51 protein-coding genes and 2 tRNA genes (1 of these 53 cut by a window edge) are annotated in these 56503 nt (G+C 69.5%); 30 read left to right on the forward strand and 23 right to left on the reverse strand.

Annotated elements, in window-relative coordinates; translation table 11 throughout:
• Positions 1–37: 37 nt before the first annotated feature.
• On the reverse strand, positions 38–322 hold the full coding sequence (locus AC3ERS_RS33865) for a GNAT family N-acetyltransferase (RefSeq protein WP_431972236.1): 285 nt from the start codon (positions 320–322) through the stop codon (positions 38–40).
• An 88-nt stretch (positions 323–410) separates the two neighbouring features.
• Positions 411–1769, reverse strand: coding sequence for an FAD-binding oxidoreductase (locus AC3ERS_RS33870; RefSeq protein ID WP_431972237.1), 1359 nt, complete (start codon positions 1767–1769; stop codon positions 411–413).
• A gap of 190 nt (positions 1770–1959) precedes the next feature.
• On the opposite strand from AC3ERS_RS33870, the gene AC3ERS_RS33875 reads away from it, so the two are divergent.
• A complete protein-coding gene (locus tag AC3ERS_RS33875; RefSeq protein ID WP_431972238.1) occupies positions 1960–2271 on the forward strand; it encodes a hypothetical protein in 312 nt (103 codons plus the stop codon).
• Between the two features lie 98 nt (positions 2272–2369).
• Positions 2370–2855: a GtrA family protein gene (locus tag AC3ERS_RS33880; protein ID WP_431972239.1), complete on the forward strand. Its 486-nt coding sequence runs from the start codon at positions 2370–2372 to the stop codon at positions 2853–2855.
• Positions 2856–2924: 69 nt separating this feature from the next.
• On the opposite strand, the gene AC3ERS_RS33885 is transcribed toward AC3ERS_RS33880, so the two are convergent.
• The 3 genes from AC3ERS_RS33885 to AC3ERS_RS33895 are packed head-to-tail and all read right to left on the reverse strand — an operon-like array spanning position 2925 to position 4873.
• On the reverse strand, positions 2925–3563 hold the full coding sequence (locus AC3ERS_RS33885) for a Type 1 glutamine amidotransferase-like domain-containing protein (RefSeq protein WP_431972240.1): 639 nt from the start codon (positions 3561–3563) through the stop codon (positions 2925–2927).
• A gap of 3 nt (positions 3564–3566) precedes the next feature.
• The gene (locus tag AC3ERS_RS33890) at positions 3567–4406 is read right to left on the reverse strand and encodes a maleylpyruvate isomerase family mycothiol-dependent enzyme (protein ID WP_431972241.1); all 840 of its coding nucleotides are present in this window, start codon (positions 4404–4406) and stop codon (positions 3567–3569) included.
• Positions 4403–4873, reverse strand: a complete 471-nt coding sequence (locus tag AC3ERS_RS33895) for an HIT family protein (RefSeq protein ID WP_431972242.1) — start codon at positions 4871–4873, stop codon at positions 4403–4405. The genes AC3ERS_RS33890 and AC3ERS_RS33895 overlap by 4 nt, the downstream gene beginning before the upstream one ends.
• 405 nt (positions 4874–5278) lie before the next feature.
• On the opposite strand from AC3ERS_RS33895, the gene AC3ERS_RS33900 reads away from it, so the two are divergent.
• The 5 genes from AC3ERS_RS33900 (at position 5279) to AC3ERS_RS33920 (ending at position 10865) form a co-directional block, all read left to right on the forward strand.
• On the forward strand, positions 5279–6394 hold the full coding sequence (locus tag AC3ERS_RS33900) for a Re/Si-specific NAD(P)(+) transhydrogenase subunit alpha (protein WP_431972243.1): 1116 nt from the start codon (positions 5279–5281) through the stop codon (positions 6392–6394).
• A complete protein-coding gene (locus AC3ERS_RS33905) occupies positions 6394–6714 on the forward strand; it encodes an NAD(P) transhydrogenase subunit alpha part 2 (RefSeq protein WP_431971818.1) in 321 nt (106 codons plus the stop codon). The genes AC3ERS_RS33900 and AC3ERS_RS33905 overlap by 1 nt, the downstream gene beginning before the upstream one ends.
• Positions 6715–6719: 5 nt before the next feature.
• A complete protein-coding gene (locus AC3ERS_RS33910) occupies positions 6720–8138 on the forward strand; it encodes an NAD(P)(+) transhydrogenase (Re/Si-specific) subunit beta (protein WP_431972244.1) in 1419 nt (472 codons plus the stop codon).
• 124 nt (positions 8139–8262) lie between these two features.
• Positions 8263–9393 carry a DUF5925 domain-containing protein gene (locus AC3ERS_RS33915; protein ID WP_431972245.1) on the forward strand — a complete coding sequence of 377 codons (1131 nt, stop codon included), beginning with the start codon at positions 8263–8265 and terminating at the stop codon, positions 9391–9393.
• Positions 9394–9614: 221 nt separating this feature from the next.
• Positions 9615–10865 carry an MFS transporter gene (locus AC3ERS_RS33920; protein WP_431972297.1) on the forward strand — a complete coding sequence of 417 codons (1251 nt, stop codon included), beginning with the start codon at positions 9615–9617 and terminating at the stop codon, positions 10863–10865.
• A gap of 678 nt (positions 10866–11543) precedes the next feature.
• Here AC3ERS_RS33920 and AC3ERS_RS33925 read toward each other — a convergent pair.
• The gene (locus AC3ERS_RS33925; RefSeq protein WP_431972246.1) at positions 11544–12401 is read right to left on the reverse strand and encodes an NAD(P)H-binding protein; all 858 of its coding nucleotides are present in this window, start codon (positions 12399–12401) and stop codon (positions 11544–11546) included.
• An 80-nt stretch (positions 12402–12481) separates the two neighbouring features.
• Here AC3ERS_RS33925 and AC3ERS_RS33930 point away from each other — a divergent pair, with 80 nt between their 5' ends.
• On the forward strand, positions 12482–13489 hold the full coding sequence (locus AC3ERS_RS33930) for an AraC family transcriptional regulator (protein ID WP_431972247.1): 1008 nt from the start codon (positions 12482–12484) through the stop codon (positions 13487–13489).
• Positions 13486–13908 carry an acyl-CoA thioesterase gene (locus tag AC3ERS_RS33935; protein WP_245673654.1) on the forward strand — a complete coding sequence of 141 codons (423 nt, stop codon included), beginning with the start codon at positions 13486–13488 and terminating at the stop codon, positions 13906–13908. The genes AC3ERS_RS33930 and AC3ERS_RS33935 overlap by 4 nt, the downstream gene beginning before the upstream one ends.
• On the opposite strand, the gene AC3ERS_RS33940 is transcribed toward AC3ERS_RS33935, so the two are convergent.
• Complete coding sequence (locus tag AC3ERS_RS33940) at positions 13827–14675, reverse strand: SDR family oxidoreductase (protein WP_431972248.1); 849 nt, start codon at positions 14673–14675, stop codon at positions 13827–13829. The two genes, AC3ERS_RS33935 and AC3ERS_RS33940, sit on opposite strands and share 82 nt — an antisense overlap.
• 52 nt (positions 14676–14727) lie before the next feature.
• Positions 14728–15222: an Lrp/AsnC family transcriptional regulator gene (locus AC3ERS_RS33945; RefSeq protein ID WP_431972249.1), complete on the reverse strand. Its 495-nt coding sequence runs from the start codon at positions 15220–15222 to the stop codon at positions 14728–14730.
• Positions 15223–15365: 143 nt separating this feature from the next.
• On the opposite strand from AC3ERS_RS33945, the gene pdhA reads away from it, so the two are divergent.
• Genes pdhA through AC3ERS_RS33960 form a run of 3 tightly spaced genes read left to right on the forward strand, consistent with a single transcriptional unit; the run spans position 15366 to position 18817 of the window.
• The gene (pdhA, locus tag AC3ERS_RS33950) at positions 15366–16478 is read left to right on the forward strand and encodes a pyruvate dehydrogenase (acetyl-transferring) E1 component subunit alpha (protein WP_431972250.1); all 1113 of its coding nucleotides are present in this window, start codon (positions 15366–15368) and stop codon (positions 16476–16478) included.
• Positions 16475–17449 (forward strand): alpha-ketoacid dehydrogenase subunit beta, encoded by a 975-nt coding sequence (locus tag AC3ERS_RS33955; RefSeq protein ID WP_431972251.1) that lies wholly within the window; start codon positions 16475–16477, stop codon positions 17447–17449. Before pdhA ends, AC3ERS_RS33955 begins: the two co-directional genes overlap by 4 nt.
• 27 nt (positions 17450–17476) lie before the next feature.
• Positions 17477–18817, forward strand: coding sequence for a dihydrolipoamide acetyltransferase family protein (locus AC3ERS_RS33960; RefSeq protein ID WP_431972252.1), 1341 nt, complete (start codon positions 17477–17479; stop codon positions 18815–18817).
• Here AC3ERS_RS33960 and AC3ERS_RS33965 read toward each other — a convergent pair.
• Positions 18807–20033, reverse strand: a complete 1227-nt coding sequence (locus tag AC3ERS_RS33965) for a benzoate/H(+) symporter BenE family transporter (protein ID WP_431972253.1) — start codon at positions 20031–20033, stop codon at positions 18807–18809. The genes AC3ERS_RS33960 and AC3ERS_RS33965 overlap by 11 nt on opposite strands.
• Before the next feature lie 252 nt (positions 20034–20285).
• Here AC3ERS_RS33965 and AC3ERS_RS33970 point away from each other — a divergent pair, with 252 nt between their 5' ends.
• A complete protein-coding gene (locus AC3ERS_RS33970; protein WP_431972298.1) occupies positions 20286–21095 on the forward strand; it encodes a sulfurtransferase in 810 nt (269 codons plus the stop codon).
• Between the two features lie 41 nt (positions 21096–21136).
• On the opposite strand, the gene AC3ERS_RS33975 is transcribed toward AC3ERS_RS33970, so the two are convergent.
• The gene (locus tag AC3ERS_RS33975) at positions 21137–21874 is read right to left on the reverse strand and encodes an HNH endonuclease family protein (RefSeq protein ID WP_431972254.1); all 738 of its coding nucleotides are present in this window, start codon (positions 21872–21874) and stop codon (positions 21137–21139) included.
• Positions 21875–21924: 50 nt separating this feature from the next.
• Positions 21925–22287: a hypothetical protein gene (locus AC3ERS_RS33980; protein ID WP_431972255.1), complete on the reverse strand. Its 363-nt coding sequence runs from the start codon at positions 22285–22287 to the stop codon at positions 21925–21927.
• A gap of 139 nt (positions 22288–22426) precedes the next feature.
• Here AC3ERS_RS33980 and AC3ERS_RS33985 point away from each other — a divergent pair, with 139 nt between their 5' ends.
• Positions 22427–25225, forward strand: a complete 2799-nt coding sequence (locus AC3ERS_RS33985; RefSeq protein ID WP_431972256.1) for a DEAD/DEAH box helicase — start codon at positions 22427–22429, stop codon at positions 25223–25225.
• Positions 25222–25989, forward strand: coding sequence for an SWIM zinc finger family protein (locus tag AC3ERS_RS33990; RefSeq protein WP_431972257.1), 768 nt, complete (start codon positions 25222–25224; stop codon positions 25987–25989). The genes AC3ERS_RS33985 and AC3ERS_RS33990 overlap by 4 nt, the downstream gene beginning before the upstream one ends.
• A 490-nt stretch (positions 25990–26479) precedes the next feature.
• Here the strand turns inward: AC3ERS_RS33990 and AC3ERS_RS33995 are convergent, their stop codons facing one another.
• Positions 26480–26962, reverse strand: a complete 483-nt coding sequence (locus AC3ERS_RS33995; protein ID WP_431972258.1) for an LIC_13387 family protein — start codon at positions 26960–26962, stop codon at positions 26480–26482.
• A 62-nt stretch (positions 26963–27024) separates the two neighbouring features.
• Between AC3ERS_RS33995 and AC3ERS_RS34000 the strand changes: the two genes are divergently transcribed.
• The gene (locus AC3ERS_RS34000) at positions 27025–27552 is read left to right on the forward strand and encodes a TetR/AcrR family transcriptional regulator (protein ID WP_431972259.1); all 528 of its coding nucleotides are present in this window, start codon (positions 27025–27027) and stop codon (positions 27550–27552) included.
• Complete coding sequence (locus AC3ERS_RS34005; protein WP_431972260.1) at positions 27549–28340, forward strand: helical backbone metal receptor; 792 nt, start codon at positions 27549–27551, stop codon at positions 28338–28340. Before AC3ERS_RS34000 ends, AC3ERS_RS34005 begins: the two co-directional genes overlap by 4 nt.
• 16 nt (positions 28341–28356) lie before the next feature.
• Here the strand turns inward: AC3ERS_RS34005 and AC3ERS_RS34010 are convergent, their stop codons facing one another.
• The 3 genes from AC3ERS_RS34010 to icmF all read right to left on the reverse strand — a co-directional run bounded on the left by AC3ERS_RS34010 (position 28357) and on the right by icmF (position 34364).
• Positions 28357–29847, reverse strand: a complete 1491-nt coding sequence (locus AC3ERS_RS34010; RefSeq protein ID WP_431972261.1) for a flavin-containing monooxygenase — start codon at positions 29845–29847, stop codon at positions 28357–28359.
• A 127-nt stretch (positions 29848–29974) separates the two neighbouring features.
• A complete protein-coding gene (locus tag AC3ERS_RS34015) occupies positions 29975–31054 on the reverse strand; it encodes an amidohydrolase family protein (RefSeq protein ID WP_431972262.1) in 1080 nt (359 codons plus the stop codon).
• Positions 31055–31145: 91 nt separating this feature from the next.
• Entirely contained in the window at positions 31146–34364 is a 3219-nt protein-coding gene (gene icmF, locus AC3ERS_RS34020) for a fused isobutyryl-CoA mutase/GTPase IcmF (RefSeq protein WP_431972263.1), read from the reverse strand.
• 138 nt (positions 34365–34502) lie between these two features.
• On the opposite strand from icmF, the gene AC3ERS_RS34025 reads away from it, so the two are divergent.
• The 6 genes from AC3ERS_RS34025 (at position 34503) to AC3ERS_RS34050 (ending at position 41182) form a co-directional block, all read left to right on the forward strand.
• A complete protein-coding gene (locus AC3ERS_RS34025) occupies positions 34503–35459 on the forward strand; it encodes a DUF2157 domain-containing protein (RefSeq protein ID WP_431972264.1) in 957 nt (318 codons plus the stop codon).
• Between the two features lie 119 nt (positions 35460–35578).
• Positions 35579–37078, forward strand: coding sequence for a CoA-acylating methylmalonate-semialdehyde dehydrogenase (locus AC3ERS_RS34030; RefSeq protein WP_431972265.1), 1500 nt, complete (start codon positions 35579–35581; stop codon positions 37076–37078).
• 5 nt (positions 37079–37083) lie between these two features.
• Positions 37084–38223, forward strand: a complete 1140-nt coding sequence (locus AC3ERS_RS34035; RefSeq protein WP_431972266.1) for an acyl-CoA dehydrogenase family protein — start codon at positions 37084–37086, stop codon at positions 38221–38223.
• Between the two features lie 144 nt (positions 38224–38367).
• A complete protein-coding gene (locus AC3ERS_RS34040) occupies positions 38368–39459 on the forward strand; it encodes an enoyl-CoA hydratase/isomerase family protein (protein ID WP_431972267.1) in 1092 nt (363 codons plus the stop codon).
• Positions 39456–40352, forward strand: coding sequence for a 3-hydroxyisobutyrate dehydrogenase (gene mmsB / locus AC3ERS_RS34045; protein ID WP_431972268.1), 897 nt, complete (start codon positions 39456–39458; stop codon positions 40350–40352). The genes AC3ERS_RS34040 and mmsB overlap by 4 nt, the downstream gene beginning before the upstream one ends.
• Before the next feature lie 44 nt (positions 40353–40396).
• Positions 40397–41182 carry an enoyl-CoA hydratase gene (locus AC3ERS_RS34050; RefSeq protein WP_431972269.1) on the forward strand — a complete coding sequence of 262 codons (786 nt, stop codon included), beginning with the start codon at positions 40397–40399 and terminating at the stop codon, positions 41180–41182.
• 58 nt (positions 41183–41240) lie between these two features.
• Here the strand turns inward: AC3ERS_RS34050 and AC3ERS_RS34055 are convergent, their stop codons facing one another.
• The 3 genes from AC3ERS_RS34055 to AC3ERS_RS34065 all read right to left on the reverse strand — a co-directional run bounded on the left by AC3ERS_RS34055 (position 41241) and on the right by AC3ERS_RS34065 (position 43871).
• Complete coding sequence (locus tag AC3ERS_RS34055; RefSeq protein WP_431972270.1) at positions 41241–42062, reverse strand: DUF6159 family protein; 822 nt, start codon at positions 42060–42062, stop codon at positions 41241–41243.
• 73 nt (positions 42063–42135) lie between these two features.
• Positions 42136–43194, reverse strand: a complete 1059-nt coding sequence (locus AC3ERS_RS34060; RefSeq protein WP_431972271.1) for an Hsp70 family protein — start codon at positions 43192–43194, stop codon at positions 42136–42138.
• Between the two features lie 128 nt (positions 43195–43322).
• A complete protein-coding gene (locus tag AC3ERS_RS34065; protein ID WP_431972272.1) occupies positions 43323–43871 on the reverse strand; it encodes a MarR family winged helix-turn-helix transcriptional regulator in 549 nt (182 codons plus the stop codon).
• A 197-nt stretch (positions 43872–44068) separates the two neighbouring features.
• Between AC3ERS_RS34065 and AC3ERS_RS34070 the strand changes: the two genes are divergently transcribed.
• Positions 44069–44143, forward strand: a tRNA-Cys gene (locus AC3ERS_RS34070).
• 99 nt (positions 44144–44242) lie between these two features.
• Here AC3ERS_RS34070 and AC3ERS_RS34075 read toward each other — a convergent pair.
• From AC3ERS_RS34075 to AC3ERS_RS34095, 5 genes are all read right to left on the reverse strand, one after another.
• Positions 44243–45634, reverse strand: coding sequence for a metallophosphoesterase family protein (locus tag AC3ERS_RS34075; RefSeq protein WP_431972273.1), 1392 nt, complete (start codon positions 45632–45634; stop codon positions 44243–44245).
• A gap of 39 nt (positions 45635–45673) precedes the next feature.
• A complete protein-coding gene (locus tag AC3ERS_RS34080) occupies positions 45674–46840 on the reverse strand; it encodes a DUF7373 family lipoprotein (RefSeq protein WP_431972274.1) in 1167 nt (388 codons plus the stop codon).
• Between the two features lie 802 nt (positions 46841–47642).
• Positions 47643–47715: transfer RNA gene (locus AC3ERS_RS34085), tRNA-Arg, on the reverse strand.
• A 121-nt stretch (positions 47716–47836) separates the two neighbouring features.
• The gene (locus tag AC3ERS_RS34090; protein WP_431972275.1) at positions 47837–48556 is read right to left on the reverse strand and encodes a DUF305 domain-containing protein; all 720 of its coding nucleotides are present in this window, start codon (positions 48554–48556) and stop codon (positions 47837–47839) included.
• Positions 48557–49480 (reverse strand): thioredoxin-like domain-containing protein, encoded by a 924-nt coding sequence (locus tag AC3ERS_RS34095; protein WP_431972276.1) that lies wholly within the window; start codon positions 49478–49480, stop codon positions 48557–48559.
• A gap of 110 nt (positions 49481–49590) precedes the next feature.
• Here AC3ERS_RS34095 and argS point away from each other — a divergent pair, with 110 nt between their 5' ends.
• The 6 genes from argS to rho all read left to right on the forward strand — a co-directional run.
• Positions 49591–51249 (forward strand): arginine--tRNA ligase, encoded by a 1659-nt coding sequence (gene argS / locus AC3ERS_RS34100; RefSeq protein ID WP_431972277.1) that lies wholly within the window; start codon positions 49591–49593, stop codon positions 51247–51249.
• 73 nt (positions 51250–51322) lie between these two features.
• Positions 51323–52744 (forward strand): diaminopimelate decarboxylase, encoded by a 1422-nt coding sequence (lysA, locus tag AC3ERS_RS34105; protein WP_431972278.1) that lies wholly within the window; start codon positions 51323–51325, stop codon positions 52742–52744.
• Positions 52741–54096 carry a homoserine dehydrogenase gene (locus AC3ERS_RS34110; protein WP_431972279.1) on the forward strand — a complete coding sequence of 452 codons (1356 nt, stop codon included), beginning with the start codon at positions 52741–52743 and terminating at the stop codon, positions 54094–54096. Before lysA ends, AC3ERS_RS34110 begins: the two co-directional genes overlap by 4 nt.
• A complete protein-coding gene (thrC, locus tag AC3ERS_RS34115) occupies positions 54093–55187 on the forward strand; it encodes a threonine synthase (protein ID WP_431972280.1) in 1095 nt (364 codons plus the stop codon). Before AC3ERS_RS34110 ends, thrC begins: the two co-directional genes overlap by 4 nt.
• A gap of 25 nt (positions 55188–55212) precedes the next feature.
• Entirely contained in the window at positions 55213–56169 is a 957-nt protein-coding gene (thrB, locus tag AC3ERS_RS34120) for a homoserine kinase (RefSeq protein WP_431972281.1), read from the forward strand.
• Between the two features lie 308 nt (positions 56170–56477).
• Positions 56478–56503, forward strand: the 5' portion of a protein-coding gene (gene rho, locus AC3ERS_RS34125; protein WP_431972282.1) for a transcription termination factor Rho. 2011 nt of this gene lie beyond the right edge of the window; 26 of the gene's 2037 nt are visible here — the first part of the coding sequence; the start codon lies at positions 56478–56480; its stop codon lies beyond the right edge, outside the window.

Genomic DNA, 56503 nt, shown 5'->3' on the forward strand with positions numbered 1-56503 from the left:
TCCCCCCCCCCCCCCCCCCCACAACCGGGGTCACACCTCAGGCGACCAGGTTCGCGTACTCGCCGTGGTCGGCGATGTACTTCTCGACGTACCAGCACGTCGGCACCACCGTGAAGCCGGCTTCCCTGGAGTCCTGGAGCGCGTACTCGACCACCTTGGCCGCGATGCCCTGCCCGCGGAACTCGGGGAAGGTCATGGTGTGGTGGAAGTCGCGGACCTTGGCGTCCTCGCGCTCGGCGTAGTCGGCGTACCCGGCCAGGGTGTCGTCGACGTAGATCTCGAATCGGGTGTCGGCGGCGTTGTGCTCGAGCCTGGTGGTCATGGTGATGCCAACTCCTTCATGCGCGGGAATGTTCCGGCCTGGTCGGGGGTGTGCCGAGTGTATAAGCCGCCCGCGGCGGTACCGGCCCTCAGAGGATCGCGCCCGGGTTAAGGATGCCGTGCGGGTCGAGCGCGTCCTTGATCCGCCGGGTCAACGCCATCACGTCCGGGCCGACCTGATCGGGCAGCCAGGCCTTCTTGAGCCTGCCGACGCCGTGTTCGCCGGTGATGGTGCCGCCGAGGGCGATGGCCAGGTCCATGATCTCGCCGAAGGCGTGGTGGGCGCGGGCCGTGTTGTCGGCGTCGGCGGGGTCGTGCACGATCAGCGGGTGGGTGTTGCCGTCGCCCGCGTGCGCGATCACCGAGACGGTCACGTCGTTGCGCTCGGCGATGGCGGCGATGCCGGTGACCAGATCGCCCAGGCGCGGCAGCGGCACCCCGACGTCCTCGAGCAACAGCGAGCCGAGCCGTTCGACCGCAGGAATCGCGAAGCGCCGCGCCGCGGTGAACGCCTCGCCCTCCTCGGCGTCCTCGGTGTGGAAAACCTCGGTGGCTCCGGCCTTTTCGCAGGCCGCGACGATGATCTCGGCCTCGCGCGCGGCGAATTCTCCCGGCGCGTCGGACCGGGCGACCAGCAACGCGGCGGCCTCTCGATCGAGCCCCATCCGCATCTCGTCCTCGACGGCGTTGATGGCGATGGCGTCCATGAACTCGAGCATGGACGGCCGCAGCGTGCCGGTGATGCCGAGGATGGCTTCGGTGGCGGCGGTGAGCGAGGCGAAACTCGCGACCACGGTGCTCTGCATCGGCTGCGCGGGCAGCAGGCGCAGGGTGAGTTCGGTGATCACGCCGAGCGTGCCCTCGCTGCCGACGAACAGCTTGGTGAGCGAGAGGCCCGCGGAATCCTTCAGCCGAGGACCGCCAAGCCGCACCGGAGTCCCGTCGGCGAGCACCACTTCCATGCCGAGCACGTAGTCGGTGGTGACGCCGTACTTCACGCAGCACAGCCCGCCCGCGTTGGTGGCCGCGTTGCCGCCGATCGAGCACATCTCGAACGACGAGGGATCCGGCGGGTACCAGAGCCCGTGCTCGGCGGCCGCCCGCTTGACCTCCGCGTTCAGCAGACCCGGCTGCACGACTGCGGTCCGCGTGACCGGGTCGACGGTGATCGCGCGCATCCGCTCGGTGCTCAGCACGATGCCGCCGTCCACCGCGGTGGCGCCGCCCGACAGTCCGGACCCGGCGCCGCGCGGGACCACCGGCACCCGGTGCTCGTGCGCCCAGCGCAGGGTTGCCGCGACGTCCTCGGTCGTGGTGGCGCGGACGACCGCCGCGGGCGTGCCCGCGTCCGGATCGCGGGCCCAATCCTGCTTGTAGCCGGTCAGCAGATCGGGGTCGGTGAGCACCGCGTGCTCGGGTAGCGCGGCGACGAGTTCATGCAGGTCCACGCCTGTCCACACTATGCCGTTCCGGGCGACTGGTACGGCCGGACTGGTAATTCGCGGCGCGTCGGGCAAGAATCGCGGGTGCAGGGGCTCGCCGTGCGCGGACCGGCCGTCGTCGTGACGGTGGACGCCCGCGGCCGACGGATCGTTCGACCATTCCGGAGACCTGCCACACATTCGGAGGGTTGACGGCATGCGGGTCGAATCACCGGACTACCGAGAGCTCGTCGGCGCGCTGTTCGCCGACGAGTTCGCCGACGGCGCCGTCGATCTGGAGGCGTTGCGCAGCATCCACGCGGGCGAGTTCGGTACCTGGCTCACCGCGCTGGACCGGTCCGGGTTGTTCGGCAAGGAGGCGCTGGCGACGGTTGCCGAGCAATGGCGCCGCGATCCAAGGATCCTGCTGGACGCGCTGCTCGCCGACGCCGACGACGTCACCCGCCGCCGCTGGCTGATGGCGTGGTCGAGCCTGGACCGCCCGGAACCGCTGGGCCAGATCGGCTGATCTACGACGCCGGATCGGCAGTACTCGAGATCCGCCGAGTCCCCGCCGGTTTGCCGGCAGCTCACCTGACGGTCACCTGCCGCTGCCATGCTGGCCGCGTGCCCGATCTGGCCGTCGCCACCGACTCCCTTGCCGACCGGTTCACCCGCTGGTGCGAGATCGTCGTCGCGCGGCTGCCGTTGGGGCTGGACCGGGTCGTCCCGCCGACGTTCCTCGGTTTCGCGCTGATCAACAGCTTCACCTTCGGGGTCGACCTGGTGCTGCTGACGTTGTTCCACGGCTGGTGGAACTGGCCGGTGCCGGTCTCGATCACGCTCGCCTACGTCTGCGCGTTCGGACTGGCCTTCGTGCTCAACCGCACCTTCAACTTCCACTCGCACGCCCCCGTCGGCAGGCAAGCCGCGGTGTACATCGTGGTCGTCGTGATCAACTACGTGGCCTTCATCCTCGGCGTCGGCAGCGGACTGACCGCCCTCGGCCTCGAATACCACCTCGCGCGCCTGCTCGCGGGAGCCTGCGAGGCCCTCTATATGTACAGCGCTATGCGCTGGATCGTCTTCCGCAACACCACCACCGCAGCCTGACCGCTCCTTTTCGCACTCCTCACACAGTCGGTGCCTATGCGAGGAATACATATGGAGGGAGCGCGGAGGTCAGCGAAGGATCTCCGCGCGGTCGCCGTCGACGAGGACCACCTCGTCGTCGGTGAGGGCCCAGTGCGGAATGCCCTCGGCGCGGTAGTCCGCCGCGAGCCGGTTGCCGAGGCCGTCCGGGTCGGTGGGGGAGTCGATGTGCGGGACGATCCGGCGCTCCACCAAATTCAGTCCGTCCCAGCGTGGTTCGACGCCGCAGGTCGGCGGTACCTCGCGGGGATCGTCCATCGTCTCCAGGCCGTGCAGGTCCGGGGCGAGCAGGCAGGCGCCCGCGCTGTACCCGGCGTAGACGAGCGCGTCGGCGGCGAGCAGCCGGGTGAGCGCGAGATCGGCTCCGCTGCGGGCGAATTGGGCGCGCAGCACGAAGGTGTTGCCGCCGCGTACCCAGATCAGCGGGAATTCGGCCAGCCGCCGCTCCAGATCCGCCGCGCGCCCGACGTAGTCGCGCAGATCGAGCACCTCGGGGGCGTATCCGAGCTTGCGCAGCGGCACCAGGTCGCTGGTCACCGCCGACGACCACGCGGCGGGCCAGGCGTCACAGGCGTTGGGGATCACGGCGACTCGGCCCGGCGCGCCGACGAGCGCGGCGAGCCGATCCGGATGTTTGCCGAACCGATAGGCGGCCAGGAACAGTCGCACGGCTCAGAGGGTGAAGGCCAGATGCCTGACCAGGCGGCCGCCGAGTTCCTCGTCGCCCGTGACCGCGATGTCGCCGAGGTGGTCGGCCGCCTGACGGCGGCCGCCGCCCAGCCGCACGAAAAGCCCGGAGTCCATGGTGATCTCGACATCGGCGGAGCCGTCGAAGGCGTCCACGAAGGAGGCGCGCTCGTCGACCGCGATGCGCAGGGTCTGCTCGAGCGCACCGGTCAGCACGAAGGCGATGCGAGACCCGGTGGGCGCCTTGCCGAGCTTGACGACCACCCGGGGCAGCGACCCGGAGAACTCGGCGAACGCCAGCTCCGCGCGCCTGCCGCCCTCGTCCACCCGGACGCCGAGCGCGTCGGCGATGTCGAGTTCGTGCATCCAGCAGTCGAACAGCCGCACCCGCATGAACCGGCCGTAGGGGACCTGCCCGATCGGCGAGACGGTCGGCGTCGTCCATGCGGCGTCGTCCGTCTCGCGCAGCGCCGCCAGCCGCCGGTCCGTGACGTCGCGGAACAGCTCCAGCAGGCGCGCACCGGGCAGCGGGCGCAGCCGGTCGACCCAGATCTCGTTGAGCACCGCGAGCTCGTTGCGGACGTGCGGCAGCGACCGGACGTCGGTCTTCTCGCGCATCGGATCGTGCGGCGGCGGCTTCTCCCCGAGCAGCCAGGATTCGGTGCCCACCACGTGCGCGACCACGTCGAACACGGTCCAGCCGGGCAGCCGCGACGGTGTGCGCCACCGGTTCTCATCCAGATCGGCGACCAAGGCCGCGATGGCGTCCCACTGTTCGGCCAGCAGCGCGGTCAGTTCGGCGCGGTCTGTCGTCTGGTCGGTCATGCCGTTCCTTCCTCGGTGCCCACATCCTGGGTGTCGTCCTGACGCGCGAGCGTCGCCAGGCCCATCTGGATGGCGGCGGCGGTGCTCTGCGGGTCGTGCGGCCTGCGCAGCAGGAAGCCCTTGGCGAAGCTGAGCTTGTCGCCGTGCCTGCGCGGGATGACGTGCAAGTGGATGTGCGGAACGGTTTGGAACGCGGCTCTGCCGTCGTTGAGCACAAGGTTCGCGCCGTCGGCAGCCAGACTGCTGCGTCGCATCGCCAGCGCGATCCGGTGTCCGGCCCGGAAGATCAGTGCGCCGACATCGGCGTCGAGATCCTCCAGTTCGGTCGCGTGCCGTTTCGGCACGATGAGCGTGTGTCCACGCGCGACGGGACGGATATCGAGGAACGCGCACAGCAGTGCGTCCTCGTAGACCTTGGTTGCCGGAGCTTCACCCGCCACGATGCGGCAGAAGACGCAGTCGTTCACACCCGCGACCATACGGCGTACGAGTGGCGCGGAACACCCCGAACCCTCCTTCGAACATGACGCCCATCACTCCGCGGCTCGGTCTCGAGCGCCTGACCAGTTCGCTGACGTACGGGTAAGTAAGAGACCTGGAGGTTCGATCTTGTGGCGCTCACCTGCGCGGACGACCATCACAACAGAGGCGATCGCCGCGGCGTGATGGGAACGGAGGTGTCGACGGGCCGCGTCGACGCGGTGCAAATCCGACATTTGGGCGGAAACCGACCCCGCCCTGTGATGGGCATCTCAGCTACGCTCACGGCGAGCCGGGTACAGTTGCGAGGATTTTTGGCGAACTTACTCGTAAGTAACTTCGTCCGGACATCGGTCGGTGGCCAACAGCCAGCACGAGAGGGAAGTCTGACAGTGGAGACAACGCAAAACGTTGGCGACTCGTCGCCGCGCGGAGCGCGTGTCGGAGTCGTTCGCGAGTCCAACGCGGGCGAGCGGCGTGTCGCTCTGGTGCCCAAGATCATTCCGGCGCTGCTGAAGCAGGGCGTCGATGTGGTCGTGGAAGCCGGCGCCGGACTGGGTGCGCTCATTCCCGACGAGGCCTACGAGGCCGCCGGTGCGACCATCGGCGATCCCTGGTCGGCCGAGGTGGTCGTGAAGGTGGCCCCACCGAGCGATGCCGAGGTGGCCAAGCTGTCGGACGGACAGACGCTGATCGGATTCCTGGCTCCGCGCAATGCCGACAACCAGATCGCCGCGCTGAAAACGGCCGGTGTGCAGGCTTTCGCGGTGGAGGCGATTCCGCGGATCTCGCGTGCGCAGGTGATGGACGCGTTGTCCTCCCAGGCGAATGTCTCCGGATACAAGGCCGTCCTCTTGGCGGCGTCGGAGTCCACGCGGTTCTTCCCGATGCTGACCACCGCGGCGGGCACCGTGAAGCCCGCGACCGTGCTGGTGCTCGGTGTCGGTGTCGCCGGATTGCAGGCTCTCGCGACGGCCAAGCGGCTCGGTGGCCGCACCACCGGCTACGACGTGCGCCCCGAGGTCGCCGATCAGGTGCGGTCGGTGGGTGCGCAGTGGCTGGACCTGGGCATCGACGCCGCCGGTGAGGGCGGGTACGCGCGTGAGCTGACCGACGAGGAGAAGGCCCGCCAGCAGCAGGCTTTGGAGGATGCGATCAAGGGCTTCGACGTGGTGATCACCACCGCGCTCGTGCCGGGTCGCCCCGCGCCGCGGCTGGTGACCGCCGCCGCGGTGGAGGGCATGAAGCCGGGCAGCGTCATCGTGGACCTGGCCGGTGAGACCGGCGGTAACTGCGAGCTGACCGAACCCGGTGAGACCGTGGTCAAGCACGGTGTCACCATCGCCTCGCCGCTGAACTTGCCCGCGACCATGCCCGAGCACGCCTCGGAGTTGTACTCCAAGAACATCGCGGCCCTGCTGGAGCTGATGCTGGTCGACGGCAAGGTGGCCCCCGACTTCGACGATCAGGTGCTGGCCGATTCCTGCGTCACTCGTGAGGTGAACTGATGTATACCGAATTGTTGGCGAACATCGCGATCCTGGTGCTGTCCGGGTTCGTCGGTTTCGCTGTCATTTCCAAGGTCCCCAACACTCTGCACACGCCATTGATGTCGGGTACCAACGCGATTCACGGCATCGTGGTGTTGGGTGCGTTGGTGACGTTGGGCCGGGTGGAGGATCCCTCGATCGGCATCCAGCTCATTCTGTTCGTCGCCGTGGTCTTCGGAACCCTGAACGTCATCGGTGGTTTCGTGGTGACCGACCGGATGTTGGGCATGTTCAAGGGCAAGAAGCCGGTCGCCGCGGTCGAGAAGGCGGGCGAGTAAACGTCATGGACAACTTGGTCAACATCCTCTACATCGTCGCGTTCTCGCTGTTCATCTACGGTCTGATGGGCCTGACCGGCCCGAAGACCGCGGTGCGCGGCAACTGGATCGCCGCGGTCGGTATGGGCATCGCGGTCATCGCGACCCTGATCGCGGTGCGCGACACCAGCAACTGGATCATCATCGTCGCGGGCCTGGTCGTCGGTGTCGGGCTCGGTGTGCCACCGGCCCGGTTCACCAAGATGACCGCGATGCCGCAGCTGGTGGCCGCGTTCAACGGCGTCGGCGGTGGCACGGTCGCGCTGATCGCGTGGGCGGAGTTCCTCGACACCACCGGGTTCTCGGACTTCCAGCACGGGGAAGAACCGACCGTGCACATCATCGTCGGCTCGCTGTTCGCCGCGATCATCGGTTCGGTCTCGTTCTGGGGCTCGCTGATCGCCTTCGGCAAGCTGCAGGAGATCCTGCCCGGCAAGCCGATCGGCATCGGCCGCTTGCAGCAGCCGCTGAACCTGCTGCTGCTGGTGGTCGCGATCGCCGCGGCCGTGGTCATCGGCCTGGGCGCCGCCGACGGTGGCGCACCGTGGTGGTGGATGGTGCTGCTGCTCCTGGCCGCCGGTGTGCTCGGCCTGATGGTGGTGCTGCCCATCGGTGGCGCGGACATGCCCGTGGTCATCTCGCTGTTGAACGCGCTCACCGGTCTGTCCGCCGCGGCGGCGGGTCTGGCGTTGAACAACACCGCGATGATCGTGGCGGGCATGATCGTCGGCGCGTCCGGCACCATCCTGACCAACCTGATGGCCAAGGCCATGAACCGCTCCATCCCGGCCATCGTCGCCGGTGGGTTCGGTGGCGGCGGCACCGCGCCGGGCGCCGGTGGTGGCGAGCAGAAGCAGGCCAAGGCCACCTCCGCCGCGGATGCCGCGATCCAGATGGCCTACGCCAACCAGGTGATCGTGGTCCCCGGCTACGGCATGGCCGTGGCCCAAGCTCAGCACGCGGTCAAGGAGATGGCCGAACTGCTCGAGAAGAAGGGTGTGGAGGTCAAATACGCCATCCACCCGGTCGCCGGTCGCATGCCCGGGCACATGAACGTCCTCCTCGCCGAGGCCGAGGTGTCCTACGACGCGATGAAGGAAATGGACGACATCAACGGCGAGTTCGGCCGCACCGATGTCGCCCTGGTCATCGGCGCCAACGACGTCACCAACCCCGCCGCCCGCGAGGACGCCTCCAGCCCGATCTACGGCATGCCGGTCCTCAACGTCGACCAGGCCAAGTCCGTGATCGTGCTCAAGCGGTCGATGAACTCCGGCTTCGCCGGCATCGACAACCCGCTGTTCTACGCCGACACCACCTCCATGCTCTTCGGCGACGCCAAGAAATCCGTTGGCGCCGTCACCGAAGAACTCAAGGCGCTGTAGAGCTCGAGGCACTGTAAACGCGCAGTACGGCGGCCCCCTGTTCCACTGGAGCGGGGGGCCGCTTCGTGTCGTCATGGGTTAATTCGGTGGACGCCGCCGGTCCGACACGCCGATCATGGTCGGAATGTTGGAACGCAAGGAACCACTTCGATTGATCGGGCCCGAGACGGGTCCGGCCGATCCGGCCGAGAGCCTGCGGTGGTCCGTCGCACTGGATTCGTACTACTCACCGCGCGATGTGCTCGATGTGCTCGCGCTGACGCCGTTCGCTCGAGGAGATCAGGCCCGCTACCGCAAGAAGCAGCTGGAACGGGTGCGGGCCGACGCGCCGCTGCGCCCGGCGGGTTCGCGGGTCGCCCGCGCCATCGAGGAGGACAACAGCCGGTCGATCCTCGTGGTCGGCGAGGGCTGGACGCTGCGCGCCGACCGGTGGGCCGACCGGTCCGCGGTGGTCGAGGTGACGGCCGTCACCGACGAATTGGCGAACGACATTCTGGCCGAATCGATCCGAGACGCCGAGGAACCGTCCGAGGTGGACGACGGCATCCAGATGGGGTTCTGGTACCTGCACGGGCAGCACGGTCCCCGGCGGCGTCAACACGACATCGAGACACCGGTCTGGTCGGATATCCGCCGCAATTACCCGGATCTTGCCGCGAGCGCGCTGGACCGGTTGATGGCATTGACGCCGAACGACATTCGCGGGCGGCTGCTGTTGCTGCACGGCCCGCCCGGCACCGGGAAGACCACGGCGTTGCGCGCTCTGGCGAGGGCGTGGGAGCCGTGGTGCCAGGTCGACTGTGTGCTGGATCCGGAGATGCTGTTCAGTCAGCCCGGCTACCTCATGTCGGCCGCGACCGAGGTCGACGACGAACGCCGCCGCTGGCGGCTGCTGGTGCTGGAGGACTGCGACGAGCTCATCAGGGCCGAAGCGAAAGCCTCGGCGGGCCAGGGGCTTTCGCGACTGCTGAACCTCACCGACGGCATGCTCGGCCAAGGCCGCGACGTGCTCGTCGCCATCACCACCAACGAGGACCTGTCCCGCCTGCACCCCGCCGTCACCCGCCCCGGCCGCTGCCTGGCGCAACTCGAGATCGGCCGCCTCTCGGCCGCCGAAGCGCGCCGCAGGCTCGGCCCTTCCGCCGCCACCATCCCCGACGAGGGCCTCTCCCTCGCCGAACTCCTCGCCCTGCAACACGGCGCGGGCCGCATCGACACCACCGCGGCCCGCCCGGAATCGGGGATGTACCTGTAGGCGCGCCAGGGTTGGGGCGGATTGGGGAAGCTCACCTGCGGGGACGGGACGCTCGTCGAGGCGTTCGCCGACCGCGTTGTCGGTCGGATCGTCGAGGGTCGACCACGGCATCCGGCTGACGGTCAACCACGAAAGCCGATCCGATCCGTGCCGCTGCCTCCGAGCTCAGGAACGCAGCATCGGTCGCGTCACTGCCGGGTACCGTCGAAGTGGTGCCAGCCATGACGGTCGACGGGCGGACTCGCCTCGCGCGGGGAGCGGTCTTCACGGTGTTCGGTCTGAACGGGTTCCTGCTGGCGATGTGGGTCGTGCACATCCCGGTGATCACCGATCGGACGGGTGTTTCCCATTCGACGTTGGGCATGTTCATTCTGCTGATGGCGGGTGCCGGCATCGTCGGCATGCGGATCGCGGGGCCGCTCGCCGACCGGTTCGGCAGCAGCAGGCTGGTGGGTGCGGCGGCGTTCATAGCGTCGGTGGCCGTGCTCGGTCCGGGGTTCGCGACGGGCCCGGTGTCGTTGGGTGCGGCGCTGGCTTGCTTCGGCTTCGGCAACGGCGCGCTGGACGTCTCGATGAACGCCCAAGCGGTGCAGGTCGAGCGGGCCTATCGACGCCCGATCATGTCGGCGTTCCACGCCCTGTTCTCCGGCGGCGGGCTGCTGGGTTCGCTGCTCGGCGCCGCCGCTCTGCGCGCGGGCTGGGACGTGCGCGTCACGCTGGTTCTGGCCTCGGTGGCTTGCCTGGCGCTGCTGGCAGGAAGCGTTCCGCGCCTGTTGCCCGGCGCCGCCACGCCACACCGGCCGGAGCCGCCCGGTTCGGAAGTGATCGGCCCGGCGCACACCGAGGACGCCGCCGCCGTCCCGGAACCCGGGCACGGGCGCAAGGTGCTGGCGTTGGCCGCGCTCGCCTTCGCGGTGTTGCTCGCGGAAGGCGTCGCCGCCGACTGGAGCACCCTGCACATGCGCGAACACCTCGGCGTCGACCAAGCCACCGCCGCGCTGGCGTTCGGCGCGTTCTCGGTGACCATGACCGCGGGCCGCTTCGCCGCCGACCGCGTCAGCGGCGCATTCGGCCGGGTCGCCGTGGTTCGCTACGGAACCCTCCTCGCCGCCCTCGGCCTCGGCCTCATCATGCTGTCGCCCTGGACGCCGCTGACGCTGATCGGCTGGGCGCTCTGCGGCCTCGGCCTCGCCGGCGGCGTCCCACAGATCTTCACGGCCGCAGGCAATCTCGGTACCCGCACCGCCGCCACCGACATGTCCCGCGTCTTCGGCCTCGGCTATCTCGGCCTGCTCGCGGGCCCCGCCATCATCGGCTGGCTCACCGAGCTGATCCCCCTCAGCACCGCCATGGTGGTCCCGCTCCTCGCCGTCCTCCTCTGCGCCTGGCAGGCGGGTGTCGTCGCCCCGGCCGAGTCGAAGCCCGCCGTCGAATCCCCCAGCGACACAAGGACCTCGGACGACGCCCACTGATCGCCACCATAGAGCCCGCTGCGTTGGCACCCACGGGATGGGCGTGCCGACGACTGAATCCGGGAGGCGCACCGACGAATCAGCCATGCGATCCCGTCCTGGCGCATGGGCGAGGATTCGGGTGCGAACTCCCGCCTTCGGCGGCGCTACCTTGCCTACGGTCGCTGATCTGCCCGTCGACGAGCCATCGAAGTCGAGGCTGCGGGCGATGTGTCCCATCGTCTACGCCGAGACCACCGTCGCGGCCCCGATCCGCCCGGCATCCATCGGGCTTCGGCCCCTGCGCCTCCGACCGGCAGTACTCGCAGGTGGCGGCACCGCCAGCATGCGCGGTGGAGCGGCGACCGCGCTAACCGGCCGACATGCCCGGACAAACCCCTCACGACCCCTCAGCACCCACCCACGGGGCCGGTTCGGGACATCGTCGGCCCGAGGTGGTCCGGTTGCGTGGCGCTCGCCGTTGAACTCCACGTCCGCGGGTGGGTACATTTCACTTCTGACAATTTCAACCGGTCTGCGGCGTCCGGTATTCCGGAGAATCGCGTTGTCCGGCGTGGTCGATTCGTCGATCTGTGCGCCACGCCTCCGCGCGAATTCCATGACAAATGCTAAGTATTCGGCGGGAACCGCGGCGCGGTCGTCGTCGGCTCGCACCTCCTTCCGGCACGGCTGGCACTCTCAGTGCACGGGCACCTCCGTTACCGCCCACACCCCGGCCGCCGCGGTCTCGGCGACGTACTCGCTGAAGTCCCTGGCCTCGCGCCCGAGCGCGCGCCGCACACCATCCGTGGTGGCGGAGTTCCGGCCGTCGAGCAGGGTGCCGAAGAGGTAGTCCAGCAGGCTGATCTCGTCCGCCGGAACCTGGTATTCGGTCAGGCCCGCAACGAAGTCGGTGCGGGTGATCGGGACGAATTGGATGTCGCGGCCGGTGGCCTTCGCGATCTCGGCGGTCGCCTCGGCGAAGGACAGCGCACGCGGTCCCGTGAGCTCGTAGACCGCGCCGTCGTGCCCGGATTCCGTCAGCGCGGCGACCACCACGTCGGCGATGTCGTCGGCGTGCACGAACGGTTCCGGCACGTCGCCGTTGGGCAGCGCCACCGCGCCGGACAGGATGTAGTCCGCGAACGCGCCCTCGCTGAAGTTCTGGGCGAAGAAGGCGCAGCGCACCACGGTCCACGCCAGGCCGGATTCCCGCACGATCCACTCGCACTCCAGCGCTTCGGGTTCGCCGCGTCCGGACAACAGCACCAGCTTGCGCACGCCTGCGGCCTTGGCCGCGGCGCCGAACGCCCGGATGACGTCCGGAGCGCCCGGAGCGGCGAGATCGGGCTGGTAGGCGAGGTAGACGGCGTCCATATCGGTCAGTGCGGGCCCCCAGGTGCTGCGGTCTGTCCAGTCGAACGGAATCTCCGCGGAACGAGACCCGATGCGGACCTCGTGGCCGCTCGCCGCGAGCCGGTCCGCCACCCGGGAACCGGTCTTACCGGTGCCTCCGGTGACGAGGATGCGGGGCTGGGCGCTGTCGTTGCTGTTCATGTATTGAGTACATCGCCCGGAGCCGAGACGGAACATGGTTCAGCCGCTCGCAACCATGCGTGTGCGTCTACTGTGGACCTGTGGATGCGCTCGCCAGTCTGCTCGAAGGTCCACGTGCCAGAGGCGCGTTCCTGATGTGTTCGCTGCTCGATCCGCCGTGGTCGTTGCGCATCCAGGACGAAGCGCCGCTCACCGTGCTGTCGATGATCCGCGGCACCGCCTGGATCGTCCCGGACCGCCCAGCGCCCGGCGCGAAGCCGAAATCGCAAGAGGCAAACAGGGTTTCGGGGACCAGCGAACCGCGCCAATTGCACGCGGGCGACGTCGCGATCTTCCGCGGCCCGCATCCCTACACCGTCGCCGACGATCCGGCGACGCCGCCGCAGATCATCATCCACCCCGGCCAGGTCACCAAGACCCCCGGAGGTGAAATCCTCTGCGAGACCTTGAGTCTCGGCGTCCGGCAATGGGGAACCGACCCGGAAGGCGCCACCATGATGGTGACCGGGACCTACGAGTCCGCGGGTGCGGCGAGCCAACGCCTGCTGCGCGCCCTGCCGCCCATCGCGGTGCTCCCGCACGGCGATTTCGACAGCCGCCTGCTCGACATCCTCGCCGACGAGGCCACCAAGGATCAGCCCGCCCAGGGCGCGGTGCTGGACCGCCTCCTCGACCTGGTGCTGATCGCCGCGCTGCGCGCCTGGTTCGCCCGCAACGACGCACCCGCCTGGTACCACGCCTACAGCGATCCGCTCGTCGGCAAGGCGCTGCGCCTGCTCCAGCACAACCCGGCGCACGGCTGGACCGTCGCGAGCCTCGCCGAGGCGGTCGGCGTGTCCCGCGCCGCGCTGGCCCGGCGGTTCACCGATCTGGTCGGCGAACCGCCGATGGCCTTCCTCACCGAATGGCGCCTCGCGCTCGCGGCCGACCTGCTCCAGGAATCGGACGCCACCATCGAGGCCATCGCGCGCCAGGTCGGCTACGGCTCGGCGTTCGCGCTCAGCGCCGCCTTCAAACGCCACTTCGGGGTCAGTCCCCGCGACCACCGGCAGGGCGCGGCCCCCGCTGAGCTATCGTCGGCCGGGTGACACAGCAGTATCCCGTGCTCTGGCCGGTACCGACTCGGTGGGCGGACAACGACCACTACGGCCACGTGAACAACGTGACGTACTACTCGTACTTCGACACCGCGGTGAACGCCTGGTTGATGCACGCGACCGGCACCGACATCAGGGATCTGCCCGCCCTCGGCGTGGTCGCCCAGACCTCGTGCCAGTACCTCGGTTCGATCAGCTTCCCGGACCAGCTCCAGGTCGGCCTGCGCATCTCCCGGCTCGGCCGCTCCAGCATCACCTACGACCTGGCGATCTTCCGTGACGCCGACGGCTCGCTCGAGCTCGCGGCCACGGGCGTCTTCGTGCACGTCTACGTGGACTCCGAGACGCGCAAGCCGGTCGAGATCCCCGAGGTGATCCGCACCGCGGCCGCCGAGCTCGTCACCGACTGACGGCGCCCCCGGCGATCCCGAGCTCGAGCTGTTCGGTCAGCCAGGCGCGGAACCGCGGGTAATCGGCGTGGTCGGCCAGGTCGACCTGGCACTCGCCCGGCACCATCCGCCCGATGTCGTGGCGAGAGTACCGCGCCCGCCGAGGTGACCGCCTTGATCGCCAGCGCGGCGGCCGCCTCGTCGCCGGGGATCGGATCGCCGTGCAGCAACTCGGTGTCGACGCCCATCGGGCAGACGCAGCTGACCCGAATCCCGCTGTCCCCGTAAGTGACCGAGAGCCATTCGGCGAAGCCGACGGCGGCGTGTTTGGTGACCGAGTACGGTGCGGAGCCGATCTGGGTGAGCAACCCCGCGGCCGAGGCGGTCACGACGAAGTACCCCTCGCCGCGCGCCGACCAGCCGGGGACGAGCAGGCGAGCGGCGCGAACGTGGGCGAGCACGTTCACCTCCAGCGCGGCCGACCACTGCGCGTCGGTGCTGTCCAGGCCGGGGCCGCCGCCGATGCCCGCATTGGCGAAATACAGGTCCACCGGGCCGAATTCGGCTTCGGCGCGGTCGATCAGCGCCTGTATCACGCGCTCGTCGGAGACGTCTCCGCCGACTGACACAGCCTGTGCGCCAAGTGATTCCGCTACCGTGGCAGCCGAATCCGCGTCCAGGTCGGCGACCACGACTCGCGCCCCGCGCTCGGCGAGCCGCCGCGCCAGCGCCGCCCCGATTCCCGCGCCCGCCCCCGTGACGATCGCGACCTTGCCCGAAATCTCCATGCCCGCACCATATGCACGGCCGGAGATGGGCGGGAGGAGCGCGGGCGGGAACTCAGCTGGTTCCGGCCAGCCTGTCCAGCAGCGGAGCGGTACGCGGACCCACGAGTTCCCGCATCACCAGCGCCATATTGGTGCGCTCCACGCCCGGAATCTTGAGGATCTGCCCGGCAATTCGATAGAGGTCGTCGGCATCCTGGGCGACGATCCGGACGGTGAGGTCGGTGAGCCCGGTCATGCCGCACACCTCGGTGACCTCGGGGACCTCGGCGAGTTCGTCCACCACCGAATCCAATTGGTGCTGATCGACGACCACCGCGACGAACGCGGCGAGCGGATACCCCAGCGCCCTTGGCTGCACCCGTCGTTCGAAGCTCCCGAGTACACCGCTCGCCTCCCACCGCGACAGCCGCGCCTGCACGGTGTTGCGGGACAGGCCGAGGCGGTTGGCCAGTTCCACGCCGGTCGCCCTCGGGTTGGCCACCAGCTCCAGCAGCAGGCGCGCGTCGGTGGCGTCCAACGTGGCGTCGACGGGTTCCTTACTGGACATACAACGCAGTATGACACCAATTGGACCGACCGATTTGAGCATTCTGCTCATTCGTATGTCGGCCACTTGCGCAGACCGCCTTCTCGTGGATGCTGTGAAGTAGGACACATTCGTGCTCGGCGCAGATGAGGAGGCGAGCGGTCATGGCGGAGAAGCCCACATACCCGGTGCAGTTGATCCAGCCCGACGGCCGCCGCGTTCTCGATCGCAAGCACGCCGCCCTCGTCGCCGACGTCGGGCCGGACCAGCTGCGCGCGCTCTACGAGGACATGGTGGTCACCCGCCGCATCGACGTCGAGGCGACCGCGTTGCAGCGCCAAGGCCAGCTCGGACTGTGGCCGCCGCTGCTCGGGCAGGAGGCCGCCCAGGTCGGCTCGGCGCGCGCCCTGCACGCCGACGACTACGTGTTCTGCAGCTACCGCGAAGCCGCCGTCGCCTACTGCCGCGGCGTCCCGCCCGCCGACCTCACCCGCCTGTGGCGCGGTGCGGCGCACTACTGCTGGGATCCGGGCGCGGTGAACATGACCAACCCGAACATCGTGGTCGGATCGCAGGGCCTGCACGCCACTGGATACGCCTACGCCGCGCACCTGGACGGCGCCGAGATCGCCACCATCGCCTACTTCGGCGACGGCGCGACCAGCCAGGGCGACATCGCCGAGGCGCTCGGCTTCGCCGCGAGCTGGAGCGCGCCGGTGGTCTTCTTCTGCCAGAACAACCAGTGGGCGATCAGCGCGCCGGTGCGGGTGCAGAGCGCGACGCCGATCGCGCGTCGGGCGTACGGGTACGGCATGCCCGGCGTGCAGGTCGACGGCAACGACGTGCTGGCGGTGCTCGCGGTGACCAGGCAGGCCGTTGCGCGGGCGCGCTCGGGCGGCGGGCCGTCCTTCATCGAGGCGCTCACCTATCGGATGGGCCCGCACACCACCGCCGACGACCCGACCAGGTACCGCTCCGCGGCCGAGACCGAGGAGTGGAAGCGTCGCGATCCGATCGACCGGGTGCGCAGACTGCTGGCGCGGGAGGGTCTGCTCGACGAGGACTGGGAACGGCGGGTCGCCGCCCATGCCGACGACGTCGCGCGGCAGGTGCGCACCGCGACCATCGAGATGCCCGACCCGGCGCCGATGGAGCTGTTCGACCACGTCTACGCGACAGCGCATTCGCTGCTCGACCAAGAGCGGCGGGAATACGCGGAGTACTTGACCGGCGACCCCGGTCCGTCCTCCGCGGGACAGGAAGGAGCACGCCCATGATCACCACCTTCGCCAACGCGCTGAACACCGGGCTGCGCCGGGCGCTGGAGGACGATCCGAAGGTCGTGCTCATGGGCGAGGACATCGGCAAGCTCGGCGGCGTCTTCCGGGTGACCGACACGCTGCAGAAGGACTTCGGCGACAACCGCGTCGTGGACACCCCGCTGGCCGAATCCGGCATCGTCGGAACGGCTTTCGGCATGGCGCTGCGCGGGTATCGCCCGGTCTGCGAGATCCAGTTCGACGGGTTCGTCTATCCGGCGTTCGACCAGATCGTCTCCCAGGTCGCCAAGATCCACTACCGCACCAAGGGAAAGGTGATCGCGCCCATCACGATTCGCATTCCGTTCGGCGGCGGCATCGGTTCGGTGGAGCATCATTCGGAATCGCCGGAGGCTTACTTCGCGCACACCGCCGGGCTTCGGGTGGTCTCGCCGAGCAACCCGGCCGATGCGTACCACCTTCTGCGCCAAGCGATCGCGCTGGACGACCCGGTCGTCTTCTTCGAGCCGAAGCGGCGCTACTGGGACAAGGCCGACGTCGATTTCGGCGCCCCGCCCGAGCTTCCGATGGATCGGGCCCGGGTGTGCGTCACCGGTGCGGACGCCACCGTCGTCGCGTACGGCGGCACCGTTTCTACGGCGTTGACTGCCGCGAAAATCGCCGCGGAGGAAGGACATTCGCTCGAGGTGATCGACCTGCGCAGCCTCGCGCCGATCGATTTCGACACCGTCGAGGAATCGGTCGACAAGACCGGCAGGCTGGTCGTCGTGCACGAGGCGCCCGTCTTCGGCGGGCTCGGCGCCGAGATCGCGGCGCGGATCACCGAACGCTGCTTCTATCACCTGGAATCGCCGGTGCTGCGGGTCGGCGGGTTCGACATCCCTTACCCCCCGGCTAAGCTCGAGAAGCACCACCTGCCCGACGCCGATCGCATCCTCGCCGCGGTCGATCGTTCGCTCGCCGCCTGACCATCGATCCGATCCGAGAGGCACTTCGTGGAAGACGACGGCCACGTTCTCGAATTCCGGCTCCCGGATCTCGGGGAGGGGCTCACCGAGGCCGAGGTGGTGTCCTGGTCGGTGGCCGTCGGCGACGACGTCGAGCTGAATCAGACCATCGCGGAGGTGGAGACCGCCAAGGCCGTGGTCGCGCTTCCCTCGCCGTTCGCGGGACGGGTCGAGGAGCTGCTCGCCGAGCCGGGGGAGACGGTCGAGGTGGGCGCGCCGCTGATCCGGGTGCGGACCGCGTCGCCGCCAACGGCGGTGGCCGCCGCCCAGATCGAGCCCGAGGCGGCCGGTGAGCCGTCGCCAGGACCCGACACCGCGGACGGCAACGGCCGGAAATCGGTGCTCGTGGGTTACGGGCCCGAAGGCGAGGCCGAGTCGCGCAGGCGCAGGCCCGCGCCGGAAGCGCGCGCCGCGGCGACGCCCGCCGCTCGCAAACTGGCCAAGGAACTCGGCATCGACCTGTGGTTCGTCGCCGGTTCCGGTCCGAACGGCGCGGTCACGGTCGAAGACGTGCGCGGCGCGGTGCCCGTCTCGCCCCCGCGGCCCTCCACGCACCGCACCGACCTCGCGCCCGCGCCGAGCCCGGCGCCCCCGGCATCGGACCAGGACGCCGGCGTGATTCGCCCCTCGGTGCGCGAGGAACGCGCACCGATCACCGGCATCCGCAAGCGCACCGCGGCGGCCATGTCGGCGAGCGCGCGGACGATCCCGCAGGCCAGCGTCTTCGTCACGCTCGACTGCACCGCGTCGATGGAGCTGCTCGACCACCTGCGCACCACCAAATCCTTTGCCGGACTGACGCTCACGCCGCTGGCCTTGGTCGCCAAGGCGACGCTCGCCGCGATCGCGGAGTTCCCCGGCGTGAATGCCTGCTGGGACGAGGCGAATCAGCAGATCGTCACGAAGCACTACGTGAATCTCGGCATCGCGGTGGCCACCGGCCGCGGCCTGCTGGTGCCCAATCTCAAAGAGGCGCAATCGCTCGGCCTGCGCGACCTGTGCCGCGAGATCGGCTGGCTGGCCGAGACCGCGCGCTCCGGCTCGGCGACCCCGGCCGACCTGCGCGGCGGCACCTTCACACTCACCAACGTCGGTGTCTTCGGCGTCGACGCCGGGGTGCCGCTGGTCAATCCCGGTGAGGCCGCGATCCTGTGCCTCGGCTCGATTCGGCGTCGGCCCTGGGTGTTTCGCGACGAGCTGGCCGTCCGCTGGGTGACCACGCTCGGCATCAGCTTCGACCACCGCATGATCGACGGTGAACTGGCCGCGCGCTTCCTCGCCACCACCGCAGGTCTCCTGGAAGACCCGCTCACCCTGCTCAGCCGGTAGCGGTGGCGCGCGTGCGCAGTGCCCAGCGCACGATCAGGCCCCCGATCAAGGCCCAGAACGCGGCCCCGATGCCGAGGAATCCGACGCCGGACGCGGCGACGAGAAAGGTGATCACGCCCGCCTCGCGGTGTTCTTCTGCGCGCAGTGCGCCCGCCAGCGCCGTGGCCAGTGTCGCGAGCAGCGCCAGCCCGGCCACCGTCTCCAGCGTGCCCTCCGGTGCGGCGGCCACCAGGGTGACCAGGGCTGCGGAGCCGAGGGCGAGCAGCACGTAGGCGACGCCCGCGGTGCAGGCCGCGATCCAGCGGCGCTTCGGATCCGGGTGTGCGGCAGGCGCGGCGGACAGGGCGGCGCTGATCGCGGCCAGGTTGATCGCGTGGCCGCCCGCGGGCGCGCCGAGGATGGTGCCGACACCGGTGACGGTCATGGCCGCCCGCCACGGCACCCGGTAGCCGAACGACCGCATCACCGCGGTGCCCGGGATGTTCTGCGAGGCCATGGTGACGATGTAGAGCGGGATCGCGATGCCGATCATCGCCTGCCAATTCCACTGCGGCAGGGCCAGTTCCACCGTCGGCGCCATGGCGGCGAGGTCGAGGTCGCGATGCTCGGCCACGATGCTCACGCCCGCACCGACGGCGGCGACGCCGAACGCGGCGATCACCGCCCAGCGCTTGGCGAACCGCTGGAGAACCAGCCACACCACGATCACCGGGACCACCACCGCGGGACTGGTCGCCACCGCCCGCACCGGCGCGAGGCACAGCGGCAACAACACGCCCGCCAACATGGCCTGCGCGATCTCGACCGGAATCGCGGCGATCAGGTTCCCGAGCCGCTGCCAGAGCCCGGTGATCAGGATCAGCACGCCGGTCAGCGCGAAAGCGCCGAGCGCGGCCCGCCAGCCGCCCGCGATCGCGCCCGTGCTCGCGAGCAGCGCGGCGCCGGGCGTCGACCAGGCCAGCGTGATCGGCATCCGGTAGTGGTAGCTGAGCAGGATGATCCCGATACCCTGGGTGACGCACACCGCGAGCAGTCCGGACGCGGCCTGAGCCGCGGTGGCGCCCACCGCCGTCAACCCGCTCAGCACCACCGCGAACGAACTGGTGAACCCGACCAGGGCGGTCACCACGCCCGCCCCAAGCGGCTGCGCGAGCCCGGCGGTGATTGCTTCCCGCGGCTCGGTATCGGGGTCGGTGGGCGCGGAAACCTTGGTCATTGTCCGGATACTGCCGCTGGTCACACGGCGTGTCACCGGCCAGTGCCCGGAAACTGGACCGACTTCGCGCGGTCCCTACCGGCGGGTATGTCGCGCGAGTGCGCACATCGGCGGCGCGCGATGCCTAGGCGTACCTCCGCCTTCGCTGCGGCCATGCGCGGGCAATCGACGGACCTCGTCCGACAGCGTCCATTATGGTGGGAGGGTCGGCGCGCGAGGGAAACTGGACGAGGAGCTGGGTTGAGCGCGGTACTGATCTCTGCGGGGGAACTTCGGGAAGCACTGGCGGACAGGCGGTTTCGCCTACTCGACGTGCGGTGGGCGCTGGGCGACCCGGACGGGCCGCAGCACTACCTCGACGGGCACATTCCCGGTGCGGTCTTCGTCGATCTGGAGACCGAACTGGCCGCACCGCCCTCGCCCGCGCGTGGACGGCATCCGCTGCCCGATATCGCGCAGCTGGAGAAGTGCGCGCGCAGCTGGGGTATCCGCACCGGCGACCCGGTGGTCGTCTACGACGCGACCGGCGGCATGGCTGCCGCGCGGGCGTGGTGGCTGCTGCGCTGGGCTGGTCTCGCCGATGTCCGCATCCTCGACGGCGGCCTGCCCGCCTGGACCAGTGCGGGCGGTGAACTGATCTCCGGCGCCGAACCCGATCCGGAACTCGGCGACGTCGAGCTGCGACCGGGCAAGCTGCCGGTGGTAGACGCCGACGCCGTCGCCAAGTGGAAGGGTGTGCTGCTCGACGCCCGCGCGGGCGAGCGGTATCGCGGCGAGGTCGAGCCGGTCGATCCGAAGGCCGGACACATCCCCGGTGCGGTGAGCGCGCCGACCGCCGAGAACCTCGACGCGGACGGGCATTTCCGCGCCGCGGCCGAATTGCGCGAGCGTTTCGCCGGATTCGGCTCCGGCCCGGTCGCGGTCTACTGCGGCTCCGGCGTCACCGCCGCCCACCAGGTCGCCGCGCTCGCCGTCGCGGGCGTCGAGGCCGCGCTGTATCCCGGGTCCTGGTCGCAGTGGTCCAACGATCCCAAACGACCGGTCGCGACGGGCGCGCAGTAAGTACTCGGCGCACGAGTCGCCGCCGGAGGGCGGGCGCGCCGTCACGGGCAAGTGCGGGCGATGTCGTGCAACGTCGCGTTGTCCGCCTCGGTGACAGGTAGGTCGTAGCGCACCGCGACGGTGAGGTAGCGGCCCGCGTAGAAGCAGTGGTCGGCGCGCGAAGGCGGCAACCACTCCGAGGGCGTACCGTCGCCCTTGGCCTGGTTGACGCGCGCCGAGGTGGCCAGGAGGTTGGTCTCGACGTCGTTGGCGAACAGCACGCGGCGCTGCGGCGGCCAGGTGGACGCGCCCATGTCCCAGGCGGCGGCCAGCGGATAGACGTGATCGATCTGCGCGTCGCCCGCGTCGGCCTTGCGGAAGGCGCGTCGATCGCCGGTGTACGGGTCGTCGAGGGTGCCCGACACGACGACGCAGTCGCGCGTGCCCTCCCGGAAGCGCACGTCGGTGAGCTGGGCGGCGAGCACGTTGTTGCGGGTGTCGCAGCCGTCGTGCCCGCCGGGGCCCTCGTAGTCGTCGGTCCAGGACGGGCCGAAGACACAGCCCTGTCCGTTGCCGCAGCCGCGCTCGTAGCCGCCGGGTCGCGTGCGCTCGGCGATCACCCTGACCTCGGCGAGCAACTGTTCGAGCTGAGCCCTGCTCGGGCTGCCCGGTGCCGGGGCGACTTGGCCCGCGGACCACCCTCCACAGCCCGCGAGCAGCAGCGCCGCGACGAGCGGCGCGAGCAACCGACCCTGGACGTGAGTACGCACGATGCCACTTGTACTCGTGTGCACCGACATTCGTGGGTCTTGCGACAAGCGAGCTGATCAGTTGTGGAGCGTGCGCGGCCTCACAACCAGGCGCGCGCCAGCAGGTCGTCGCCGGCGACCTCGGTCGCTCGCGGCGGGAATCTGGTGGCCGCGATGGACTCGGTGTGCATCCCGTCGTGCCCGATCAGCCAGGAGCCGCCGCGTTCCTCGCACTCGGCGATCTTGGCGAAGGTGGTGAGCAGGAAGGTGATCGCCACGTGCGGGTCCGGGACCTGAGCCAGGTGCTGTGATTCCCCTGGGCGTGACAGGTCGATCCACACGCCGCCCACACCGTCGAGACGCATCCCGACGATCTTTGCGGCGTTGACGAAGGTGAACTTGCGCCGCTCCCACGGCGTTGTAGGCGAGAAGCTCTGCTCGGTTACCTGGAGCAGAATTGTCATGCTGCTGCCCTCCGCTTCCTTGACACTCAGCTGTGATTCTCAGTCGTGACCAGCGGATATCCCAGTATGTTCCGCTCAGCGCCAGAAATCCAGGACGGCGCGGCGGCGAGATGTCGGACCCGCCTGATTGGATGGGCGGATGCTGCACGGACTGTGGTCGCCAGGGGCCGGTCTGCTGCTGTGGACCGACGACGGGGTGCCGGACGCACTGCCCGACCCGCTGGGCGGCGTCCTGCGCGCGTCGCGGTTCCGGCATCGGGCCGAGGTTCTCGTGCCCGCGTCGGGCGCGGCCGAGCGGGTCACGGTGCCCGCGCACGCGCTCGCGCCGGAGGCCGCCGCCGCGGCGCTGCGCCAGCCGTTGCCCGCCTCGGCCGTATCCGGTGATCTGCGCTTCCTCGCCCACGTCGCGCACGGTGTCGAGCGGTGGGTGCGGGCCGGGCGGATCGTGCCCGAATTGCGCAGGGACGACGGCCAATGGTGGGTGCGGTGGCGGTTGGTGGGCGGCGCACGTCAGCGTGCCTGGCTGGCCGAGCTCGCGGTGGCCGCCCCGGCCGCCCTGCACGTGGCCGGGCGGCCCGCCGCCGTGCTGGAGGATCTCGTCGGCGAGCTGACCGACCCGATCGCCAGGCGGTCGATGGACGCGCCGCCGCTGTCGCATCCGCTGCTGGCCGCGCTGGTCGGCGACAGCCCCCTCGGCAGCGGCAGCCATCAGCTGGCCGAGGTGCTGGAACGCTGGCGCGCAGGACTGACCGTGGACGAGCCGGAATTGGTACTGCGCCTGCTGGAGCCGGACGGCGAGCTCGGCTTCGCCGACGACTCGGTGGCGCTGTGGCGCCTGGAGGTCTGCCTGCGCACCGAGGGTGAGGCGCCCGCGCCGATCCCGCTGCACGGTGACCCGAGCCTGGTCCGCACCGTCATCGACAAGCTGGGGGAGGCGCAGCGCGCCTATCCCAGGCTGCGCGACCTGCCGACCGATCCGCGCACCATGGATCTGCTCTTGCCGACCGAGGTGGTGGCCGATCTCGTGGCGCACGGCGCGCACGCGTTGCAGGCGGCGGGCATCCGGTTGCTGCTGCCGCGCGCGTGGAGCATCTCCGCCCCGTCCATGCGGCTGCGGGTGGAGAGCGCGGTTCCCGCGGCGGAGAGCACCGTCGGCATGCGGGGATTGGTTCGTTACCGTTGGGAATTGGCGCTCGGCGACACCGTGTTGACCGAGGCCGAGATGGCGCGTCTCATTCGCGCCAAATCCGATCTCGTGCAGTTGCGCGGCGAATGGGTGCAGGCCGATCACAAGGCGCTCGCCGCCGCGGCCCGCTATGTCGCCGCGCACAGCGACGATTCGCCGATCACCTTCGCCGACATGATCGGCGAACTGGCGAGCAGCCGGGTCGAGCAGGTGCCGATCACCGAGGTCACCGCCACCGGATGGGCGGCCGAACTGCTCGATCGCGGGCACGACGCGGAGCCGGTCCCCGCCCCGAGCGGCCTGAAGGCGCAGCTGCGCCCCTATCAGCTGCGCGGCCTGTCCTGGCTGGTCACCATGAGCCGAATGGGTTGCGGCGCCATCCTCGCCGACGACATGGGCCTCGGCAAGACGGTGCAGGTGCTGGCACTGCTCGTGCACGAGCGGGAACAGTCCGCGGATCCCGGCCCGACGCTGCTGGTATGCCCGATGTCGGTGGTCGGCAACTGGCAGCGCGAGGCCGAGCGGTTCGCGCCGGACCTGCGGGTGCTGGTGCACCACGGCGCGGGTCGGCGCGGCGGCGCGGAACTGAATGCGGCGGTGGCCGAGGCCGACCTGGTGCTCACCACCTATTCGCTGCTCGCCAGGGACATCGAAGCGTTGAGCAAGCAGGACTGGGAACGCGTCGTGCTCGACGAGGCCCAGCACATCAAGAACGCGGGGACGCGACAGGCCCGCGCCGCCCGCGCGCTGCGGGCGCGACACCGCTTGGCGCTCACCGGAACTCCCGTCGAGAACCGGTTGGAGGAGCTGCGCTCGATCCTCGATTTCGCGATGCCGAAACTGCTGGGCAGCCCACAGACCTTCCGCGCGCGGTTCGCGGTGCCGATCGAACGGGAGGGTGATCAGAACGCGATCTCGCGGCTGCGGTTCGTCACCCAGCCGTTCGTGCTGCGCCGGGTGAAGACCGATCCCTCCGTCATCAGCGACCTGCCGGAAAAGCTGGAGATGACGGTGCGCGCCAACCTGACCGTCGAGCAGGCCGCGCTGTACCAGGCGGTGGTCGACGACATGATGGAGAAGATCAGGAACGCGAAAGGCATGGCGCGCAAGGGCGCCGTGCTCGGCGCGCTGACCCGCCTCAAACAGGTGTGCAACCACCCCGCGCACTTCCTCGGCGACGGCTCCGGCGTCCTGACCCGCGGCAAGCACCGATCCGGCAAGCTGGCCCTGGTCGAGGACGTGGTGGACGCGGTGCTCGCCGACAGCGAGAAGGCGTTGCTGTTCACCCAGTTCCGCGAGTTCGGCGAGCTGATCGCGCCGTTCCTCGCCGAGCGCTTCGGCGCCCCGATCCCGTTCCTGCACGGCGGCGTGCCCAAGCGCCGTCGCGACGCCATGGTCACCGGATTCCAGTCCGAGGACGGGCCGCCGTTGATGTTGTTGTCGCTCAAGGCCGGTGGTACCGGACTGAACCTGACGGCCGCCAATCACGTGGTGCACCTGGACCGTTGGTGGAATCCGGCGGTGGAGAACCAGGCGACCGACCGCGCGTTCCGAATCGGGCAGCAGCGCGCGGTGCAGGTGCGCAAGCTCGTCTGCGTCGACACGATCGAGGAGCGGATCGACGAGATGATCAACGGCAAGCGCAGGCTCGCGGACCTGGCCGTCGGGGCGGGGGAGAACTGGATCACCGAGCTGAGCACCGACGAACTGCGCGACCTGTTCGCCCTCGGCGCCGAGGCGGTGGGTGAATGACGTTCGAGGACTACAGCAAGTACGGCAAGCGACTGCCGGTCGAGGGCGGCGTCGCGGCGCGCAGCCGCCGCGGCGGATTCGGGCGCACCTGGTGGGGCAGGGCGCTGATCGACGCGGTCGAGGCGATGGCCGAGCCGGGCCGGTTGGCCCGCGGGCGCAGCTATGCGCGGTCCGGGCAGGTGGTGAGTTATCGGATCGAGCCGGGTGCGGTGGTCGCGGAGGTGCAGGGCAGCCAGCCGCGCCCGTTCACCTCGGCGTTCCGCGTGCGCGCGGTGCGCGAGGAGGAACTGGACCTGCTGATCGAGACGATCCGCAGCTCGCCGGGCATGCTGGCCGAGATCGCCTCGGGCGCGCTGCCCACCGGGCTCGGCTCGCTGCTGTTGCCCAGTACGGCGGCCGAGCTGGACTTCGACTGCACCTGTCCGGACCCGGGCTGGCCATGCAAACACGTCGCGGCGGTCTGCTACCTGCTCGCCGAGCGACTCGACGAGCGGCCCCGCGAGATTCTCACGCTGCGCGGACTGGACCTGGACACGCTCATCCGCGGCATCGAGCGGGACCCGCGACCGGTCCAGAGCGACGATCCGTACGGCGACGAGACGCCCCTTCCGGGCCTCCCGAAGGTCGAATTCCGTTCCGCGATGGACGATCTCGATCCCGTGCTGCTACGCAAGGCGCTTCGCATGAGCACCGAGGACGAGGCGAGCGCGGCGACCGGAATACGGGAGCTCGCCGCGCTGTATACCTCGCTGCGAGACACCTAGGCCCTGTGTCACACCTAGGCACTGTGTCACACCTAAGCCCTGTGTCGAACAGGCCCTGCGTCGAAGTCCCATCCGGCACCTCCGCGGATCGGATCGCCGCCTGGCCGCGTTGTCGTCGCCGATACAACCCCGATATCGGCTCCTCCTCCGCCTTGCCAGGTGACGATCCGAGCCACGGAGGCATCCGGCCGGACTTCGACACAGGGCCTGGCCGCGGGGCCGAGCCCGCCGCGGCATATTCGTGCCGACGAAAGCCAGCACCCGGCATCGAGGCTGGGCCCGCGTCTCCGGACTTCGTCGGGCGGATCCCGTCCGGTGCGCTGGGGCCGGTGTGTCTCGGCGCCGGGTGCCACTTCCCAGTCTGCTCCGTCGGAGTTGGCGAGGTAACGCCCGATTGCTGTCCGCTCACTGCCCTTGTGCCGAACCTGCGCTGCCCTGCCGTTCCGCCGACGGTCCGTCCCGTGAAGGGTCGCTGACCTGCGCTTTTCGTCTATTCCGTCGATGGGCGCGGCCCGGCCACCAGCACGGCCGCGTAGCAGAGTGTCGAGAGCCCGCCGAACGCGACGACGAGTTCGGGGAAGTACAGGCAGGAGATCCAGAACGTGCCGCCCGCCGCCGCCACGCAGATCCAGTTGAACAGCGACCAGCGCGCGATCAGCCCCGGCGCCGCCCGGACGGCCACCACCGCGAGCAGCGGAAAGAGAAAGCCGAACAGCCCCATGCCCACGCTGTAACCGGTGTTGAGCCCGAACACCGTCACTTCCCTGCCGCCCTCGAACAACGCCGTCGTGGTGTTCCTGGACAGCTCGTTGATCACTTCCTCACCGGCGACATCGGCCCCGTTGAAGATGTGCAGGGCGAGCTCGTGGCCGAAGCCGATCAGGCCGAGGAACACGGCGCCCGCGTAGTGGACGCGGATCGGCCATCGGGCGGTGGAGCTGCGGGGCTGGGCGGTGGCTGTCATAGCGGTCATCGCGACCTCCGGAGGTGAGCATCCCAGGAACAGAACAAAAATTATGTTATAGGGTGGTCTTCGTGGCGGGCAAGACCTCATGGCTGGCATCCGGGCTGTCGATTCTCGGCACGGCGGGGCCGACGGCGCTGACCATCGACAAACTGGTCGCGTCGACCGGGCTGAGCACCGGGTCCTTCTACCACCACTTCTCGGGCATGCCGGGCTACAAGAAGGCGCTGCTCGCGCACTTCGAGGAGGTGCAGACGCTGCGCTACATCCGCGAAGTGCAGGCGGCCGAGCGCCTGGACCCGCGCGGCAGGCTCGACCTGCTGATCGACCTGGTTCTCGCCGATGGGGAACCGGCCCGCCTGGAAGTGGCGGTCCGGGCGTGGGCGCTGGACGACCCGGTCGCCGCCGCGGCCAAGCAGCGCGTCGATGCCGCCCGGCTGGCGTTCCTGCGCCAACTGCTCGACGAGATCGGCTATCCGGAGCCCGCTGCCGAGCAGACGGCGCAGATTCTCTACCTGCTGGTACTCGGCGCGGGCAACACGCTGCCCGAGGTGCCGCCCGAGCGGCTGCGCGTCCTGTGTGACCGGATTCTGTCGTGAACGTCGTTCCGCCCCGGCATATCTCGCTGCGCGACGACCTGGGCGCCGAGGTGTCGATCGTCCGCCCGGTGCGGCGCGTGGTGTCGCTGGTGCCTTCGCTCACCGAATCGGTCGCGGCCACCTGTCCCGATTTGCTCGTCGCGGCGACGCAGTGGTGCACCCACCCGGCCGACCTGTCCGTCGAACGGGTGCGCGGCACCAAGAACCCGAACCTGCGCCGGATCGTCGAACTGGCTCCCGATCTGGTGCTGTGCAATCGTGAGGAGAACCGCCGCGCGGACGTGGAACGCCTGCGCGCGGCGGGTATCCCGGTGTGGGTCTCCAGAATCGAGACGCTGGACGCCGCGTTCCCCTCGCTCGCCAGGCTGTTCGTCGAGGCCATCGGCGTACCCGCGCCGCCCTGGTTGCATGCCGCCGAAAACGTTTGGGCCGCAGCGCCTCCGGAGCCCGAGCGGGCGACGGTCATCCCGATCTGGCGCAAGCCGTGGATGGTAGTCGGCCGCGATACCTTCACCGGCGACCTCGCGCGCAGGCTCGGGCTGCGCCTCGTGCACGCGGACCGCCCGGAGCGCTACCCCCGCGTGGACGAGGCCGAACTGACCCGCGGCGTCGAGCTGGCGATTCTGCCCGACGAGCCGTACGTCTTCACCGAAACCGATGGGCCTGAGGCATTTCCGGGCATTCCCTGCGCGCTGGTGGAGGGCCGCAGCCTCACCTGGTACGGCCCTTCCCTCGTCACCGCCCGCGAGACCCTGACCCGGCAGATTGCCGCCGCGACCACCCGCTGAGGAGCGCCCGCCGCGCTCAGGACGCCGCGGCGAACCGGTAGTCGGCCAGATCGAAATGACCGCTGCGCCACGTTGCCTCCACGGTGGTGGAAGGCCGCAGCGGCACATCGCCGTGCTTGTCGAAGTAGTAGCTGTTGGACACGGCGCAGGATTCCTGCCAGAACACCTGGCCGCCCCGCCGGGCCAGCATCTCCCGGAAGTAGCGATCGTTGGCTTCCTCGGTGACCTCGACCAGGGTCGAATCGGTCGCGCGGGCGTGCCGCAGGCAGCGCAGGATGTGGCGGACCTGGTTCTCGATCAGCGCGAAATACGACGAGCCGTTGTAGCCGTACGGGCCGATCACCGAGAAGAAGTTCGGGAAGCCGGGCACGCTGACGCCCTCGTAGGCCTGCAATCGGTGCTCGTCCCACCACTTCTCGAGATCCCGGCCGCCGACGCCGCGCAGATCGTAGGTCGGCATGTTGCCCGATTCCATCACCTTGAAGCCGGTAGCCAGGATCAGCACGTCCGCGGTGTGCTCCGTGGCGTCGGTCCGCACGCCGGTGGCGGTGATCTCGCGAATCGGGTCGGTCTCCAGCACCACGTTGTCGCGATTGAAGGCGGTCAGATAATCGTTGGAGAAACTGGGGCGCTTGCAGCCCAGCGCGTAACGGGGCGTGAGCTTTTCGCGTATCACCGGGTCGTGCACCTGGCGGCGCAGGTGGGCGAGCCCGGCGCGCTCGCCCACCGCGGCGGTCGGCAGCGACCGGTAGTAGTGGGCCGCGATGGGGAAGGTCAGCTCCACGTAGGCCTGGCTGATCAATCTGGTCAGTGATCGCCCGCCGGGCAGCCGCAGGGCCAGGCGCACCGGGGCGGGCAGCGGGAGATCGGGCCGCGGCAGGCACCAGATCGGGGTGCGCTGGAAGACGACGAGATGGGCTACCTCGGGGGCGATCTCCGGGATCACCTGCACCGCGGAGGCGCCGGTTCCGATGATCGCGACTCGCTTGGCGCGCAGGCTTTCCCGGTGATCCCAGCGCGAGGTGTGCATGGTCGCGCCGCCGAAATCGCCGACGCCGGGGATGTCCGGCAGCTTCGGCCGGGTCAGCACGCCGGTCGCGCTGATCACGAAGCGGGCGCGCAACTCGTCGCCGGAGCCGGTGCGCAGCCGCCACAGGTGGCGCTGTTCGTCGAATTCCGCGTCGGTGATCGTGGTGCGAAAACGGATGCGTGGGCGTAGTCCGTACTTGTCCACGCACGATTCGGCGTAGGCCTTGAGTTCGTGGCCGGGTGCGTAGACCCGCGACCAGTCCGCCCGCTGATCGAAGGAGAACTGATAACTGAACGACGGAATATCCACGGCCACACCGGGATAGGTGTTCCAGTGCCAGGTGCCGCCCGCGCCGTCCGCGTCGTCGACGATGAGGAAGTCCTCGAAACCGGCCGCGCGCAGCTTGATCGCCGCGCCGATGCCGGAGAACCCGGCCCCGACGATGATCACTTCGTGGTCGATGGTCGTCTCGTTCATCGCACCGCTCGCTCCATGAGTCCGGCTGCGCGGACGCATGTGATGTCGGGCGACATCACTGTCCGCACCTGCCACCTCATTAGGCGCGCGCCCCGCGCCTTTGTCAACGGGCCGCGACTCGGCGGAGCTACTCCGGCGCCTCGACGCGGTAGACCCGCTCGGCGGTGCCGCGGAAGATCTGGGCCAGGTCGACGGGTCCGCCACCGTGGGCGGTCACGGCGTCGGCGACCACCTGCGCGCTGTCGGCGATGCTCGTGATCGGTTTGTCCACCGGGAAGTTCGACCCCCACAGCAGCCGCTCGGGCCCGAAGACGTCCATCGCGTGCGTGACCAGCGGACCGATCCGCTCCACCAGCTCGGGCACCGGCGTCGAACTCCCGCGCGCGGGCACCGGATGCCCGAGTATGGGCATCATCAGTCCGCTGACCTTGGCGACCACATTGGGCAGGGCGCCCAGCGCGCTCAGGTCGTCGCGCCAGCTCAGGAACAGTTTCCTGCGCTCGCCCGGATTCGCGCCGGTGTACTTGCCGACCTTGCCGTACAGACCCGCGGGCGTGGCGAGGTGGTTCAGCACGATGGTGACCTCGGGATAGCGCTCGGCCAGCGCGGTCACCTCCGGCAGCTGGTGCGAGTACACCCAGGCCTCGAAGGAGAGCCCGCGCTCGGCGAGTTCGGCGAACCCGTCCAGGAAACGGCTCGCGGTGAGCGCGCCCGCGCTGCCCGCGAAGGACCTGATGCCGGTGTCGGGGTGGTGCGCGACCATCGTGCGGATGCCGCGGAACAGCGGCGACGCCGTCCGGTGCGCGTCGAGCAGGGCCGCGAAGCCGTCGGCGGCCGGATCGGCCGAGCCGATGACGGCGCCGAGCCGCGGTGTGTCGACGCCGAACGGCAGGCTGGCAACCCAGCGGGTCTCGTCGGCCTTGGCGGTCGGGCCGGACCCGGTCCACTCGACCTCGATGTGCACGATCGACTCGACAGGGACGCCCGTCGCGTCGGACCGGTAGTCCGCGGGCAGATAGGGATGCACGTATGCCGTTGGGTCGCCGACGAATTCACGGTCGCGGCGCGGGGCGAGCCGGGTGGCGAGATCGATCGGCACCGGCAGGTATTTGAACAGCCGGGCGAGGTTGCTGAAATCGCGCGGCGTGGTCAGCGGATCCCACTGGTGGATGTGCGCGTCGATCACGTGTAGGCCCGCGAGGTCCATCGTGTCCCTCCTGTCGTGGCGGATTACCCGGCGATTGTCACACGGCGGTGGCCGTGCGCGGGCCAACGACGAGCTTCGCCGGCCCCGAGCCTCACACGTTGCGCCGGTACTGTCCGCCGACCGTGAAGAAGGCGTCGGTGATCTGCTCCAGCGTGCAGACCCGCGCGGCGTCCATCAGCACCGCGAAGATGTTCTCGTCGGTGCGTGCCACCGCGTCCAGCCGGGCCAGCACCGCGTGCGCCGCGTCGCGATGGCGTTGCTGGAACTCGCGCACGCGGTCGAGCTGGGACTTCTTCTCCGCCTCGGTGGCGCGTGCCAGCTCGAGCACCCGGTGTTGCTCGGCGTTCGGATTGCGGAATGTGTTGACCCCGACGATCGGCAGCGAGCCGTCGTGCTTGCGCCGCTCGTAGAGCATGGATTCGTCCTGGATCTTGCCGCGCTGGTAGCCGGTTTCCATGGCGCCGAGCACGCCGCCGCGTTCGCTGATCCGCTCGAACTCGACGAGCACCGCCTCCTCGACCAGATCGGTGAGTTCGTCGACGAGGAAGCTGCCCTGGAGGGGGTTCTCGTTCATCGCCATGCCCCACTCGCGGTTGATGATCAGCTGGATGGCCAGCGCGCGGCGCACCGATTCTTCCGTCGGCGTGGTCACCGCCTCGTCGTAGGCGTTGGTGTGCAGGCTGTTGCAGTTGTCGTAGACGGCGATCAGCGCTTGCAGCGTGGTGCGGATGTCGTTGAAGTTCATCTCCTGGGCGTGCAGCGAACGGCCCGAGGTCTGGATGTGGTACTTCAGCTTCTGCGAGCGTTCGTTGGCGCCGTACCGGTCGCGCAGGGCGATCGCCCAGATGCGCCGCGCGACCCGGCCGATCACCGAGTACTCCGGGTCCATGCCATTGGAGAAGAAGAACGACAGATTGGGTGCGAAGTCGTCGATGTCCATGCCGCGCGCCAGATAGGCCTCCACGTAGGTGAATCCGTTGGCGAGGGTGAAGGCGAGCTGGCTGATCGGGTTCGCGCCCGCCTCGGCGATGTGATACCCCGAGATCGACACCGAGTAGAAGTTGCGAACCTTGTTGCGCACGAACCATTCCTGGATGTCGGCCATCATGCGCAGGCTGAACTCGGTGGAGAAGATGCAGGTGTTCTGGCCTTGGTCCTCCTTGAGGATGTCGGCCTGCACGGTCCCACGCACGGTGGCCAGCGTCCTCGCCCGGATGTCGGCGGCTTCGTCCTCGGACGGTTCGCGTCCCTCGGCGTCCGAGAAGCGTTGCATCGCTTGGTCGATGGCGGCGTTGAGGAAGTAGGCCAGGATGGTCGGGGCTGGGCCGTTGATCGTCATGGAGACCGACGTGGTCGGCGAGGTCAGGTCGAAACCGTCGTAGAGCGCCTTCATGTCGTCGAGCGAGGCGATCGAGACGCCCGAGGTGCCGACCTTGCCGTAGATGTCCGGCCGTTCGTCGGGATCGCGCCCGTAGAGCGTCACCGAATCGAAGGCGGTCGACAGCCTTGTCGCGTCGGCGTGCGCGGAGAGCACCTTGAAGCGCCGGTTGGTGCGGAACGGATCGCCCTCGCCCGCGAACATCCGCGCGGGATCCTCGTTGTCCCGCTTGAACGGGAACACCCCCGCCGTGAACGGAAAGCGGCCCGGCAGGTTCTCCGCGCGCAGAAAGCGCAGCAGCTCACCGTGATCGGTGTAGCGGGGGAGCGCGACGCGCGCGATGCTGCTGCCCGACAACGACTCCCGGCGCAGCGGCGTGTGTATCTCGCGGTCGCGCACCCGCACCACCTGTTCGTCGCCGCGGTAACTCTCCGCGATCGAGGGCCATTCGGCCAGCAGCGCGGCATTGTCGCCGGTGAGTTCGGTGCGTGCGGCGGTCAGCAGCTCGGCGACCGCCGCGTCCTCGGGCAGCTCGGCGAGCACCTGCTCGCACCGCTGGACGCGCTGCGCCGCGGCGACCTGCCGGGCGGTCTCGGCGTGGTAGCCGCGCACCGCTTCGGCGATCTCGGCCAGGTAGCGCACCCGGGCGGGTGGGATGATCTGTGCGAAACGAGTGGAGACCTTGGTGTCGACCCGCGGCAGCGTCCCGGGCTCCAGCCGCAGGCCGTGCTCGCCGAGCAGGCCGGTCAGGTGCTGGTAGAGCGCGGTCACGCCGTCGTCGTTGAAAGTCGCCGCGCTGGTGCCGAAGACGGGCATGTCCTCCGGGCGGGCGCCGAAGGCCTCGCGGTTGCGCAGCAGCTGACGCGACACGTCGCGCACCGCGTCGGCGGCGCCGCGGCGCTCGAACTTGTTGACGGCCACCACATCCGCGTAGTCGAGCATGTCGATCTTCTCGAGTTGGGAGGCCGCGCCGAACTCCGGCGTCATGACGTACATCGACACGTCGACGTGGTCGACGATGGCGGTGTCGCCCTGGCCGATACCCGGCGTCTCCAGGACGACCAGGTCGTACCCGGCGGCCTTGCACGCCGCGATGATGGTGTCGATGTTGCGCGGCAGTTCGTGATTGCCCCGGGTGGCCAGCGAACGGAAGAACACGTGCGCGCCGTCGAGCGCGTTCATTCTGATCCGGTCGCCGAGCAGCGCGCCGCCGCCGCGGCGGCGGGTCGGGTCGACCGCGAGGATCGCGACGCGGAGCTTGTCTTGTTGATCGGAGCGCAGTCGTCGCACCAATTCGTCTGTCAGCGAGGACTTTCCGGAGCCTCCGGTGCCGGTGATGCCCAGCACCGGCACGGCGCGCGCGTTCGCCGCGGCGAGCAGCGCCTCGCGGTCGGCGGCGGGCAGGGTGTCCTGTTGCAGGCAGGTGATGGCGCGGGCCAGCGCGGGCCGTTCGCCCGCGAGCACGGCCTCGGTCGCGGGGAACTCCTCGGCGAGGTCGTCATCGCAGGCGCGCACCAATTCGTTGATCATGCCGGGCAATCCGAGCCGCTGGCCGTCCTCGGGGGAGAAGATCCGCACGCCGACGTCTGCCAGTCGCTCGATCTCCTCGGCCACGATCACCCCGCCGCCACCGCCGAAGATCCGGATGTGGCCCGCTCCCGCCTCTTTCAGCGCGGCCGCGAGGTATTCGAAGTATTCGATGTGGCCGCCCTGGTACGAGCTGACCGCGACGCCGTGCACGTCCTCCTCGATCGCGGCCGCGACCACCTCGTGCACGGCGCGGTTGTGCCCGAGGTGGATCACCTCCGCGCCCTGGGACTGCAAGATCCGGCGCATGATGTTGATCGCGGCGTCGTGCCCGTCGAACAGGGCCGCCGACGTCACGAAACGGACGGGATGGGCGGGAGTGTGGAGCGCGCTGCTGTCGGCCACGGGAGTCCTCCGGCGAGTCCTTATGGCGCCCGATACTAGGACGTCAAAGTAATTCTACGGTGACGGCGATCACATCGCCAGATAATCGCGAGCCGCCACGCCGTGGCCTCCGCCGGATGTCGCGGTGATACTGGACCGATGGCTCATGGGCATCGGGTGGGGACGGCACTGCGCCGGCTGGTCGACGAGGGTGTGCTGACCGAGGCGCAACGGGATGCGGTGGCGGCCGAGGTGGCCGCCGAGGAGGCCGCGGCGCGGCCGTCGCCGGGCAAGCTGGTCGCCGAGGTCGCGGCGTACGCCGGTGCGGGACTGCTGCTCGGCGGGCTGGTGCTGTTCCTCGAGGCGTCGTGGGGCGATCTCGCGCAGGCGAGCCGGGTGGCGATCCTGGCGGCCGTCGCGATCGGGCTCGCGCTGGGCGGCATCGCGCTGGCCGGACGCGCGTCGCTGTTCCGTTCGCCGATGCCGACCGCGCGGACGCGCCTGGCCGCGGTGTTGTTCGCGCTCGCGGCGGCCGCGCTCGCCGGTGCGGTCGGGGCGGGCATCGACGATTCGGGATCCGACGAGGCATGGGTGCTCGCGGTATGCGCGGGTCTGGTCGCGGCGGTGCTCGGCTATGTGGCGCTGCCCTCGGTGGTCGGCATGCTCGCGTGCGCGGGTTTCGCGGTGCCCGTCGTCGGCGGCGTGCTCGGCACACTGTTGGAATTGGACGAACTCTGGGTCGGCCTAGGCTTTTTCGCGCTCGGGATGGTCTGGTTCGGGCTGACGCGCGCGGGTGCGTTCGTCGAGTTCTGGGCGGGATACGCGATCGCGATCGCCCTCGCGCTGCTCGGCGCGCAGTGGGTCGACTTCGAGGGGCGCGGCGTGTCGGCCGGGCTCACCGTGCTCGTCGCGATCGCCTGCTTCGCGTTGTACGCGACGCACCGTTCGCCGGTGCTGGTGATCGGCGGTGCGGGGGCGGTCGCGATCGCCATCGCCGAGGCGGTGTCGGAGTGGACCGAGGGGTTGGGCGCGGCCGGTCTCGTTCTGATCGTGGGCGCCGTGCTGCTGACGACGGGTGCGATCGTCATGGCGCGGTCGCCGCGCGGGTCCGATTGACCCTCGAACCGGTGGGATGAATCACATTCGTGTCCTGTCATGTAAATACTTGGACATCCAACTATAGGATGACCGCAGATCGCGCCACCGCGCGTCGACGACGACAGACAAGGACTGGCATGGTTCGCGAACTCACTCACTTCATCGGCGGGCAACACGTCGCAGGCGCCTCGGGCAACTTCGGCGATGTCTTCGACCCGAACATCGGCCAGGTGCAGGCGCGCGTGCCGTTGGCGAGCAAGTCCGAGGTAGCGGCGGCCATCGCGAACGCCGCGGCGGCCCAGCCGGTGTGGGCGGCGTTCAACCCGCAGAAGCGGGCCAGGGTGCTGATGAAGTTCCTGACCCTGGTGCAGGACGAGATGGACAGCCTGGCCGCGCTGCTCTCCGCCGAGCACGGCAAGACCATCGCCGACGCCAAGGGCGACATTCAGCGCGGGCTCGAGGTCGTCGAGTTCGCCACCGGCATCCCGCACCTGCTCAAGGGCGAATACACCGAGAGCGCGGGCACCGGCATCGACGTCTACTCGATGCGTCAGCCGCTCGGCGTCGTCGCGGGCATCACCCCGTTCAACTTCCCGGCCATGATCCCGCTGTGGAAGGCCGGTCCCGCGCTGGCCTGCGGTAACGCCTTCGTGCTCAAGCCGTCCGAGCGCGACCCCTCGGTCCCGCTGCGGCTGGCCGAGCTGTTCTTGGAGGCGGGACTGCCCGCCGGCGTGTTCAACGTGGTCAACGGCGACAAGGAGGCCGTGGACACGATCCTGCACGATCCCCGGATCAAGGCCGTCGGCTTCGTCGGCTCCACCCCGATCGCCCAGTACATCTACGAGACGGCGACCGCGAACGGCAAGCGCGCCCAGTGCTTCGGCGGCGCGAAGAACCACGCCATCGTGATGCCGGACGCCGATCTCGACGATGTCGCCGACCAGCTGATCGGCGCGGGCTACGGTTCCGCGGGCGAGCGCTGCATGGCCATCTCGGTGGCCGTGCCGGTCGGCGAGGAGACCGCCGATCGTCTGGTGGCCAAGCTGACCGAGCGGGTGCACAAGCTCAACATCGGCCGCTCCGACGACCCGGGCGCCGATTTCGGCCCGCTGGTCGGCAAGGACGGTGTGGACCGGGTGAACAACTACGTCCAGATCGGCATCGATGAGGGGGCCGAGCTGGTCGTGGACGGTCGCGGCCTGACCGTCGAAGGCAGCGAGGACGGCTACTTCGTCGGCGCGACGCTGTTCGACAAGGTCACCGCCGACATGCGCATCTACAAAGAGGAGATCTTCGGCCCGGTGGTCAGCGTCGTGCGCGCCAAGGACTACGAGGAGGGTCTGCGCCTGGCCAACGAGCACGAATACGGTAACGGCGTGGCCATTTTCACCCGCGACGGCGACACCGCCCGCGATTTCGCGTCCCGGGTGGAGGTCGGCATGGTCGGCATCAACGTGCCGATCCCGGTGCCGATCGCGTACTACACCTTCGGCGGCTGGAAGCGGTCCGGCTTCGGCGATCTGAACCAGCACGGCCCGGATTCGATCCGCTTCTACACGAAGACAAAGACGGTGACCCAGCGCTGGCCTTCCGGTCTGAAGGAGTCCAACGCGTTCGTCATCCCGACGATGGACTGAACCGGATGTTCATTCTGAACGAGGACGAGCGCGCGATCGGCGAGACCGCGCGCCAGTTCGCCGACGAGTTCCTCGCGCCCAACGCGCTGGAATGGGATGAGCAGAAACACTTTCCGGTGGACGTGCTGCGCAAGGCCGGCCCGCTCGGCCTCGGCGGCATCTACGTCCGCGAGGACGTGGGCGGCTCGGGGCTGCGCAGGCTCGATGCCGTGCGCATCTTCGAGCAGCTGGCCACCGGGTGTCCCGCGGTGGCGGCCTACATCTCCATCCACAACATGGCTGCCTGGATGATCGATGCCTACGGCGACGACGACCAGCGCAACCGCTGGCTGCCCGGCCTGACTTCGATGGAGTTGCTCGGCAGCTACGCGCTCACCGAGCCCGCCGTCGGCTCCGACGCGGCGGCGTTGAGCACCAAGGCCGTTCGCGACGGCGAGGACTACATCCTCAACGGCGCCAAACAGTTCATCTCCGGCGCGGGCGCCAACGACGTGTACGTCATGATGGTGCGCACGAGCGACGAAGGGGCGCGCGGCATTTCGACGCTGATCGTGCCCGCCGACACTCCGGGCCTCTCGGTAGGGCCGAACGAGCGGAAGATGGGCTGGAACGCGCAGCCGACCAGGCAGGTCGTGCTGGAGGACGTCCGCGTCCCGGTCGCCAACCGCCTCGGCGCGGAGGGCGACGGGTTCCGCATCGCCATGAACGGCCTCAACGGCGGGCGGCTGAACATCGCCGCGTGCTCGGTGGGCGGCGCGCAGGCGGCGCTGGACAAGTCGGTTCCGTACCTCGCCGACCGCAACGCTTTCGGCAAGCCGCTGCTGAAGAACCAGGCGCTGCAATTCGAACTCGCCGATATGCGCACCGAACTGGAGGCCGCGCGGACGCTGCTGTGGCGTGCGGCCGCCGCGCTCGACGCCGACGCGCCCGACAAGGTCGAATTGTGCGCCATGGCCAAGCGATTCGCGACCGACGTCGGCTTCGGGGTGGCCAACAAGGCGCTCCAGCTGCACGGCGGCTACGGGTATCTGCACGAATACGGCCTGGAGAAGATCGTCCGGGATCTGCGCGTCCACCAGATCCTCGAGGGCACCAACGAGATCATGCGGGTGGTCGTAGCCCGCTCGGTCATAGGAGCAGCATGACGGGGCGCGCGCGACGACACCTCGCTGACGCTCGGCTTTCGTCGCCCGCGCCAGGCGTTGGTCCGCGATCGGGGTCGCTTCGCTCGCCCGATCGACGTGAACCTACCCATCCGGGGAGGGCGCACCGTTCAACTGAGGAGCACCATGACGGAATCTGAAGTACTGATCGACAAGCGCGACGGCCTCGGGCTGATCACGCTGAACCGGCCCAAGGCCATCAACGCGCTGAATCACCCCATGGCGCTGGCCATCACCGACGCACTGCGCGCCTGGGCCGACGACGACGAGGTGCGCACCGTCGTGGTCACCGGCGCGGGGGAGCGGGGCCTCTGCGCGGGCGGCGACATCGTCGCGATTCACGCCGACGCGCGTGTGCTGAACGATCGCCCCGCGACGTCCGGTACCGCGAGCGCGGATTCGGCGACCGGCGTGTTCTGGCGGGACGAGTACATCCTCAACGCGCTGATCGGCCGCTACTCGAAACCGTACGTGGTGATCATGGACGGCATCGTGATGGGCGGCGGTGTCGGCCTTTCCGGCCACGGCAGCCACCGCATCGTCACCGAGCGGTCCAAGGTCGGCATGCCGGAGGTCGGCATCGGCTTCATCCCCGATGTCGGCGGTACCTACCTGCTCTCGCGCGCGCCCGGTGAGATCGGCACGCACGTCGCGCTGACCACCGCGCGGATGAGCGCGGGCGATGCCATCGCGGCAGGTTTCGCCGACTACTACGTGCCCTCGGAGCACATCCCGGCCCTGCTGGAGACACTGCGTTCCGAGACCGCGGAGGTGGCGATCGCGAAGTTCGCCACGGACGCACCGGAATCCGAGTTGCTCGCGCAGCGGGACTGGATCGACGCCTGCTACGGCGCCGACACCGTCGAGGAGATCGTGGCGCGGTTGCAGGCGGCCGAGGCGCCGGAGGCGACCAAGGCGGCCTCCGATCTGCTCGCCAAATCGCCTGTCGCGCTGAAGGTCACGCTGCGTTCGCTGCGCGCGGCCCGCGACCTGCCGAGCCTGGAGGCGGTGCTGAACGAGGAGTATCGCGTCTCCATCGCCTCGCTGGTCTCGCACGATCTGGTCGAGGGCATCCGCGCGCAGGTGATCGACAAGGACCGCAACCCGCAGTGGCGACCGGCGACCCTCGCCGAGGTCACCGACGCGCAGGTGGCGGCGTACTTCGCCGAATTGGGCGACAAGGAACTGGGTTTGGCGACACCGGAGGTGCGGCAGTGACGAAAAAGATCGGTTTCCTCGGCCTCGGCCACATGGGCGCGCCGATGGCGGCCAACCTGGTCGAGGCGGGTTACGACGTGCTCGCCTTCGACCCGGTGCCCGCGGCGCAGGAGCAGGCGCGCAAGGACGGCGCGACCGTCGTGGACACGGCCGTCGCGGCGGTCGCCGAGCGTGACGTCGTGATCACCATGCTCCCCAACGGCAAGCTGGTGCTCGACGTCTACGCCGACCTGCTGCCCGCCGCGAAGCCGGGCACCCTGTTCATCGACTGCTCCACCATCGACGTCGCCGACGCCAAGGAAGCGGCCGCGCGGACCGTCGCGGCCGGGCACCGCGCCTTGGACGCACCGGTCTCGGGTGGTGTCGCGGGCGCGGCCGCGGGCACCCTGACCTTCATGGTCGGCGGTGTGGCGGCCGATTTCGCCGACGCGCTTCCGGTGCTCGAGGTAATGGGCGGCAAGGTCGTGCACTGCGGCGGCGCGGGCGTCGGCCAGGCCGCCAAGATCTGCAACAACATGCTGCTCGGCATCTCGATGGTCGGTCTGTCGGAGGCTCTGGTGCTCGGCGAGAAGCTGGGCCTGAGCCATCAGTCGTTCTTCGACGTGGTCTCCACCGCGTCGGGCCAGAGCTGGGCGCTGACCAACTACTGTCCGGTTCCCGGCCCGGTGCCGACCAGCCCGGCGAACAACGACTACCAGCCGGGATTCGCCACCGCGCTGATGACCAAGGACCTCGGTCTCGCCGCGAACGCCTTGCGCGCCAACGGCATCGACGGGCAACTCGGCGCGCTCGCCGCGGAGATCTACACCCGGTTCAACCAGACGGAGGCGGGCAAGGACTTCTCGGCTATCGTCACCGATATCCGTAACCGTTCCGATCAAGAGGGTGCCTGAAGATGGATGCATCGCGAAGCGATTCAGTGAGGGGTGGCGGCCGGGTGGCGGGAGGGCCAGACTTCGAGACGATTCTGCTGGAGCGCAAGGGCCGGGTCGGCTGGATCACACTGAACCGTCCGAAGGCGCTCAACGCGCTGAACGCGCAGGTCCTCGATGACGTGATCGCCGCGCTGGACGAGCTCGAGCGCGACGACGCGATCGGCGCGGTCGTCATCACCGGCTCGGATCGGGCCTTCGCGGCGGGCGCCGATATCAAGGAGATGCAGCCCAAGTCGTACATGGACATGTTCATGGACGATTTCTTCGCGCGCTGGGACCGGCTGGCGAACTTCCGCAAGCCCACCATCGCGGCGGTCGCGGGCTACGCGCTCGGCGGCGGCTGTGAGCTGGCGATGATCTGCGACATCCTGATCGCCGCCGACACGGCCAAGTTCGGGCAGCCGGAGATCAAGCTGGGCGTCATCCCCGGCATCGGCGGCTCGCAGCGCCTGACCAGGGCGATCGGCAAGGCCAAGGCCATGGACCTGGTGCTGACCGGCCGCAACATGGACGTCGAGGAAGCCGAGCGCGCCGGACTGGTTTCGCGCATCGTGCCCGCCGCCGAGCTGCTCGACACCGCGCTCGAGGTGGCCGAGACCATCGCCGCGATGTCGCTGCCGGTCGCCATGATCGCCAAGGAGTCGGTGAACCGCTCCTTCGAGACCACCCTCGCCGAGGGGCTGCGCTTCGAGCGCCGTGTCTTCCACTCGCTGTTCGCCATCGAGGATCAGAAGGAAGGCATGGCCGCCTTCGTCGAGAAGCGGCCCGCGAAGTTCGGCAACCGCTGAGTCCCGCACACGGCTCGCGCGTGCGCCTTTCGGGGCGTTCGCGCGAGCCGTTGCCGACTCAGGGCTGGAACGACCGCGTGAGGTCCGCGGCGAACGCGGGCGGCGTGCGTCCGTCGACCGAGTAGCGATACAGCGCGGCCTGATACACGGCGGTCGCGGCCGAGACGAAGATCAGCGCGGCGATGAAGACGGCCAGGCCGAGCCACAGACCGATCGCCGTGCCGTACGGAACGCCGAGCCGCGCCTGCGCCTGCGCGCCCAGCGCGGCGCCGACCAGCGGGCACACCGAACCGCCCACCAGCACCAGCGTGTAGCCCAGCATGCCGAGGCGCGTGCTGCTCACCACGTCGGATCCCCATCCGCGTTCCAGCGCCGCCCGTGAATCACGCAGTGCGGCAATCGGATTGCGGTGCTCCAGCACGATCTTCGGCAGCGTCAGATCGGCCGCGTCCGCCCACGCGGTGCCGGGACGGCGGCCGCGCATCGTCCGCAGGTCGCGGAAGTCGTGTTCGACCAGCCGCAGCGCGGGCAGCACCGTCGCCGCCGTGAGCGCCCACATCAGAATCGCGGGCCACCGTGCGAGCGCCGCCCGCCTGCCCGCGCTCGGATATCCACCGCGCAGCACGATGTCGGCCTGCGCGATGAGGGCGGCATTGCCGAACGTGGTGACGATCATCGTCAGCAGATAGCAGGCGCCGACCAGCAGCAAGGGCGTGGCCGATGACCCGTCGATCACGTCGGCGCCGATGGACAGGAACGGGACGCCCATCACTACCGCGCCGGTGACGGCCGACCGTCTCGGATACGCGACCAGCGCGCGGTGCGCGGTCAGCACGCCCCATCCGGTCGTCAGCATGGTTCTCGCGGCGGCGAATGCCACGTGTACACCCCCGTTGTCGTGCGCTTGTGGTTCTCGCGCCATGCTAGCCAACGGGATGCGGTGAGCTCCGGCCTCAGTTGCCCGACGGCTGCGGGGTGGTGCGCAGTTCGATGTGCGTCGGCGTGGTCCCGCCGGTCGGGGGCCCCGCCGAATTCCGTTCCACGGCGAGCAGACCGGCGATGGTCGCGCCGAGCGCCGCGGTGACCGCAACGGCGGCGATGATCTTTCGGCGGCCGACGCCCGCGGGGGCGAGCGTCGGCAGGGCCGCGCCCGTCCGCAGACGCGCCATGCGCACGTCGCCGGACGGGCGTTCGGCGGCGAACAGCAGCGCGCCGCGCGCCGAGACGCATTCCGGCTCGGGGTCGTAGATCAGCGGCAGGTCGACCAGTTCGGCCAACTCGCCGCGCACGCTCGGGCTTCGGGTGCAGCCGCCGAGCAGTACGAGCGCCTCGGGCCGAACCCCGGTCTCCTCGATGAGCTGGCGGACGAACGACGCGGAGTGGTGGATGCCCGCGGCGCACAGTTCGGCCAGATCGCTGCGGGTCACCACGGCGCGCCCGCCGGAGCCGAGATCGGTCGCGGTGACCACCCGCGCGCTGCTGAGCGCCTCGCGGTGCCGCCTGCTGGTGAGCCGGTCGGTGAGCACGCCTTCGCGGGCCAGTTGCCAGCGCAGCAGCGCGTCGTAGCCGTCGCCGCCGAGTACGGTGCTGCGTTTGCTGGACAGGATGGCGTCGGTGCGGCAGTCGGCGTGCGTGACGGTCAGCCCGGAGCTGCCGAGGTCGTAGAGGATCACGGTGCCGGTGTCCGGAAGGCTGCCGGTGAAGCGCAGGTAGCGCAGCTGGGCCAGCGGCTCGTCGACGATGGTGAGCCTGCTGCGGCCCGCCGCGGACCGGATGGCGTCGGCGTGCAAGGGGCAGCGACAGGTGACCGCGGTTCCGGTGATCAGCTCGTCGCGCTGCTGGGCCGAGTGGCACATCTCACGGATCGCCTCGAACACCGCCTCCTCGACACCGGCGCCCGCGCGGCGCGGGACATGGCAGCGATCGATCGGGGGAAGGTGCGGTTGATCGGAATGCGTCAACATCGCGCGCGCGCCACCAGCGCCCGCCGATACCCCCAAGACCAGCACCATGGATCCATGGTGGACCTTTTCTTCTCCGCTGCCAAGGCAACGCCGCCGCGAATTCGCTACTTGGATGCCGGACTGTTACTCGGAGGTCGATTCCGTGGTGTATGAGACCGCCAGGTACGGAGTGGAGTTCAGCGTTCCCTGGTGTTCCAGCGGGCGGGCGCGTCGCCGGTGTCGAAGTCTCCCGCGGCGTGCCGGAATTCCGCGAGCAACTGCAAAAGCAGGTGCAGCCGATCCGGCCGCAGACCCGGATGGGCGAACACCTTCGCGTTCAGCTCCTCCGTGGCCTTGGTGACCAATTCCCTTCCGGCGTCGGTGATCTCGATGAGGGTGGCGCGGCGGTCGCTGGGATGCGGCACCCGCTCGACGAGGCGCGCCGCCTCCAGTCGGTCGACGGTGTTGGTGACGCTGGTCGGGTGCACCTGGAGCCGGGCGCTGGCCTTCGCCATCGGCAGCGCGCCGGTCTTGCTGAAACTCAGCAGCATGAGCAGTTCGTACCGGGAGAAGGTCAGGCCGGTCGGTTTCAGCGCGTCGTCCACCCGGGCCATCACGATTTGCTGGGCGCGGACCAGCGAGGTCACCGCCGCCATCCCGTCGGCGACATCGCCCCAGCCGTGGCCGACCCACTGGCGGTGGGCCTCCTCGATCGGGTCGACTGGGAGCGGGCGTGGCCGAGACATTCCCCGATCATTGCATGCCCGGTGGCCCTTTCCCCGTCGCGCGCTCGACGTTCCGACGATGTCGGCATGTGAGTCATCCGGACCCGAGTCGTGGCCGCATCGAGTCGTCTCCATCGTCCGAGCCGCCGCGAGGTTTTGAATCAGCTCGAGCCCAAGCCTGGTCGCGGGGAGCCCGGACCGGCATTCTCGAATGCGAGGCGGGCGTGGCTGAGTGGTTGAGGCAACGGTCTGCAAAGCCGTTTACGCGGGTTCAATTCCCGCCGCTCGCTCCAGGCAAGAATGGGTGCGCCGGTCGTCGGGGCCTCGGTTCGGTGTTGCGCCACCGCCGGACCGGGGCCCCGTCGATGTTTGCGCCCTGGGCTTTTGTCAGTTCAGGACAGGCCGGAAAAATCCCGCGCGACAACGTGGTTACGGTCGGCGAAAGTTCCGAGGGTGTAATCGGGCAGCAAGCCGAAGTATTCGCCGCGGGTGGTGCTGCTCCACCGCCGCGCGTCCTCGGCGCGTGTCTTGTAGAAGTTCACCATGTAGCCGCCCTCGTACACGCTGAGCAGGCTGTAGCCGCCCGGATACTCCTTCACCGCGGCCACCTCCAGGAATTCCACCGCGATGTTCGCGTCCGGCCGGGTACGGCGATTGCGGTGGGTGTGGCCGCTGTGGTGCAGGAAGACTCCGGGCGCCCGCTCGTAAAGGTGCTGGAGTTCGGCGCTGTCGGTGCCATCGAGGACGAAGGCCGGGCCCGCGGTGTTGGTGAGTCCCGATTCGATGGTCACCGGGTGGTGGCCGAAGACCAGGGTCGGACGGTCCGGGTCGGCGCGCAGCGCCTCGGCCAAGCGAGCGAACTGGGGTCGTTCGATACGGCCGCCCGCACCGTCGAGGTCGCTGGTGTCCACACCGAGCAGCCGCAAGCCGCCGACCTCGTGCTCGGCCAACTCCTGCCTGGCGAGGAAATTGTCGCCCCAGCAGTCGCGGTGCTCGCCGAGGTGCGTGCAGCCCCGGTAGTCGACGTGCGGGCGATCGTGATTGCCGCGCGACACCAGGTAGTCGCTGCCGAGCGCGCCCCACGAGTCGAGCCGGGCGCGGACGGCGCGTGACTCCTCCGGCGTCGCCTCGCTCGTCAGATCTCCCGCGACGACAAGATGATTCACGCTCCTGGCCCGCAGGTCGCCGAGCAGTGCGGAAAGCATGACCTCGGGATAGGGCGGCAGACCCGCCGGCTGGCGGAAGCCAGGCGGAAACGCGCCGACCACCAAGCCGCTCACCGTCTCGCCGTAGTGCACGTCGTTGGCCAGCGCGATGGTGCGCACCAGTCGGCCGGGCGGCGGCACCAAGGTGGTGAATTCGCCGGTGGTTTCCGGTGTCCCGGGCGACAGCGTGGTGAGCGAGAGCGCGGGCGTCGCCCGCACGCCCTGCGACCACGCCTCGAATCGGTAGCGGCGGCCCGGTTCCAGTCCGCCGATCTCGGCGTAGTGGAACGGCGTTCGATCGGGAGCGGCGAAGACAGGGACCGGCGGGCGCGGCGAATCGGCTGGGCCGAGCCGAACTTCGGCGTCGGAGGGGACCGGGGTCGGGCGTCCCGACCCGTCGGGCGCGACGGTGGTCCAGGTGAGCACCACCGAGCGGTCGGTGACGGTGACGACTTCCAGATCCGTCGCGACCAGTGAAACGCGCTGTGCCCGAGCGCGACTCGCGGGCAGCGCGGAAAGCAGTGCCGCGGAGGCGATCGCGCCGAGCAAAGTCCGGCGCGAGGGTCCGCAGCAGCTCATGATCGCGAGGTTACGGCAAAATTGTTACCGCGATCCGGCCTACTTCGCGCTGCGCAGCGCCTGGTGCTGCTGCTCGACCAGCCGGTGCGCGTCGTCCTGGGTCTTCGCCCAGATCTCGCCGACGAACCGGCCCGCGGTGACCAGGCAGAACCACGAATTGGCGCCGCCTTCCGGCCTGGAAAGGCAAGACGCGGACGGGATACCGGTCGGCGCCGACGCGGGCTGGTACGCGGGCTGCATCTCGCCGAGGGCCGCGCTCAGGCGCTGGGCTCCGGCGGCGTCGTCGGTGCGATAGACCGTGGTTCCCTTGTTGGCCATGGCATTCAGCCCGACCTCGCGGAACACGGTCGCCGCCCGCGGTTGGTCTTGCGCGAAAAGCAGCGCGCCGCGTAGGCGATACGCGCCCTGCTGCGCGTCGCCGTCGCCGACGGTGAGGGCGAAGACGCCCTCGGGGTCGTACGGCAGCTCGGGATAGTCGGCGGGCGGTGTCGGACGGAAGTCATCGAGCAGCGGACGCTGTAATTCCAGTGCGCGCAGCATGATTCGCTCCAGCTCGTCACGGGTTCCGGTCCGCACCGACGTGTAGATCACATACTCTCGAACAGCGGTGAAGGCCATGCCCTCGACGCGCCCCCGTTCTTCCTTGTGACTGAATTGCGCCTCCGGCGCGCCGGGCAGCGGTGCGGGCGTGCGGGATTGCGACTCCAGCAGACCGCGATAGTTCACCGAGCCGTCCGCGAGATCCTCGGCCGCCTTGCTCGCCGCCGCGGCATCCGGGAAACGCATCACGCCGTGCGTCAAGTCCTTTCGCCGCTCCCGATCCCCGTTGGTGCGATGCGTGATGAACCCGGTCAACAGCCCGTTGTCATCGGCCGCCGCCTTGATCGCATCGTTGTGCCCCGCCATCACCAGCAGCATCGCCGAAGTCAGCACCCCAGCCCGCCCGTACACAGTGACATCCGGATCGATATCCGTCGGCAGCGCAAGCACATCGGCCATCCGCGTCCCCTCCGCCAGAGCGCCTTGGTGACGCAGCTGATCCGGCGTAAGGACACTGGTCGGCGCCGCCGAAGTCGTCGTCGATACCGAAGTCGGAACATCATCGGGATAACAAGAACTCAGGGCGATCATCGCAGCCACAAGGGCCCCCACCCGCAATACAGAACGCACCGGGCCATCTTGCCAAAGATCGAGCGCGATGCCCATCAGCCGTTCACCGAGCCGACGACGGCACGATTATCTGCGCCGGTTACCTCTGCGTGTAACCCGCTGTGACGCAAAGGGTCTGGTCAGAGCGTTGGAGTAAGGTTCTGCCACCTCCTGTCGAGGGGCGGTGGACATGGTCCAGACACCCGCCCAGAGAGGAGGTGGTGGGGATGGCGAAACATCGCCGGAGGAAGCAAGAGGCCCCGGTCGATTACGGCATCTGCTTGATCATTGCTGCCGTGACCGCCGGGGCGCTCGCCTTGGTCCGCCGAGTGCGGGCTAGCTAACCCACCCGGTGGAGGCCGTCTTTGCGGGGCGGTCTCCACCTCTCGACATCACTCGCGTGATGACTGCATGGTATCAAGACTGCACGGAGACCTACACGAGTAGAGAGTTTCCGTGTAGCAGGCCAGCCGGCGTGTGGGGTCGCACCCCCACAAGACTTGCTGCGATTCGGAACATCCCCACAAAACCCAGCCCGCCCCATGGGGTCCCGGGGGGCGAAGCTCGCCGGGCGGCGTGTGGGGGTCGCACCCCCACAAGATCTGATGCGATTCGGAACATCCCCACAAAACCAGCCCGCGACGAGGGGGTCCGGGGGCGAAGCCCGCCGGGCGGCGTGTGGGGGTCGCACCCCCACAAGATCTGATGCGATTCGGAACATCCCCACAAAACCAGCCCGCGACAAGGGGGTCCGGGGGCGAACCCCGCCGGGCGGGGCGTGGGGGTTGCACCCCCACAAAACACTACGAAACGAGCAAGGCCCACGCCTTTTGTGGGCATGGGCCTGCTGCGAGTGGAGTGCCCTCGGCAGGATTCGAACCTGCGGCCTTCTGCTCCGGAGGCAGACGCTCTATCCCCTGAGCTACGAGGGCGGGATAGATCTCGGTCGGGCCGGTTGGTCCGATCGGGCGGGGCAAGCGTATCGCATCGTGCGCTGGACGCCAAAAAGGGCGTCGGGCCGGGGGCTTTCGTCCGGGCCGGCCCGACGCCGGGTCAGTTGAGGGGGAGCGGGGCGCCGCCGCGGGCGGTGAGCATGGTGGTGAGCAGGCGGGATTCGGCCTGCTGCGTTTCGGCCATGCTGGCGGCGAGGGTGCGGACGGCCGTGGTCGCGGCGTGCTTCGCCGCGTACTCCATCATCGGCATGCCGCCCTGGTGGTGGCGCAGCATGAGGCGCAAGAAGATGGTGTCGGCCTCCGCTGCGGGGGCCTGGCGCAGCGCCGCGAGCTCCTCTTGGGTGGCCATGCCGGGCATGCTCGCCATCGACCCGGACGTCTGGTGCCCGCCGCCGTGTCCGTGTTCGGAGCCTTGCTCGCTCATCCACCCCATGAAACCGTCGGTGCCCTGCGCGGGCTTGTTCCACAGTTGCAGCCAGCCCTGCATCCGGCCGACCTGGTTCTGCTGGGTGGTCATGATGTCGTAGGCCAGCCTGCGCACATCGTTGTCGGTGGAGCGCAGCAGGGCGATGCCCGCCATCTCGACGGCCTGCGCGTGGTGCGCGGACATGTCCTGGGCGAAGCCGACGTCGACCGCGGTGGGGTCGGGTTCGCCGGAGCCGCCGTCCAGGGGAAGGCGGACCAGCGTCCCGATGGCGAATCCGAGCAGGATGGCGCCGAGCGCGCCGAGGATCAGCAGCGCGACTCCTTGCCTGCGCACTTGCGCCTTGAAGCCGTTCTCCGTGCCGGATTCGGTCTCGATATCGGCTTCGGCCTGCATCTAGGGTGCCGCCGTCGGCTCGGCCGGCGCACCGGGCAAGCCAGGCATGCCGGGGGCGCCGGGCAGACCGGGAACACCGGGGATACCGGGCAGACCCGGGATCCCGGGAGGCAGTCCGCCGCCGAGCTCGGCCTGATCGGTCGGGATGCCGGTACCGTCCATCGGCACCGCGTCCGGCCCGGGCGGCGCGGGGTCGAACGGCTCCGGGTTCTCCCTGTCGAAGTACGGGTTGGAGCAGGCCGCGCCGACCTCGGGGTAGGTGTACTGGTTCTGCCGCAGCGCGGTGAGGAACTGGTTGATCCGCTTGTCCTCAGGGCTGTCCAGCTTCAGCTGATGGCCCCAGGATTGCAGCGAGATCGCGCTGTCCAGTCCCGGGTAGGGCGACATCAGCGTGTACTGCTTGCCTTCGACCTTCTTCTTCAGCGTGTCGATGCCCGCGGAATCCACCTTGTCGGGGTTGTAGGCGATCCACACGGCGCCGTGCTCGAGCGAGTGCACCGCATTCTCGGTGCGGATCGGCTTGGCGTAGACGACGCCGGTGCAGTCGGCCCACGCCTGATCGTGCGGTCCGCCGAAGGGCGGCTTCTGGTCGTAGGCCACCCGCTGCGTCGGGTCGACGTGCTTGCCCGCGCCCTGCGCGTAGTCCTTCTTCACCACGCCGGCGATCTGATCCGAGGGATCCTTCTTCTGCGCGCTGGGCGTGTACTTGTCCAGCTCGGCCTGTTCGCGGTATTTGGGGACCAGGCTGTAGGCGAGGGCACCGATCAATGCGATGATTACTGCGGCCGCGCCGACGGCCAACCACGGGATCTGGCGTTTCTTCGGAAGCTGGCCCTTGCCGCCGCCGCCCTTGCGGGAAGGCGACACCTTCCCCGCGGCTCGGACGGCCTTGGCCGACTTCGAGGCGCTGTTGCTACTCGGCATTGCTCGTTGCTCTCTCGATGTGATGAACCGCTGTGCTGTTCGTTACGGACAGATCCGGGGCGGTGCCCGCCCGACGGCGTACACCTGCCCAGACCATAGGATAGAGACTCGTGACTCCAGCTGACCTTGCAGATCTCCTTCGCTCCACCGCGGCGAAGGTGCTTGTCGAACGTGGACTGGACCCTGCGGTCCTGCCCGACGAGGTCAATGTGGAGCGTCCTCGCAATCCGGAACACGGTGACTATGCCACGAACGTGGCCATGCAGGTGGCCAAGAAGGCCGGAACGAATCCCCGCGAGCTGGCCACCTGGCTGGCCGACGCGCTGAGCGCCGCCGAGGGTGTGTCTTCAGCGGAGGTCGCCGGTCCCGGCTTCCTGAACATCCGGCTCGCCGCCGCCGCGCAGGGCGCGATCGTGCAGAAGGTGCTCGCGGCGGGCGCGTCCTTCGGCACCGCCGACGCGCTCGCGGGCACCCGGGTCAACCTGGAGTTCGTCTCGGCGAACCCGACCGGACCGATTCACCTCGGCGGCACCCGCTGGGCCTCGGTCGGCGACGCGCTCGGCCGCATCCTCGCCGCGCAGGGCGCCGACGTCACCCGTGAGTACTACTTCAACGACCACGGCGCGCAGATCGACCGGTTCGCCAACTCGCTGGTCGCCGCCGCCACCGGCGCGCCGACCCCGGAGGACGGGTACGCGGGCGCCTACATCGGCGAGATCGCCGCGCGGGTCGTCGCCGACAATCCGGGCGCGGCCGAGCTGCCCGAGGGCGAGCGGCACGAGCTGTTCCGCCGCGAGGGTGTCGAGCTGATGTTCGCGCACATCAAGGAGACGCTGCACGAGTTCGGCACCGACTTCGACGTCTACTTCAACGAGAGCTCGCTGTTCGCCTCGGGCGCGGTCGACAAGGCGGTCGAGGAGCTCAAGTCCGCCGGCAAGCTGTACGAGAAGGACGGGGCATGGTGGATCGCCAGCTCCGAGTACGGCGACGACAAGGACCGCGTGGTCATCAAGAGCGACGGCAAGTCCGCCTACATCGCCGGTGACATCGCCTACTTCCACGACAAGCGCGGCCGCGGCTTCGATCTGTGCATCTACATGCTCGGCGCCGACCATCACGGCTACATCGGCCGTTTGAAGGCCGCCGCCGCGGCGTTCGGCGACGATCCGAACACCGTCGAGGTGCTGATCGGCCAGATGGTGAATCTGGTGAAAGACGGTGCGGCCGTGCGCATGAGCAAGCGGGCGGGCACCGTGGTGACGCTCGACGACCTGGTCGAGGCGATCGGTGTCGACGCGGCGCGCTACTCGCTGGTGCGGTCCTCGGTGAACTCCAGCATCGACATCGATCTGGACCTGTGGACCAAGCAGAACAACGAGAACCCGATCTACTACGTGCAATACGCGCACGCCCGCTCCAGCCGTATCATCGACAACTCGGCCGCGTTCGACTTCGCTTCGGTGGCACCGGATTTCGGTCTGATGACCTCCGACCGCGAGGGCGAGCTGATCCGCACCCTCGGCGAGTACCCGCGAGTCGTCGCGACGGCCGCCGAGGTGCGGGAGCCGCACCGCGTCGTGCGCTACCTGGAGGAACTGGCCGGTGCCTACCACCCGTTCCAGTCCGACGACGACATGCGGGTGCTGCCGAAGGGCGACGAGCCGGTCACGCCGCTCAAGTCCGCCCGGCTCGAACTGGTGAAGGCCACCCGCCAGGTGCTGGCCAACGGCCTCGGCCTGCTCGGTGTCAGCGCACCGGAGCGTATGTAGTGCGCGAGCAAGTCGAGTCGAAGAGGTCGTATTCGTCCACGTGCTCGGCGCGTGCGGCAAGGAAGGAACAACTATGAGCGCGCACCCCGCCGGTCCACGCCACGCCGAGATTCCGCACGCCCCCAACCTGCCGGAGCGCCCCGGCGACCCGAAGCAGATGATCGACCTGCCCGCGAACGTGTGGCCGCGCAACGCCTCCCGCGACGCCGACGGCGTGGTGCATTTGGCGGGCGTGCCGGTGCACGACCTGGCCGCGCAGTTCGGCACCCCGCTGTTCGTGGTGGACGAGGACGATTTCCGCTCCCGCTGCCGCGACATGGTGCAGGCCTTCGGTCCCAACGCGCGGGTGCACTACGCGTCCAAGGCATTCCTCTGCGGCGAGATCGCGCGCTGGATCCGTGACGAGGGGCTCTCGCTGGACGTGTGCTCCGGCGGCGAGCTCGCCATCGCGCTGCACGCGGGTTTCCCCGCCGAGCGAATCGCGTTGCACGGCAACAACAAATCCGTCACCGAGTTGGAAGCCGCGGTGCAGGCCGGCGTCGGCCACGTGGTGGTCGACTCGCTGATCGAGATCGACCGCCTCGAAGCGGTCGCCGGGCGCGCCGGTGTGGTGCAGGACGTGCTGGTCCGCGTCACCGTCGGCGTGGAAGCCCATACGCACGAATACATTTCGACCGCGCACGAGGATCAGAAGTTCGGCTTCTCGATCGCGGGCGGCGACGCCATGGAGGCGCTGGCGCGCGTCTTCGAGGCCGACAACCTCCGGCTGGTCGGCCTGCACTCGCATATCGGCTCGCAGATCTTCGAGATCGACGGGTTCGAGATCGCCGCGCGCCGGATGCTCGGCCTGCTGCGCGAGGCCATCGACAAGTTCGGCGTGGAACGCACCGCGCAGATCTCGACGCTGGATCTCGGTGGCGGACTGGGTATTTCGTACCTGCCCAACGACGACCCGCCGCCGCTCGGCGCGTTCGCGGCGAACCTGCGCCGCCTGGTCGCCGAAGAGGCGGCCCGCGCGGGTCTGCCCGAGCCGATCATCGCCGTCGAGCCGGGCCGCGCCATCGCCGGACCGGGCACCGTCACCCTGTACGAGGTCGGCACCACCAAGGACGTCTCGCTGGACGCCGGCCTGCGCCGCCGCTACGTGAGCGTCGACGGCGGCATGAGCGACAACATCCGTCCCGCGCTCTACCAGGCCGACTACGACTGCCGCCTGGTCTCGCGCTCCTCGGACGCGCAGCCGGTGGTCGCGCGCGTCGTCGGGAAGCACTGCGAGAGCGGGGACATCGTCATTCGCGACACCTGGATGCCCGCCGACGTCGGTCCTGGCGACCTGGTGGCGGTGGCCGCGACCGGCGCGTATTGCTATTCGATGTCCAGTCGATACAACCAGTTGACCCGTCCGGCGGTCGTCGCCGTCCGCGACGGTCAGCCGCGACTGGTGCTGCGCCGGGAAACGGTGGCGGATCTGCTGAGTCTGGAGGTTGAGGCATGACCGAAGTAGCCAAGAACAGCATCTGGGGGACCGATCGCCCGATCGGCGTCGCGGTCCTCGGCATGGGCAATGTCGGCACCGAGGTCGTGCGGATTCTGCGGGATCACGCCGACGACCTGCACTCGCGGGTCGGCGCGCCGGTCGTGCTTCGCGGCGTCGCGGTGCGCAGCCTGGACAAGGATCGCGGCCTGCCCGCCGAACTGCTGACCACCGACGCCGACGCGTTGGTCGCCCGGCCCGATGTCGATCTGGTCGTCGAGGTCATCGGCGGCATCGATCCCGCGCGCCGCCTCATCCTGGCCGCGCTGAACGCGGGCAAATCCGTGGTGACCGCGAACAAGGCGCTGCTGGCCGACTACACCGGCGAACTCGCCGCCGCCGCCGAACGCAACCGCGCCGACCTGTACTTCGAGGCCGCCGTCGCGGGCGCCATCCCGGTGGTCCGTCCGCTGATCCAGTCGCTGTCCGGCGACCGGGTGAACCGCGTGGTCGGCATCGTCAACGGCACCACGAACTTCATCCTCTCGGCCATGGACGAGACCGGCGCCGACTACTCCGCGACCCTCGCCGAGGCCACCCGCCTCGGCTACGCGGAAGCCGATCCGACCGCCGACGTGGAGGGCTACGACGCCGCGGCCAAGGCGGCGATCCTCGCCTCTCTCGCGTTCCACACCCGCGTGACCGCGGCCGACGTGTACCGCGAGGGCATCTCGAAGATCACCGCGGAGGACCTGGAGACCGCGTCCGCGCTGAACTGCACGGTCAAGCTGCTGGCAATCTGCGAGCGCGTCGACGCGGGCCCGGGCGAGCCGAGCCCCGCCGAGGGCGGCAAGGAGCGCGTCTCGGTGCGGGTCTACCCGGCGCTGATCCCGCGCAGGCACCCGCTGGCCGCGGTCAGCGGCGCTTTCAACGCCGTGGTCGTCGAGGCCGAGAACGCGGGCAGGCTGATGTTCTACGGCCAGGGCGCGGGCGGCGCCCCGACCGCCTCCGCGGTGCTGGGCGACGTGGTGATGGCCGCACGGAACAAGTTCTTCGGTGGCCGCGCGCCGGGCGAATCGGTTTATGCTGAGCTACCGATCGCGCCGATCGGCGATACGCCCACCCGTTACCACGTGAACCTGCAGGTCGAAGACGTCCCCGGCGTCCTGGCCAAGGTGGCGGGCGAATTCGCCAAGCATGGGGTGAGCATCTCGACCGTCCGTCAGGAAGGGCACGGCGAGGGCGCTCGCCTGGTCGTGGTGACCCACCACGCCGTGGAGTCGGCGCTCGCGGACACCGTCGCCGCCCTCGCGGAGATGGCATCCGTCACATCAGTGACCAGCGTTTTGAGATTGGAAGGCACCGAGGAATGAGTACCATTGGCGTCGCCCCGCAGGCAGGAGTGCACTCCCGCTGGCCGGGTCTGATCGCGGCCTACCGTGATCGGCTCGCGGGTGCGGCCGACTGGGAGCCGGTCACGCTGTTCGAGGGCGGCACCCCCCTGGTGCCCGCGCCGTATCTGTCCGAGCTGACCGGCTGCGAGGTGTACCTCAAGGTCGAGGGCGCCAATCCGACCGGCTCGTTCAAGGACCGTGGCATGACCATGGCCATGACCGACGCCAAGTACCGCGGCCAGAAGGCGGTGCTCTGCGCGTCCACCGGCAACACCTCGGCATCGGCCGCGGCGTACGCCACCCGGGCGGGCATGAGCTGCGCGGTGCTGATCCCGCAGGGCAAGATCGCGATGGGCAAGCTGGCCCAGGCCGTCATGCTCGGCGCGCAGATCATCCAGGTCGAGGGCAACTTCGACGACTGTCTCGAGCTGGCGCGCAAGGTCACCGCGGACTTCCCGGCCGTCGGCCTGGTGAACTCGGTGAACCCGGCCCGCATCGAGGGCCAGAAGACCGCGTCTTTCGAGATCTGCGACGTGCTCGGCAAGGCGCCCGACGTGCACGCGCTGCCGGTGGGCAACGCGGGCAACATCACCGCGTACTGGCGCGGCTACCGCGAGTACTACGCCGACGGCATCACCAACGGACTGCCGCGCATGCTCGGCGTGCAGGCGGCAGGCGCGGCCCCGCTGGTCAACGGCGCTCCGGTGAAGGATCCGGAGACCATCGCCACCGCCATCCGCATCGGCGCACCCGCCTCGTGGAACGGCGCGGTGGAGGCCAAGGAGCAGTCCGGTGGCGCGTTCCGCGCGGCCACCGACGAGGAGATCCTCGAGGCGTACCGCTTGGTCGCCGCGAAGGAGGGCGTCTTCGTGGAGCCCGCGTCGGCGGCCAGCGTCGCCGGCGTGCTCGCGGCGCGCAAGGAAGGCTGGCTGGACGCGGGCCTGACGGTGGTCTGCACCGTCACAGGCAACGGCTTGAAAGACCCCGACACCGCGCTGCTCGGCATGCCGCAGGTGCAGCCGATCGCGGTCGACCCGGTCGCGGTCGCCGCCCGACTCGAGCTGGCCTGAGTTGAGTTCGCGCGAAAGCCAGTTGATGTCGCGGACACTGCCCGCCGGACTCGCCGTCACGGCGCGGGTGCCCGCGTCGAGCGCCAACCTCGGTCCCGGATTCGACTCGCTCGGTATGGCTTTGGGCATCTACGACGAGATCGAGGTGCGCACCACCGATTCCGGGCTGACCATCCGGGTCGAGGGTGAGGGCGCCGACGACGTGCCGTGGGGCCCTTCGCATCTCGTGGTGCGCGCGATCGAGCGCGGCCTGGAGGCGGCGGGCGTGTGGGCCGACGGCCTCGATGTGGTGTGCCGCAACGTGATTCCGCATTCGCGAGGTCTCGGCTCCTCGGCCTCCGCGGTGGTCGGCGGTCTCGCCGCCGGCTGCGCGCTGGCCGCGAAGCTGGACCCCGAACTGGCCGTCGACGCCGAGCGATTGGTGCAGCTGGCCTCGGAATTCGAAGGTCACCCCGACAACGCGGCGGCCAGTGTGCTCGGCGGGATCGTGGTGTCCTGGACCGAGACCACCGCCGACACGACCGAAGCGGCCGCGGCGATCCCCGAGCACGGCCGGGTGTACCGCGCCGTCCGGCTCGACCCGCACCCGTCGCTGCGCCCGGTGGTGCTGATTCCCGAGGTGCGCTCGTCCACCGCGCACACCCGTGGGCTGCTGCCGGAGACGGTGCCGCACGGCGACGCCGCCTTCAACGTCAGCAGGGCCGCGCTGGCCGTGGTGGCGCTGACCCAGCGTCCCGACCTCCTCATGCCTGCTACGGCCGACCGGCTGCATCAGGGCCAGCGTGCCCCCGCGCTACCGCTCACCACCCAGTGGATCGAGCGGCTGCGCGCGGCGGGCATCCCGGCGACCGTCTCGGGTGCGGGACCGACCGTGTTGGCCCTCGGTACCAGCGAATTTCCAGCAGAACTCCGCGAACTCGCGGCTGCCGACGGCCTCCGTGTGGTCGAGCCAGGACTCGCCGAGGGCGTCCAGGTCGACTGACGGCGCGTCTGTCTTGCCGAGGTTCACAGTTGCCAGCTATCCTGGGCAAGTCCGTACATCGTGCGCATCAGACGCCGGTGCTTCATCAGGGCAATCGCTCCAGCAGGCTCCAGGCTCGAGCCTCCAGGCCATGGGGGTACTGCGTAGCTGCGCAACTGGAATGATCTCTCCCACCTTTCACACCCGGTGGCGAAGCCTCCGGTCCGGCGGGGCAGGCGATACGGCAATACCGAGTCCGGCAGAGTGCCCGGACTGCGGGACGAACCCTCGAAACAGCACACGGCGGTCGAGGGAAGGAAAGGATTTCCGTGACAGATACGGACCTGCTCGCGAC

The sequence above is a fragment of the Nocardia sp. bgisy134 genome, assembly GCF_057708325.1.

What these genes read in the sequence shown, in the direction of transcription:
- AC3ERS_RS33865 (WP_431972236.1), bottom strand. Translation starts at nt 322, where the DNA reads ATGACCACCAGGCTCGAGCACAACGCCGCCGACACCCGATTCGAGATC.
- AC3ERS_RS33875 (WP_431972238.1), top strand. Translation starts at nt 1,960, where the DNA reads ATGCGGGTCGAATCACCGGACTACCGAGAGCTCGTCGGCGCGCTGTTC.
- AC3ERS_RS33890 (WP_431972241.1), bottom strand. Translation starts at nt 4,406, where the DNA reads ATGACCGACCAGACGACAGACCGCGCCGAACTGACCGCGCTGCTGGCC.
- AC3ERS_RS33905 (WP_431971818.1), top strand. Translation starts at nt 6,394, where the DNA reads ATGTATACCGAATTGTTGGCGAACATCGCGATCCTGGTGCTGTCCGGG.
- AC3ERS_RS33910 (WP_431972244.1), top strand. Translation starts at nt 6,720, where the DNA reads ATGGACAACTTGGTCAACATCCTCTACATCGTCGCGTTCTCGCTGTTC.
- AC3ERS_RS33915 (WP_431972245.1), top strand. Translation starts at nt 8,263, where the DNA reads ATGTTGGAACGCAAGGAACCACTTCGATTGATCGGGCCCGAGACGGGT.
- AC3ERS_RS33920 (WP_431972297.1), top strand. Translation starts at nt 9,615, where the DNA reads ATGACGGTCGACGGGCGGACTCGCCTCGCGCGGGGAGCGGTCTTCACG.
- AC3ERS_RS33925 (WP_431972246.1), bottom strand. Translation starts at nt 12,401, where the DNA reads ATGAACAGCAACGACAGCGCCCAGCCCCGCATCCTCGTCACCGGAGGC.
- AC3ERS_RS33940 (WP_431972248.1), bottom strand. Translation starts at nt 14,675, where the DNA reads ATGGAGATTTCGGGCAAGGTCGCGATCGTCACGGGGGCGGGCGCGGGA.
- AC3ERS_RS33945 (WP_431972249.1), bottom strand. Translation starts at nt 15,222, where the DNA reads ATGTCCAGTAAGGAACCCGTCGACGCCACGTTGGACGCCACCGACGCG.
- pdhA (WP_431972250.1), top strand. Translation starts at nt 15,366, where the DNA reads ATGGCGGAGAAGCCCACATACCCGGTGCAGTTGATCCAGCCCGACGGC.
- AC3ERS_RS33955 (WP_431972251.1), top strand. Translation starts at nt 16,475, where the DNA reads ATGATCACCACCTTCGCCAACGCGCTGAACACCGGGCTGCGCCGGGCG.
- AC3ERS_RS33965 (WP_431972253.1), bottom strand. Translation starts at nt 20,033, where the DNA reads ATGACCAAGGTTTCCGCGCCCACCGACCCCGATACCGAGCCGCGGGAA.
- AC3ERS_RS33975 (WP_431972254.1), bottom strand. Translation starts at nt 21,874, where the DNA reads ATGTCGGTGCACACGAGTACAAGTGGCATCGTGCGTACTCACGTCCAG.
- AC3ERS_RS33980 (WP_431972255.1), bottom strand. Translation starts at nt 22,287, where the DNA reads ATGACAATTCTGCTCCAGGTAACCGAGCAGAGCTTCTCGCCTACAACG.
- AC3ERS_RS33985 (WP_431972256.1), top strand. Translation starts at nt 22,427, where the DNA reads ATGCTGCACGGACTGTGGTCGCCAGGGGCCGGTCTGCTGCTGTGGACC.
- AC3ERS_RS33990 (WP_431972257.1), top strand. Translation starts at nt 25,222, where the DNA reads ATGACGTTCGAGGACTACAGCAAGTACGGCAAGCGACTGCCGGTCGAG.
- AC3ERS_RS33995 (WP_431972258.1), bottom strand. Translation starts at nt 26,962, where the DNA reads ATGACCGCTATGACAGCCACCGCCCAGCCCCGCAGCTCCACCGCCCGA.
- AC3ERS_RS34010 (WP_431972261.1), bottom strand. Translation starts at nt 29,847, where the DNA reads ATGAACGAGACGACCATCGACCACGAAGTGATCATCGTCGGGGCCGGG.
- AC3ERS_RS34015 (WP_431972262.1), bottom strand. Translation starts at nt 31,054, where the DNA reads ATGGACCTCGCGGGCCTACACGTGATCGACGCGCACATCCACCAGTGG.
- AC3ERS_RS34025 (WP_431972264.1), top strand. Translation starts at nt 34,503, where the DNA reads ATGGCTCATGGGCATCGGGTGGGGACGGCACTGCGCCGGCTGGTCGAC.
- AC3ERS_RS34030 (WP_431972265.1), top strand. Translation starts at nt 35,579, where the DNA reads ATGGTTCGCGAACTCACTCACTTCATCGGCGGGCAACACGTCGCAGGC.
- AC3ERS_RS34035 (WP_431972266.1), top strand. Translation starts at nt 37,084, where the DNA reads ATGTTCATTCTGAACGAGGACGAGCGCGCGATCGGCGAGACCGCGCGC.
- AC3ERS_RS34040 (WP_431972267.1), top strand. Translation starts at nt 38,368, where the DNA reads ATGACGGAATCTGAAGTACTGATCGACAAGCGCGACGGCCTCGGGCTG.
- AC3ERS_RS34060 (WP_431972271.1), bottom strand. Translation starts at nt 43,194, where the DNA reads ATGGTGCTGGTCTTGGGGGTATCGGCGGGCGCTGGTGGCGCGCGCGCG.
- AC3ERS_RS34065 (WP_431972272.1), bottom strand. Translation starts at nt 43,871, where the DNA reads ATGTCTCGGCCACGCCCGCTCCCAGTCGACCCGATCGAGGAGGCCCAC.
- AC3ERS_RS34075 (WP_431972273.1), bottom strand. Translation starts at nt 45,634, where the DNA reads ATGAGCTGCTGCGGACCCTCGCGCCGGACTTTGCTCGGCGCGATCGCC.
- AC3ERS_RS34080 (WP_431972274.1), bottom strand. Translation starts at nt 46,840, where the DNA reads ATGGGCATCGCGCTCGATCTTTGGCAAGATGGCCCGGTGCGTTCTGTA.
- AC3ERS_RS34090 (WP_431972275.1), bottom strand. Translation starts at nt 48,556, where the DNA reads ATGCAGGCCGAAGCCGATATCGAGACCGAATCCGGCACGGAGAACGGC.
- AC3ERS_RS34095 (WP_431972276.1), bottom strand. Translation starts at nt 49,480, where the DNA reads ATGCCGAGTAGCAACAGCGCCTCGAAGTCGGCCAAGGCCGTCCGAGCC.
- lysA (WP_431972278.1), top strand. Translation starts at nt 51,323, where the DNA reads ATGAGCGCGCACCCCGCCGGTCCACGCCACGCCGAGATTCCGCACGCC.
- AC3ERS_RS34110 (WP_431972279.1), top strand. Translation starts at nt 52,741, where the DNA reads ATGACCGAAGTAGCCAAGAACAGCATCTGGGGGACCGATCGCCCGATC.
- thrC (WP_431972280.1), top strand. Translation starts at nt 54,093, where the DNA reads ATGAGTACCATTGGCGTCGCCCCGCAGGCAGGAGTGCACTCCCGCTGG.
- thrB (WP_431972281.1), top strand. Translation starts at nt 55,213, where the DNA reads ATGTCGCGGACACTGCCCGCCGGACTCGCCGTCACGGCGCGGGTGCCC.